This is a genomic window from Polaromonas sp. (assembly GCF_029945895.1).
Classification (GTDB): domain Bacteria; phylum Pseudomonadota; class Gammaproteobacteria; order Burkholderiales; family Burkholderiaceae_C; genus Polaromonas.
Genome location: NZ_JAQSDL010000122.1, coordinates 56,179 through 105,749 on the forward strand (window position 1 = coordinate 56,179; position 49,571 = coordinate 105,749).

The following is a 49,571-nucleotide window of genomic DNA, read 5'->3' on the forward strand; positions in this document are numbered from 1 at the left end:
AGTCGATGATGGAGCCGTCTGGTGCCAGCGGGTCGCTGAGCTTGCTGGACCCGTGAAACCGGAATGCGAGCGTGTCGCTGTTGTTGACGCCGCCATTGTCTGTTGCACCGTCATCGTCGATGTTGCCGGGGCTGGCGACTTTGGAGTTGTTGAACCCTCTTACCGTGGGAAATGTGGTGGGCACGAAGCGGCGGGTGTTCTCGTCACCGGAGGCATCACGCTGTGTAAAGTTCTGGTACCCGGCAAGGCGCGCAGACTGTCCGATAACCTCAAGCGCGAAACGACCACTTTCCTGGATCTCCTGACCCGCATCTACCGTTTTGTAGCTGGAGAGCGTCACTGAATAAAGGGCAATCGCAGCCAGGGTCACGAGGCTTGCCAGTACAAGTGAAACCAGCAGTTCCACCATGGTCAGTCCGCTTTGGGTACGGAAGCCGGGATGTGTCATGGTCAGTCCGTGAAATCTTTTTGGTTGCCGAAAGCAGTGATCACAACTCGTGGACGACTTTCGTCTGAGATCGCCTGCATGACCTTGTCGGTCTTGTCTGTTCTTGCCGCCCAGCCAAGCTTGATCATGAGCATGTCCCCCTGGTCATCGCATGCCCAACGGTACAAGCCTTCGGAGGCTCCAGATGTTTCTTTCGGGGCACTGTCCCTGCATACTTTGGCGCGTCCCCCGGGAAGTTCTGTCATGACCCGGGACTTCCAGTCGTTGATCATGTAGTCTGCAAGCTGCGTTTTGGTACAGGTAACTGTTGTGCCTTTGCAGTCCGTCACTGTGCTGGTACCGTTGATACTGGTGTCCAGAACACTGAAGGTGCTGGTGCCTTCAGACCCGGAAATAGAGGCGGAGGGAACGAGTTGTACGATTTCTTCGTAGTCACGTGCCAGCTGGGTAGCTACTGCGGCTTGTGCCGTGAATTGATTGCTGCGAAGGGAGGCTAGCTGGAGGCCAGCGGTTCCAAGCAATCCTATGGCAAGAATTACCAGTGAGACCAAGACCTCTATCAAGGCGAAGCCCCGCAGGTGTAGCGAAGGGGCCAGACGACGTGGGTGTTCCATATACGCAGTCTAGGGGTGTAGGGTTCAACTTACCCCTGTATCCCGACAGATGGTCGAAGGGAGGCGACGAGCGACTGGCTCTACCGCCTCACCTCATCCACCAGCGTCTTGAACTCGTCAATATCTTCAAAGCTGCGGTAGACGCTGGCAAAACGTACATAGGCGACCTTGTCGAGCTTTTTGAGCTCGCGCATGACGAGCTCGCCCAGTCGGGCCGACGGGACCTCGCGCAGGCCCAGGTTGAGAAGCTTTTCCTCGATGCGCTCGATGGCCGAGTCCACCTGTTCGGTGCTGACCGGGCGCTTGCGCAAGGCGAGGTTCATGGAGTCGAGGATCTTGCTGCGTTTGTACTCGATGCGGCGGCCGTCCTTTTTGACGATGGCCGGAAAGTTGACGTCGGGGCGCTCGTAGGTGGTGAAGCGTTTTTCACACGCGCCGCACTGGCGGCGGCGGCGTATGAAGTCTGCGTCTTCCGACACCCGTGTTTCCACGACCTGGGTTTCAAGGTGGCCGCAGAAAGGGCATTTCATGCGGCTTCACCTGAAAGTTCAAGCATTATTGGCCTCCGGCCCTCACAGGGCATGCGCAAGCAGCTATCAAAAGAGTAGCGCTTGCACATGCGTCGGTCCATCAACGGTAAACCGGAAACCGGCTCGTCAGCGCGTTGACCTTGGCCCGAACCGCTTCAATGTTGGCGGCGTCGCGCGGGTTGTCGAGCACATCGGCAATCAGGTTGGCCGTCAAACGAGCTTCCTCGTCCTTGAAGCCGCGCGTGGTCATGGCCGGGGTGCCGATACGCACGCCACTGGTGACCATCGGTTTTTCCGGGTCGTTGGGAATGGCATTCTTGTTGATGGTCATGTGGGCGCTGCCCAGTACCGCCTCGGCTTCCTTGCCGGTGATGCCCTTGGCGCGCAGGTCCACCAGCATGACATGGCTCTCGGTGCGTCCGCTAACGATGCGCAGGCCGCGCTGCGTCAGCGTTTCGGCGACGATTTGTGCATTTTTCAGCACCTGCTGCTGGTAGGCCTTGAACTCGGGTGCCAGTGCTTCCTTGAAAGCGACGGCTTTCGCGGCGATCACATGCATCAGCGGGCCGCCCTGCAGGCCGGGGAAGATGGCGCTGTTGATGGCCTTCTCGTGTTCGGCCTTCATCAGGATGATGCCGCCGCGCGGGCCACGCAGGCTCTTGTGGGTGGTCGAAGTCACCACGTCGGCGTGCGGCACCGGGTTGGGGTACACGCCCGCGGCCACCAGGCCAGCGTAGTGGGCGATGTCCACCATGAAGATGGCGCCGACAGCCTTGGCTACTTTCGCAAACCGTTCGAAGTCGATGCGCAGGCTGTAGGCCGAGGCGCCGGCAATGATCAGTTTGGGTTTGGACTCGTGGGCCTTGCGCTCCATCGCGTCGTAGTCGATCTCTTCCTTGTCGTTCAGGCCATAACTCACGACGTTGAACCACTTGCCGCTCATGTTCAGCGCCATGCCGTGGGTCAGGTGGCCGCCTTCGGCCAGGCTCATGCCCATGATGGTGTCGCCGGGCTTGAGGAAGGCCAGGAAAACGGCTTCGTTGGCCGAGGCGCCGCAATGTGGCTGCACGTTGGCGGCTTCGGCACCGAAGATTTTCTTGATGCGGTCGATGGCCAACTGTTCGGCCACGTCCACATGTTCGCAGCCGCCGTAGTAGCGGCGGCCGGGGTAGCCTTCTGCGTATTTGTTGGTGAGTTGCGAGCCCTGCGCGGCCATGACGGCGGGCGAGGCGTAGTTTTCGCTGGCGATCAGCTCGATGTGGTGTTCCTGGCGCGCGTTTTCAGCAACGATGGCAGCCCACAGTTCGGGGTCGGTTTGTTCCACAAGAATGGTGCGGTCGTACATGGCAGTCCTTCAAGACGTGGTCCCTGTCATTGGATGAATGAAACAAGGGCTGCCCAGGCGAACGGCTGAACGCTGTGGTCATCGCTTGAGCCCAGCGGTGCGCTTCCCAGTGGTATCCCACGTCAGCAGTCGCCCTGCAAAGCAGGAGCTGCCTATCGCCAGTCGCGCACACCCCTAGTGTAACGGACCCGGCGCCTGGCTGACGCCCGGCCGGTCAAAGGCCGGATTGGCTCAGGAGTTCGCGAGACTGGCGACCTTGTCGCCGGCCTTGCTGGCGGGCAGCTCGTCGGCGCCTGTGTTGGCAGGCAAGGATGCTGGAATGGCCAGAGGTGGACGCAGGGACGGCATGTAAGAGGGCGCCCGGCCACTGACGACAGCCAGAAGGCGGGCGTGTTCGGCCATCACCTTGCCGGCATAACCGCCATCGCTTTCCAGATTGGCTGCGCCCACGTAGAACTTCAGGCCGGCTTCCACCGAGCCGGCGCGGGCAATACATTCCTGCAGGACCTTCACTCCTACCCGCAGGTTGGTGACCGGGTCAAAAGCGGCGAGTTTCCCACCGAAGTTTTCGTACTTGTCGTGGTGGATCTTGGTCATCACCTGCATCAGGCCCTGGGCGCCGACCGGGCTCTGGGCGAACGGGTTGAAGCCCGATTCAATCGCCATGATCGCGAGGATCAGGGTGGGGTCGAGCTTGGCTTTCTGGCCGATCTCAAAGGCTTCTGCCACCAGCACGCTCAGCGGCTCAGGCGCCACGCCGTACTTGCGACTCAGCCAGAAGGCCACTGCGGCCTGCTGCTTCGGCAGGTCCCGGGGGTTGGCAGCCGTGGCACGCTCAATCGCGTCAGGCTCGGTGAAGCCGATGGCGGCTTCCTGGCGCTCCTGCAGCCAGGTCATCAGCCGGGATTCGCCGGCCTGACGCAAGTCGGGGCGGGCGGTCAGCGTGATCACGGCAAACACGACGGCCAGACCGACGAGCGCGAAGCTGTTGTGGGTGATTTCAAAAAAGCCCTGGGCGATGTCGTCTGCAATGTTTGCCAGACTGTTGCCCACGTTTTTCTGAAGTGTTCGCATCACCGATGCGGGGTTGGATTGTCCTGGCGCTGTCATAGCACTCCTTTCTATGCGCACCGGCTTTCTGAGCCGTACGCTTTGATTGGGTCGCCATCAAACCAAGGCCGTGCCTTGGGGGTGTTGACCCCTTGTCTGACTTTGCCGGGTTCGGCAGCGGATTCGGGTTGTCCCGTAGTTTTTGGTGGGACGGCGGATTCTAAGAGTGCGCTTAATAACTTGTCAATAATATCAAATTAATTTGATATGTGTATTAATGCATTAAAAGTAGAAATGAGGCCTCAAGACCCCCTATTTCTGCCATTCGAGCGGATTTTTGGGGTTTCGCTCTAGGCCGTGAAAACTGGGCCCGTGCACCAGAAAAAGACTGGATGTTTTTACAGTCAGGGCTTTTAACTCAAGTGCTTGCAGCGTTTTCCAGAGAAAGTGCCGGAACCTTCCAGCAGACGATTTGTGGACTCCTTGCGGCGAGTACCTCGTGCGTATGTAGGACAAAGGCTTGAAGATGTAACTGGCAAGAAAATGCCAATCACGGGCAGAGTTTTGATTGCAAATTTCGACTTGCACCCAGGGCGACGGAGGTTTAACCTGCAATTGCTTGAGTACCTCAAGCATTGCCGGGTAACCAATCCCGGACAAACCGAGAGCAATCACTTGCTCTCATCGCACTGGAGACGAACTTCTCTTCTTTGCGAAGCCAGACGGCATGAGCATCACGCCCGCCGTCAACCCCGGTCGGCCTTGCTGCCCGGGGTTTTTAATTTGTGACTGGCCTTTTTTGCCCAATCACCCATTGACCTTTTTCAGCCCGCGTTCAAGACTCAAGGCCTATGCCCGGCCATGAACTGAAACGCCACCCCTCCCGACTCTCCGGTCTCTTCAAGTCCTTGCCCGGCACAGCAGCGGGCGTGCTGCGCTCCCCCCGATGGCCTCGCCGCGCAGCCTGGGCTGTGGGCAGTCTGTTATTGCTCTGGGCGCTGGCCTATGCCCTGGTGCCGATGCTGCTGAAATGGCAGTTAGAAAAAACGGGTTCTGAAAAACTGGGACGGCAGGTCACGGTGGGCGCGGTCGATTTCCGTCCGTGGTCGCTGGAACTGACCCTGCATGACCTCGCCATCGCCAAAGCCGGCGCTGCAGAGCCGCCCGAGCGTGCCCGGCTTTCCCCAGGGGTGCCCCAGATAAAAATTGCGCGTCACTATATAGATGCAGAAATGCAATCGCTGCTGCGCCTTGCGCCAGTCGCCGACGCCATCGAGGTCGATGGACTGGCACTGGCGCTCACCCATCTGGGCCAGGGCCGTTATGACGTGGACGACATCCTGGCGCGCCTGAAGCCCCCGGCCGATGCACCGGCCAGCGACCCGCTGCGCTTTGCGCTTTACAACCTGGTGCTCGGTGACGCCAGGCTTGACTTCGTGGACCTTCCGGCAGGCCGGACCCATGCGGTGCGCGACCTGCACCTGTCGATTCCCTTCCTGAGCAACCTGCGCTCCCAGCGCGAGGTCAAAACCTCGCCGCACCTGGCTTTCAGGCTCAATGGCAGCCGTTTCGACACCGCTGCCGTCGGCACGCCTTTCGCACAGACGCGCAAGACCGACGCCACGCTGGCCCTGCGCGGGCTGGACCTGCGTCCTTACCTGGCTTACTGGCCGGAAAGCCTGCCTTTCAGGCTGGAAAGCGCGGTACTCAACGCCGACATCAAGCTTGCTTTTGAGCAGGCACCGGCGACCGTGATGCGTGTGTCGGGCACCGCCACCGCGGAGCAGGTGCGCCTGCTTGACACCCAGGCCGGCCGTCGGGAGTTGCTGTCCTTTGACCGGCTGGAGGTCGGCCTGGACGACGTCCGGCCGCTGGAGCGCAGCGTCAAACTGTCCGCCGTGACCCTGAGCGCGCCCACATTCAACCTGAGCCGCGACCGCGCCGGGCGCCTGAACCTGCTGCCGCCAGAAGACGAGTTTGCTACTAAAAACAGAGCTGACGGCGCACGTGCAGAAAGGGCTACAGGCCAAAATGATGTAGACAATGGGGCGAAACCGGCGGTTGCACCTTCAGCTGGCGCTTCTATGGTTACGCCGGTACCGCCGCCTGGGGCCAGCGCGGCAGCCGCCCCGTGGCGCGTGCAGGTCGACCGGGTGGCCGTGCGCCAGGGCAAGCTGAACTGGCTGGACGAAACCCTGACCACGCCCGCGCAGATAGGGCTGTCGGGCTTGACCCTGGATGCCTCGGCCATCGCCTATCCTTTTTCCGCCGACGCGCCCCTGAAGTTCGAGGGGGAGGTCGGGCTGGCGCAGCCGGTGGCCACTTCCTTGCCGGCAGGCCGCAAGGCGGCGGTGGCCGCCCAGGCTCCGGGAGCACCACAGGCTGCGACGGCGCTCCTGCGTTTCAGCGGCAGCGCCACCGACCAGGCGGCCCGGCTCACGGCCAGTGTGGCGGCCTGGCCGCTCAACATGGCCGCCAGATATGTGGGCCAGTTCCTGCTGCCGGCCCTCAATGGCCAGCTTGACGCGCAGCTGGGCGTGAACTGGCAGGCGGCCGGCGCCGGCAAGGCGCAGGTGCTGCAACTGTCCGCGCCGCAGATGACGGTCAGCGATGTCCAGCTCGCCCAGGGCAAGACCTCGCTGGTGTCTGTCAAGAAGGTGGAGCTTTTGCAGGCCGACATTGACCTCATGGCGCAAACCCTCAAGGCCGCCAGCATGCAGCTGGTGCAGCCCAAAGCCCGGGTGGAGCGCGGCAGCGACAAGCGCTGGATGTACGAACGCTGGCGTTTGGCGCAGGCCAAGGCGCCCCCGCCACCACCGGCGACCGGGGGGGTGGGCGCGCCTGCCTGGAGCGTCGCCATCAACGAGGTGCAGCTCGAAGGCGGCGCCATGTCGTTTTCCGACAAGGCGGGCGCCAGTCCGGTGAGTTTTGAAGTGAGCGCTGCCAATGCCCGGCTCGGGTCTCTGGTGCTGGACGACCGCGTGGCCGCCAAAACCATGCCCTTGAGTGCTTCGCTGCGTCTGGCCAGCGGGCGGTTTGAGCCGGGCAGGCTGGCTTTCAACGGCAGCATCGGCCTCACGCCGGTTCAGGCCCAGGGCCGGCTGGTGCTGGACCGGTTGCCGCTGCAGGCCTTTGAGCCTTATCTGGCCGACGCACTCAATATAGAGCTGCTGCGTGCCGATGCCAGTTTCAAGGGCCGCGTGGCTTATCGGCAGACGGCCGGCGGGCCGGTGGCGCAGCTCAATGGCGACCTGGCGCTGGAAGAGTTTCGTGCCAACACGCTGGCGCCCAGCGAAGAGTTGCTGGCGTGGAAGGCGCTCAGCCTGCGCGGCCTGCAGGTCGCGCTGGACCCGGCCCGGGCCACGAAGGTCGATGTCAGGGAGACCGTGCTGACCGATTTTTTTGCGCGGGTGATCGTCACGCCCGAAGGGCGAATCAACCTGCAGGACCTGGCCAAAGCTTCAGCCCATGCTGCTCCGGATGCTCCTGAAACCATAGCTGGAGAGGCAATCAGTGAAAGGGCTGGAGGCCTGAAGCAGGATCGAGCTTCCGGCGCAGCCGCCCCCGTTGCTCCGGCAGCGCAAGCAGTTGCAGCGTCGGGCAGGCAAGGCCCGGCCCCCGTCATCACGATCGGGCCGGTGCGGCTGGTCAACGGCAGGGTGCTGTTTTCCGACCGTTTCGTCAAACCCAACTACACCGCCAACCTGAGCGAGCTGAGCGGCCAGCTCAGTGCGTTTTCTTCCGTGGCGTCCGGCGCGGCATCGGGTGCTGCGCCTGCCATGGCGAACCTGGAACTGCGCGGCAAGGCCGAGGGCACCGCTTCGCTGGAGGTTCTCGGCAAACTCAACCCGCTGGCCAGGCCGCTGGCGCTGGACATCACCGGCAAGGTGCGCGACCTGGAGTTGCCGCCGCTGTCGCCTTATGCGGTCAAGTATGCGGGCTACGGTATCAACCGCGGCAAGCTCAGTGTCGATGTGAGCTACGTGGTGCTGCCGGATGGCCGGCTCACCGCCAGCAACAAGCTGGTGCTCAAGCAACTCAGTTTCGGCGACAAGGTCGAAGGCGCGGCAGCCAGCCTGCCGGTCAAGCTGGCCGTGGCCCTGCTGGCTGACCGCAACGGCGTGATCGACATCGACCTGCCCATCAGCGGATCGCTCAATGATCCGCAGTTCAGCCTGGGGCCGGTCATCGTCAAGGTGATCTTCAACCTGATCGCCAAGGCCATCACCTCGCCGTTCAGCCTGCTCGCCGGCGCATTCGGCGGCAGCGCCGAAGAGCTCGGCGTGGTGGGCTTTTCTCCGGGCAGTTCGCTACTGGCTTCTGAAAGCAAGGCCGGGCTGGACAAGGTCAGCAAGGCATTGACCGACCGGCCGGCGCTGCAGTTGACCGTGGTCGGCGCCAGCAGCCTGGAGACCGAGCGGGACGGCTTGCGGCGCGCGCAACTGGCCGCCATGGTGCAAGCCGAAAAGCGCCGCGCCATCGTGCGCGAAGGCGGCAGCACCGCAGACATTCCCGCTGTCAGCCCGGCGGAATACCCCGCGCTGCTCAAGCAGGTCTACCAGCGCGCCGACATGGCCAAACCGCGCAATCTGGTGGGCCTGGCCAAAGATCTGCCGGTTGCCGGGATGGAAAAACTCCTGATGGCCGACATGCCGGCGGACGACAACGCCATGCGCGAGCTGGCCGTGCAACGCGCCGTGGTGGTCAGGGACTACCTGGCCGCCGGGGGTGTTTCTCCCGCAAGGATCTTTCTGGGCGCGCCCAAAAACGCGTCTGCAGATGCCAAATGGACACCGCGTGCCGAACTTAATTTGGCGATGCCGTAAAAACAGCGAAAATAGCCGCATTGCTTCATTTCTGAAGCTTGGGTCGGGGTCGCGGGCATTTGCCCAGCGGCTCCTCTTTTTTACGCCGGTCCCGCCCTGTGCCTGTTGACGCCAACCGGTGGCAGCGCCCCAGGGGCAGACCTGCAATGTCCTGCTTCCTGAAGATCGCCGCTTCGCCGGTCCTACTCTATCCATATGCTGCGTTTCCCCATGTCCAAATCTGCCAAGCCCGAAACCCCCGCCGTGAAAACGCCCTCCACCAAGAGCGCCGACAGCCATCCGCTCGACGGCCTGACGGGCGGTGCTTTCTCCGCGCCCACATCGGGTGAACGCACGGCGCGCATTCGCGAGTGGCTCGCCACCGGACCGACGGCCGAGCAGATGGCCGAGGTTTACAAGGACCTGGCCAACCGGGACAAGGGCGCGGCCAAGCCGCTCAAGGAGAAGCTCGACGAAGCCAAGCGCCTCAAGAGCCAGGAAACCGTGGCGGCCGAGTGGGCCGAAAAAGGCAATGCCCTGCTGGCCCTGAAAAAGCTCAACATGGCCGATGCGCTGGCCTGGCAGCGGGACGCCGCCAAGGCCGGTGCGCCGCTGTCACGCGAGCCGCTGGCCGGCCTGAAAGCCCAGCTGGCCGAGCGCGTGAAAACGATTGAAGACCTGCAGCACCGCGCCCAGGTGCAGCGCGAAGCCGCCGTGCTGATTGCCCAGCGCATTGAAGTGCTGTCGACCAAACCCTGGCGCGACGCACAAGGCGTGTGGGAAGCCCTGCGCGCCGACGTGACGCACTGGCAGGCCCAGGCCGACGAGCTCGCGCAGGACGCGAACTGGCCCAGTGTGGATGCCAAATTCCCGCCGCTGCTCGACGCCTCGCGCGGCCAGCTGCTGGCCGTGTGGGAAGCCTTCCAGGGCGCGTTGTCGCTGGCCGTTGCGGCTGCCGAAGACGCCGCAGCGCCTCTGCCGGCAGTGCCGGTCTGGGCCGATGAGCTGCGCAGCGCGCGCGGCACGCCGCGCGGCGGCGACGCCGCTGCCGGCGAGCAGCCCGCGCGTGCGCCCAAGGTCAAGATCGATCCCGCAGTGCTCAAGGACATGCGTGAAAAATCAGCGGCCATCGTGCAGGCCGCGCTGGCCAAGCTGGAGCATGAAGTCACCGAAGGCCATGGCAAGTCCACGCCCAAGGTGGCGGCCGAGCTGCGCCAGGCGCTGAAGGAAAACATCCGCAACATCGACAGCGCACTCGAAGCCGCTGCACATGCCGCATTGACGGCGGCCGGCGAACTTGAAGGCTGGCAGCGCTGGCGTGCCGACCAGATCCGCGAGGAGCTGGTGGCCAAGGCCGAAGCGCTGGTCGCCAAGCCCCTGGGCGGGCGCAAGCAGCAGGAGGCATTGCGCGCCATGCGCGAACTCTGGAAAACCAGCGACCAGGGCGGCATTCCCAACCACGCGTTGTGGAAGCGGTTTGACGACGCCTGCAACGAAGCCCACAAGGTGGTCGAGGTCTGGCTCGAGAAGGTCAAGGAGCAAAGCGAAGCCGTCAAGGCCGAGCGCCGCGCGCTGATCGACGAGGTGTTGGCCTGGGCCGAAGCCAACAAGGGCAACACCGACTGGAAGTACCAGATCCGCAGCCTCAATGGTTTTGTCGAGAAGTGGACGGCCGCCGGCCACCTCGGCGAAAAAGCCTTTGCCGAGATCCAGCCGCAGTGGAAGGCCGCGATGGACGCGGCCGATGCGCCGCTCAAAGCCGCACGCGCTCAGAGCCTGGCGCACCGCAAGGCCATGATCGAGGAAGCCCAGGTGCTGGGCGCCGAGCCGCAACTGCACATCGACGCCGTCAAGGCGCTGCAGCAGCGCTGGCAACATGAAGCGCAGGCGGTGCCTATCGAGCGCAAGCAGGAGCAAAAACTCTGGGACGCCTTCCGCAAGCCGATCGACGACGCCTTCCAGCGCAAGACCGCCGAACGCGAAAAAGCCGCGTCGGCCCTGGGCGAACATGACCGTCTGGTGCTCGAGTTGTCCAAAGCCCTCGACGCCGCCAACGCGACTGGTGATGTGCAGAAAATTCGCACCGCGATGGCCGATCTGGAAGCCGGTTTGCGCGGGCAGTTCAAGCCGGCGGCACCGGCTGCCGTCGCTGCGGCTCCCGAGGCCGGCGCACCCGCTGCCGCGACGGCTGCCGCGCCGGATATGGAGTCAAATCAAGCCCCAGCCCTTGATACACCTGCGCAAGCAGCTCCTGAAAGCATAGCGGATGACGCTGTGACTGCGGACGCAGAAGCAGAAGCCGAAGCGCAAGCAGCAAAACCTGCGGCAGAGGAGGGCGACCAGACGCCAGCCGCTGCCACGCCGGCGGCTCCACCTCCCAAACCTGCCAAACCGGTGGTGGCCATGCGCGGCGACGACCGCCCCGGCATGCGCAAGGCTGAGGCCGCTCCGGCGGGCCGCGGCGGCAAGTTCGGCGACCGCAAAGACGCGCGCCCCGGTGGCGGCAAACCCGACGGCCGCGGCAACCGGCCCGCCGACAACAAGTTCGAACCCTACCGTCCCGAGCGCGAAAGCCGTTTCAGCGACAGGCCGGCCTACGAAGAACGTGGCCCGCGGCTGGGCGACGCCGCCTTCCGCGCGCAGCGCGAAGCTTTCGAGCATGCGCAGCAGGCGCTGCGCAAACTGTCCGAGCAGGCGCATGGCGAAGTGCTGACCCACCTGCTGACGGCCTGGGAAAAACGCGACCCCGCGTTGTTGCCGGATACGCAGGCCCTGGGCAAGCTGGTGACGCCGGCCACACGCAGCGCGTGGACGAAAGCCCTGTCGTCCGCTCCCAAAGGGGACGCCGCAGAAACCCTGCTGCGCCTGGAAATCGCTGCCGAGCTGCCGACCCCGGCCGAACACATCAGCGCACGCCGCATGTTGCAACTGGTGTTGCTGACCAAACGCAACGACCCGGCGCCGGCGCAAACCTGGGGTGAGGACGCTGCCAAAGTGCTGGCCGCGCCATATGACGCGGCGCATGTGCGGCGTCTGCAGAATGTGCTGAAGGCACTGATCAAACGCTGATCAAGGCTGGGAGGGGCTGGCGAGGGCTGGCCCTTGCGATGTCGCGTGGGCCTGCCGGGCCTGCCCTGGCGAGGCAGTAGCTTTGCTATCGATTCAGTAGCTGACTGCGAACGTCCTTAAAGGGCTGCGGGCCGATTGACCTTGAAAAACTGGTCGAACAGTGCGGTCAGTGCCGAAAAGTCCTGCGTGAAGCGCTCGCGGTTCACGAAATAGGCTTCACAACTGACCGCAAAAAATTCCGCCGGTGCCGTGGCACCATAGGCATCCAGCCAGGGCGGCTCGCCGCCGAAACGTTCAGCCATGGTGACCTGCTCACGAAAAGCGTCATAGGCCGGCTGCATCACGTCGTGCCAGGCCTTGTGCGCGGCACGCGAGGGCAGGGGCGGGCAGCCATCGGCGGCGCCGTCCTTCATGTCGATCTTGTGGACGAACTCGTGGATCACGACGTTATAACCATGGCCGGCCAGTGCGCCGGCCGAAGCCACGTCCTGCCAGCTCAGCGTCACCGGGCCGCGCTCCATGGCTTCGCCGGAAAGCACCTCGCTGTAATGGTGCACGACGCCGCTGTCGTCCTGCCTTTCGCGGCGCGCGATCATCTGCCCGGGATGAACCACGATGCCGACAAAGTCGCTGTACCAGTCCAGGCCCAGGTGCAGCACCGGCAGGCAGGCCTGCGCGGCAATGGCCACCGCCATTTCGTCGGTGACCACCAGGCCGTGCGCACCGGTGAATTCCTTGTGTGCCAGAAATTCGGCCACCAGGCGGCGCAACTGCGAACGCTCGGCCGCCGGCCGCTCCGCCAGAAAGGGATGGGCGGCCAGCGTGGCCTGCCACAGGGCGTCGGGGATGGTGTCGGCGCGTGGCGTGCGTACCAACAGCTGGCGCAACCAGTTCAGCATGGTGGCCACCTACAACAACGGGATGCGGCGCAAGCCGGCGGCCGTCAGGCGCAGCACTTCCGCGCGTGGCACGGCGGCGGTGGCGTCCCAGTCGCTGAGCACCACACGGGAGTAGCCGTGACCGAGGTCGTGCACCGCCGGCCGGTGGGTGTGGCCGTGAATCAGGATCTGCGCGTTGGCCGCTTCGAGCTGCTCGCGGGCCGCGCTACAGTCCACGTCGGCATAAGGGGCGCCGGACTGCTTGCGCGCCTCGCTTTGCTCGCGCAGGCCGCGCGCGATGGCCTGTCGTTCGGCCAGCGGCCTGGCCAGAAAGCTGCGTTGCCAGGCGGGGCTGCGCACCTCGCTGCGAAATTGCAGGTAGTCCACATCGCCCAGGCACAGGGCGTCGCCGTGCGAGAGCAGCCAGCGCTGGTGGTTGAAGCCCAGCACGGTCGGGTCGGCCAGCAAGGTGGCGTGACACAGCGCCATGAGACGTGGGCCGACCAGGAAGTCGCGGTTGCCGTGCATGAAAAACAGCGCCAGCCGGCTCGCCGTCTGGCCCAGCAGACGGGCGCAGTGGTCTTCGAAGCTGCCTTGCGCCCCTGTTGTGCCGGCCGCCCCCGCTGTCATGTCCACAGCGTCGTCACCGACCCAGACTTCAAACAGGTCGCCCAGAATGAACACCGCGTCGGCCGGTGTCCTTTCCATGTAGCGGCGCCAGGCGGCAAACGTGGTGGTATCGGCCGCCTGCAGGTGCAGGTCGGAAATGAAATCGACCGTGCCCCAGGAAGGCGGCGCATGGAGCTCCGCAATCCGGGGAACGGTCGACGGGATTTTCACGGGCTGAACTTGAACGGGCCCAGTCCAGACGGAGATCAGGCCAGCAGGACGGCTTTTTCAATCACGACGTCGGTTTGCGGCACGTCGTCGTGAAAGCCCTTGCGGCCGGTCTTGACGGCGGCGATCTTGTCGACCACATCGGTGCCGCTCACCACCTTGCCGAACACCGCATAACCCCAGCCCGATGCGTTGGGCGCGGTGTGGTTCAGAAAGGCGTTGTCGGACACGTTGATGAAAAACTGCGAGCTGGCCGAGTGCGGCGCATTGGTGCGCGCCATGGCCACGGTGTAGTGGTCGTTTTTCAGGCCGTTGTTGGCTTCGTTTTCGATCTCGCCGTCGGTGGGCTTTTGTTTCATGCCGACTTCGAAACCGCCACCCTGGACCATGAAGCCCGGGATCACGCGGTGGAACACCGTGTTGTTGTAATGGCCCTTGCTCACGTAGCTGAGGAAGTTGGCAACTGATTTGGGGGCCTTGTCCTGATCGAGTTCAAGGGTGATGACGCCGTGGCCGGCTATGTGGAGTTCGACTTGTGGGTTGCTCATGGGAGTTTATTTGACGAGGGTTGCGGAGTTGATGAGGATGGGTGTTCTGGGAACGTCGCTGGGGAAGGGGCCGCCCGGGCCGGTGGGTGTGGCCTTGATCCTGCCGACCACGTCCATGCCGCTGACCACCTTGCCGAACACGGTGTAGCCCGGGGACTGCGCGCTCGGGTTCAGGAAGTCGTTGTCCCTGACGTTGATGAAAAACTGCGACGACGCCGAGTCCGGGTCGTTGGTGCGCGCCATGGCCAGCGTGCCGACCACGTTTTTGTCGCCGCCTTTGGCCAGCGCTTCGCGCCCTTCATGCGCCACCGGTGGCCGGGTGGGTTTTTGCGCGTAGCTTGCATCGAAGCCGCCGCCCTGGACCATGAAGTTGTCGATCACGCGGTGAAACACCGTGCCGTCGTAGTGCTTGTCCTTAACGTATTGAAGGAAGTTGGCGACCGTTTTGGGCGCCTTGTCGGGGTAGACCTCGACGACAAAATCGCCGGCGCTGGTTGCAAACTTCACCCTGGGGGCGCTTGCCGCGCCCTGCGCCCAGGCCTGGCCGGCCACCAGCGCCAGTGTTGCAATCGCCAGGCAGGCGCGCCGGCCGATGGCCTTGTTGCAGAAAGTCATCCAATCACTCCTTCAAAGAATATTTTCCATTGCTTGCCCTGGCGCATCCAGTACTGGCGCCGCACCGGGCCTGTGCGCGAGCCGCTGAGCACCTCGCCAAAGGTTACCACCATGGTGTCGGTGCTGTCCGTCCAGCGCAGGTAAGACACGTCCTTGAGCTGCACGGTGCGGCCGCGCCGTCTGTCGGCCTCGCTACGCAGCTGGGCCGTCCAGTCGTCGCGGGTCTTGCCGTAACTGCTGAAGTCGCTGCTGTACAGACTCGCCAGGGTGGCGAGATCACCGGCCGATTTGGCCTGGTGCCAGCTGTTCAGCGCCTCTTCAAAAGCCTTGCTGTCGGCCTTGATGCTGTGCGGCGCTACCCAGGTGAGGCTCTGCGCAATCACCACCGGTGTGGTGCGTACCTCCACGGTACGGATGATGCGTTCCAGATCCGGATTGGCCAGCACCACACAGCCGTCGCTGGCCAGCGGCGCGCGCGAGAACTGGGCCGGCGGTGTGCCGTGCAGCCAGATGCCGCCGCCGGTCTTGCCGCGCTTGAGGTCCAGTGCATTGGGGTAGTTGATGGGCAGGGCGCCCGAGCCGTAGAAGTCTTTCAGGGACTTCGGGTCCAGGTTGCTGGTGACGAAATAAACGCCCAGCGGGGTGCGCGAATCACCCTCGACCGATTTTTCGATGCCGGATTTCCCCACCGAGATGTAGTAGTCGCTCACCAGCCTGAGACCGGTGGTGGAGTTTTCAAACAGGTAGAGCCGGGCTCGCGAGGCGTCCACCGCTATCGCATGTTTGTTGCGCGGCGACAGCGCCAGGAACTGCGAGGGAATGGTGCCCGGCGCCGGTCGCTCACGCAGCGCCTTCAGCCGCATCAGGGATTCCTGGCGCAGCTCGGCCAGCGTGCTGGCACCGGCCTTGGCGGTGCCGTCGGACACGTCGCCCAGCGTGCGCAGCGGGCGGGAGCGGGCGGCCAGCAGGTCGCCATAGACCAGCTGGGCAAGCTGGAAGTTGGGGTGGTCATTGACCAGGCGCTCGGCCTTGACCAGTGCCTCGCGCCCCCGGGCCTGACCGGCGAGTTTGTAGATCTCGATCAGGCGGGCTTCGGCTTCGCCGTCCCTGACTGCCGGCCGCGCGGCTGGCGGGGGCGGCGCGGCGCTGCGTTTATGGGCGGCTCCCTTTCCGGGGGAGGAGGCCGCGGTGGTGGCGTGGGGCTTTCTCTTGTCCACGCTCTGGGCCAGGGCGGGGCCGCACATCACCGACAGTGCCGTGACGAGGAGGGTGGCGGATGCCCGTTGCATGGGTGAAGGGGTGAGGGTCAGTGGCCGTGGAAAATGTCGGGCAGGAGCCGGGGGGTGCGTTTGCAACTGGCGGCCATCAACCGCCGGTGGATTCCCTGACGATGAGCCAGCGCTCGCCGGCCCGGGCCATGTCCAGTGTCTTGCGGCTGGAGATGTTCAGCGCATCAGCGCTGTAATCCTGGCGGAACTTGGCCGTGGCCTTGCTGCCCTTGACGTCGACCGCCAGGTTGTTGATTTTCACGCTGATCTTTGATTTGCCGACGATGCGGCTGCGCCGCTCTTCTTCCCAGGCCTTGCGCGACTGGTTGCCCGGGGTGTCAAAGTCCTTGCCGTAAGCGGCCAGGTAGGCCGTCATGTCCTTGTTGGCCCAGGCGCTGGCCCAGGCCCTGACGGCAGCTTCCACTTCCTTTTCGGCGGCGCTGACTGGTGTGGCTGCCGCTGGTGCGGGCGATGCCGCCGGCGCGGACGGGGCGACAGGTGCGGGTGCTGCGGGTGTCGGCACAGCAGGCGCTGGCGCTGCCGGCGCTGCTGGTGTTGGTGTTGCTGCCGCCGGCTTGGCCGGCGCGGCAGGTGCCTGGGCCGTCACGGCGGGCGCGGCCGGCGTCGCTGCAGCAGGCTTCTGGGCCTTGGCTTCCGGCGTGAACAGGGTGCGGATCAGTGCCAGCTTGGGTGGCACGGCACTGTTGCCGCCGTCGAGTTGCAGGGCCTTGCTGTAGGCCTGGCTGGCCAGCTTGGCATACACGTCTCCGAGGTTTTCATGCGCGGTGGCATAACTCGGGTTGGTGCGGATCGCCATTTCCAGGGCGGCCCGGGCCTTGTCGAACTGGTTCTGGCCGGCGTACAGCACGGCCAGGTTGTTGTAGGGCTCGGGCAGTTCCGGGTAGTCCTGCGTGATCTTGGTGAAGGTGGTGATCGCGTCGTTCGGCTTGCCGGCTTCGGTCTGGATCACGCCCTTGATGAAGCGCATCTGCGGGTCGCGCGGCTTGGCGGCGAGGTACTTGTCAGCCTTGGCCATGGCTTCCGTCAATTGCCCGGCGCGCACGAGGGTGTTCACCTCGGAGTAGTCGTCGGCATGAGCGGGCGGCACACACAGGGCCGCGACCAGAGCCAGCAAGCGCAGGGCAGTCGGCAGCGCCTGGTTTGAAAGATTAGCTGACTTGGACATATTTCCTCTGGAACGCATGGTGTGGCTGGTATGAAACAGAAAACCGAAGCAGCCGGCTGTGCAGCGCGTGCTGCATGGGCTCTTCCTGGCTGGATATACTGGGAGATTGTATCTGAGGGGTATAGTTTAAGCTCCTGCGAAAGATCACCATTCGCATCCTGTCGACAGACCTTACGGAGCCGCTTTTCCCTTTGCCGATGCACCCAATGATCCGCCCCCGCTCCCGCGCCCTTTTCCGGTTCCGGCGGTTCCAGCCAGACTGAACACCCAGACTTTTCATGAGCCTTCGCATTTACAACACGTTGACGCGTGCCGTAGAGGATTTTTCGCCCCTGGTTCCAGGCCATGTGCGCATGTATGTGTGCGGCATGACGATTTACGACCTGTGCCACATCGGCCATGCCCGCATGATGATGGCCTTTGACGTGGTTCAGCGCTGGCTCAGGGTCAGCGGCTACCAGGTCACTTATGTGCGCAACATCACCGACATCGACGACAAGATCATCAAGCGCGCCGTCGAACGGGGCATCACCATCCGTGCGCTGACCGACGAGATGATCACGGCGATGCACCAGGACATCGGTGCGCTCGGCATCGAGCCGCCCACGCTGGAGCCGCGCGCCACCGAATACGTACCGCAGATGCTGGGCATGATAGGCACGCTGGAGCAAAAAGGACTGGCCTACCGCTCGGACAACGGCGATGTGAACTACGCCGTGCGCAAATTCCCCGGCTACGGCAAGCTCTCGGGCAAGTCGCTCGACGAGCTGAGGGCGGGCGAGCGTGTTGCCGTGCTGGACGGCAAGGAGGACCCGCTCGATTTTGTCCTGTGGAAATCGGCCAAGCCGACCGAGCCCGACGATGCGCAGTGGGACAGCCCTTACGGAAAGGGCCGGCCCGGCTGGCACATCGAGTGTTCGGCCATGAGCTGCCAGACCCTGGGCGAGACCTTCGACATCCATGGCGGCGGTGCCGACCTGCAGTTTCCGCACCACGAAAACGAGATCGCGCAGAGCGAAGGTGCCAACGGCAAGCCGCTGGCGAGGTTCTGGGTGCACAACGGCTTCGTGCGGGTGGACAACGAAAAGATGTCCAAAAGCCTGGGCAATTTTTTCACCATCCGCGAGGTGCTGGCGCAGTACGACCCGGAGACCGTGCGCTTTTTCATCGTGCGTGCGCACTACCGCAGCGCGCTCAACTACAGCGACGCGCATCTGGACGATGCGCGCAATGCACTCAAGCGCCTGTACACCGCGCTCGACTTGGTCAAGCCGGCGGCTGTCACGATCGACTGGTCACATCCCTTCGCTGCCCGCTTCAAGGCGGCGATGGACGAGGACTTCGGGACGCCCGAAGCGATGGCCGTGCTGTTCGATCTGGCCGGTGAGGTCAACCGGACCCGGTCACCCGAACTCGCGGGGCTGCTCAAGGCACTGGGCGCCTGCCTCGGCCTGCTGCAAAACGATCCGGCTGCCTTCCTGCAGGCCGGCGCCGGCCTGGACGAGGCCGCCATCCAGGGCCTGATCCAGCAGCGCGCCGCCGCCAAGGCTGGCAAGAACTTTGCTGAAGCCGACCGCATCCGCCAGGACCTGCTGGCACGCGGCATTGTGCTGAAAGACGCGCCGGCCGGAACCACCTGGGAGGTCCGTTCGTGACGAAGGTTTCAATTAAAAAAGGTCTTCAGCCCATGACGGACGGGCGCAACCAGCTATGAAAAAGATAGTAAAAAGCGGCCCGGCCAGCACCGAACTGGCCGAGGTTGCGGAGCCGGTGGCGACCATCGTGCCGAGCTACTGGGCGGAGGCCTGCAAACACCTTGTCAAGAAAGACCGGGTCATGAAACGCCTGATCCCCCGGTTCGGCGACGCCTGCCTGCAGTCCCGCGGGGATGCCTTCAGCACGCTGGCACGCAGCATCGTGGGTCAGCAGATCTCCGTGAAGGCGGCGCAGACAGTGTGGCACCGCTTTGACGCGTTGCCAAAAAAAATGACCCCGGGCAATGTGCTCAAGCTCAAGGTGGACGACATGCGCGCCGCCGGCCTGAGCGCACGCAAGGTCGAGTACCTGGTCGATCTGGCGATTCACTTCGATGCCGGTACGGTGCACGTCAAGGACTGGGAGGCGATGGACGACGAGGACATCATTGCCGAACTGGTCGCGATTCGCGGCATTGGCCGCTGGACCGCCGAAATGTTCCTGATCTTCTACCTGCGCCGGCCCAACGTCCTGCCGCTTGACGACGTCGGCCTCATCAACGGCATCAGCCAGAACTATTTTTCCGGTGAATCGGTCAGCCGCAGCGATGCACGCGAAGTGGCCGCCGCCTGGTCGCCGTTTTGCAGTGTCGCAACTTGGTATATTTGGCGCTCGCTGGACCCCTTGCCGGTTCTGGGTGCCGAGCAAAGTTAAGTAAAAAGCCTGAGGAGCAGAAATGAGCCCCCACATTCACTTTCGTTCACTGCCCCCCGAGGGGGCGCATGCCTCCCTAGAGACGGCTCGTCAGGAGGCATAACATGGCCAAAAAGACCTTTCTCGATTTCGAGCAGCCGATTGCAGAGCTTGAAGGAAAAATAGAAGAGCTGCGTTATGTGCAGACCGAGTCCGCGGTGGACATCTCCGAAGAAATCGACCAGCTCGCCAAGAAAAGCCAGCAGCTCACCAAGGATATCTACAGCGACCTGACGCCCTGGCAGATCACCAAGATCGCGCGCCACCCCGAGCGACCCTACACGCTCGATTACGTCAATGAGCTGTTCACCGACTTTGTCGAACTGCACGGCGACCGGCATTTTTCCGATGACCTGAGCATCGTCGGCGGCCTGGCGCGTTTCAACGGCACCGCCTGCATGGTGCTGGGCCACCAGAAGGGCCGCGACACGAAAGAGCGCGGCCTGCGCAACTTCGGCATGAGCAAGCCCGAGGGCTACCGCAAGGCCCTGCGCCTGATGAAAACCGCCGAAAAATTCAAGCTGCCGGTGTTCACCTTTGTCGATACGCCCGGTGCCTACCCGGGCATCGACGCCGAGGAACGCGGCCAGTCCGAAGCCATCGGCCGCAACATCTTTGAAATGGCGCAGCTCGAGGTGCCCATCATCACCACCATCATTGGTGAAGGCGGCTCCGGTGGCGCGCTGGCGATTTCGGTGGCCGACCAGGTCGTGATGCTGCAGTACTCCATCTACTCGGTGATCAGCCCGGAAGGCTGCGCCTCCATCCTCTGGAAAACATCGGACAAGGCCGAGGAAGCCGCCGAAGCCCTGGGCATCACGGCCCACCGGCTGAAGGCGCTCGGCGTGATCGACAAGATCGTCAACGAGCCGGTGGGCGGCGCGCACCGCGACCACAAGCAGATGGCCGCCTTCCTCAAGCGCGCCCTCAACGACGCCTTCCGCCAGGTCAGTGACCTCAAGGTCAAGGAGCTGCTGGACCGCCGTTACGAGCGCCTGCAAAGTTATGGCCGTTACACCGACACCAAGGCCGACGCGAAATAAGCCGCCACCCGTCCAGCGGTGGCTGAGGTCGCATGACCACCGTTGACGACGCCCTGCGCGTCTTTTCCCCGCAACTTCCTCTGGCCGTGGCTTACAGCGGCGGCGCCGACTCCACGGCCTTGCTGCTGGCTTGCGCCGGGAAGTGGCCGGGACAGGTGAGGGCGGTGCATGTGCACCACGGACTGCAGGCTGCCGCCGACGATTTCGCCCGCCATTGTGAAGCCGTGTGCGCGCAGCTGCAGGTGCCTTTGCGTGTGAGTCGTGTCATGGCCCGTCATGCGCCGGGCGAAAGCCCTGAGGACGCTGCCCGCAACGCGCGTTATGAGGCTTTTCGGGCTCTGGCCCTTGAGGGGTGGGCGCAACCAGCTATTAAAAGCATAGCACTTGCGCAACATGCCGACGACCAGGTCGAGACGATGCTGCTGGCACTCAGCCGCGGCGCGGGTCTGCCCGGTTTGAGCGCCATGCCCGCGAGCTGGCAGCGCGACGGGCTGATGTACTACCGGCCCTTGCTGCAGGTTCCAGGCCCCGCGATTCGCGCCTGGCTGGCGCAAAGAGGGGCTGTCTTCGTTGAAGACCCCACCAACACCGACGAGCGCTTCACCCGTAACCGCATCCGCGCGCGCCTGCTGCCGGCATTGGCCGAGACCTTTCCGCAGTTTCGCGAAACCTTTGCGCGCAGCGCCCAGCACGCCGCCCAGGCGCAGTCGCTGCTGGTCGAGGTGGCGCGTGAAGATCTGGCTGCGCTGGGCAGGCCGCCCGTGATCAGGTCATTGCAGGGCTTGTCGCTGGCGCGGCAGGCCAATGCACTGCGCCAATGGCTGCGCGAGGACCACCAGGCCACGCCCAGCGCAGCGCAGCTCGAACAGCTGCTCTCCCAGGTGGCGGCCTGCACCACGCGCGGCCACCGGATTCATCTGAAGATTGCGTCGGGCCATGTGACGCGGGCCGGGGACTGTTTGCATTTCGCCGCCTGACCGGTGCACGGCGGACAGGTTCCGGAGCACGTGAGCCTCGTCAGAACCAGTCTGGGTGAGTCATCTAGGTAGTTGTCCTAGGTATAATTGAAGGCTTTGCTGGCGGTTGCGGTCTTCACCTTCTGTTGGGAGGTGAAACGAGAGGCCGCCACGAGCAATGTTCGCAACCAACTCCTGATTGACACCCTGCAATGGCATTGATCGTTCATAAATACGGCGGCACGTCGATGGGCTCGACCGAGCGCATCCGCAATGTCGCCAAACGCGTGGCCAAGTGGGCCCGAGCCGGTCACCAGATGGTGGTGGTGCCCAGCGCCATGAGCGGTGAAACCAATCGCCTGCTGGGCCTGGCCAAGGAACTGGCGCCTGGCAAGGCCAGCGACGCCTACCACCGCGAACTTGACGCGCTGGCCGCCACCGGCGAGCAGGCCTCCAGTGCGCTGCTGGCGATTGCGCTGCAGGCCGAGGGCATGGACGCCGTCAGTTACGCCGGCTGGCAGATGCCGATCCGCACCAACAGCGCCTACACCAAGGCCCGCATCGAATCGATCGACGACCAGCGGGTGCGCGCCGACCTGGATGCCGGCAAGGTGGTCATCATCACCGGCTTTCAGGGCGTGGACGACGTTGGCAACATCACCACGCTGGGCCGTGGCGGCTCGGACACCTCGGCCGTGGCCGTGGCCGCCGCCATGAAGGCGCATGAGTGCCTGATCTACACCGACGTGGATGGGGTGTACACCACCGACCCGCGTGTCGTACCCGAGGCGCGCCGCCTGCAGACCGTGAGTTTTGAAGAGATGCTCGAAATGGCGTCCATGGGCTCCAAGGTGCTGCAGATCCGCTCGGTCGAGTTTGCGGGCAAATACAAGGTGCCCCTGCGCGTGCTTTCGAGCTTCACGCCCTGGGACATCGACATCGACGAAGAGGCCAAGTCCGGCACCCTGATCAGTTTTGAGGAAGACGAAAAAATGGAACAAGCCATCGTATCGGGCATCGCGTTCAACCGCGACGAAGCCAAAATCTCCATTCTCGGCGTGCCCGACACCCCGGGCATTGCCTACCAGATCCTTGGCGCGGTGGCCGATGCCAACATCGAAGTCGATGTGATCATCCAGAACATCAGCAAGGACGGCAAGACCGACTTCAGCTTCACCGTTCACCGCAACGACTACGCGCGCGCCGTTGACCTGCTCAAGGCCGAGGTTCTGCCCAAGCTGGGCGCGCAGGAGATCACCGGCGACGCCAAGATCTGCAAGGTCAGCATCGTTGGCATCGGCATGCGCAGCCATGTCGGCATTGCCAGCAAGATGTTCCGCTGCCTGAGCGAAGAAGGCATCAACATCCAGATGATCTCCACCAGCGAGATCAAGACCTCGGTGGTCATCGACGAGAAATACATGGAGCTCGCCGTGCGCGCGCTGCACAAGGCTTTTGACCTGGACCAGCCCGCCGCCAGCCTGTGATGGCTGGACAGCAGCCCAAGTCGTGAGATAATCCGGGCTCAGACAGAATTCAGGAAACGTGACCGAGTGGCCGAAGGTGCTCCCCTGCTAAGGGAGTATGGGGTGTAGAGCCTCATCAAGGGTTCGAATCCCTTCGTTTCCGCCAGACAAAAAGCCACCGCAAGGTGGCTTTTTTTTGTCCTGCGCCAGGGCATGCCGCGAACCGTGTCGCAACCAGTCGTAAAAATGCGGGCGCCGCCGGGGCGCAGACGTTATGGTGGCGTTTTACTTCCCGGAGAACTCATGTTGTTGAAGACCCCCCTGATCAGCACAACGCTGGCATGTCTTGTCATTCTGGCTGGCTGTGCCGCACCTGGCGCGCCCTCGACGGGCACCAGCCCGATGCCGCCACCGCCACCCGGGACGGCCTGCAATGCCGACGGTGCCCGGTTCGCCATCGGCAAGGCGCCGGGCGCGGGTGTGGTCGAGGAAGCGCGCCAGCGCTCGGGCTCCTACATGGCGCGGGTGTTGCGCCCTGGACAGATGGTCACGATGGAGTTCAATGCCCAGCGACTCAACCTCGAACTGGACGCGGCCGGTGTGATTCGACGGGTGCGCTGCGGTTAAAGAAACGGGGCGCGGTTCGCGCCTGTCTGGTGGAGATGAAACACTCGTGCTATATTTTGCGAAATATTGATACAAATGTTTCATGTCGATTTCCTCGCTGTTTGCCAACGTCCCGCTTGAGGGCCTGAGTCCGGAGCTGCTGCGTGCGGCGCGCTGGATCGAGGCCCATCCGCGCGAGGTGGCGCTGCATTCCATGCGTGAATGCGCGCGCCGGGCCGCTCTGGCGCCGGCGACCTTGAGCCGGCTGTCACAGGCCTTGGGTTTCCAGGGTTTTGAGGCGATCAAGCATCTCTGCCAGGAGTCTTTTTCGGCGCAGGCCGGTTACGCCGGGCGGGCCGAGGTGCTGCAGGCCAGTGCGCGGCATGACAAGGACTGGCTGGCGCTGCTCAATGAAATCCAGCATGCGAACACCGCGTCCGTCAGCGGGCTGAACCAGGCCGCGCAGCTGGAGGCCGCAGCCGATGCCATGCTCAAGTCGCGGCGCGTTTATTTTCTGGGCCTGCGCGCCAGCCATGGCCTGGCGCTGCACCTGCACTACATCTATGGCTTGCTGGCGTCCAACGGCTTGCTGGTGCAGGGCCTGGGCGGCACGCTGATGGACCAGATCGGCGACATGGGCGCGGGTGATCTGCTGGTGGTGACATCTTCCGCCGCGTACACGCGCCAGACGGTGGACGCCGCCGTGAAGGCGCGGGCGCAGGGCGCCGACGTGCTGGCCCTGACGGACAGCGCGCTGTCGCCGATTGCCCGGTCGGCCACCCACACGCTGCTGTTCCGGACCGACAGTCCTTCGTATTTTCATTCCATGGTCGGCGCTCTGGCATTGACCGAAGCGCTGGCTGCCGCTGTCGCAGTGCGCGGCGGGCGCAAGGTGCTGGCCCACCTGCAAACACGCCAGGATCGCCTGGACAGCGAGGGCGCGTACTGGGACCCGCGCGCCGACAAGGCCGCCACCGGCCGGCCCCTGACTTCTTCTTCATCCAGGAAATAAGCCCCATGCCTGCAGCTTCCACCCATGTCTTTCACCGTCAGTTGCAGCACACGCCGCCGGTAGCCGTCAGCGGCCAGGGGGTGTACCTGACCGATGCCGATGGCAAAAGTTATATCGACGCCTCGGGCGGCGCGGCGGTGTCCTGCCTGGGCCACGGGCACCCGGATGTGCTGGCCGCCATGCATGCGCAGATTGACAAGCTGGCGTATGCCCACACCAGCTTTTTCACCACCGAAGTCGCCGAGACACTGGCTGCCCAGCTGATCAGGACGGCGCCGCAAGGCATGAGTCATGTGTATTTTGTCAGCGGCGGCTCCGAGGCGATGGAGGCCACGCTGAAGATGGCACGCCAGTATTTTGTCGAGACCGGCCAGCCGCAGCGCACCCATTTCATCGCGCGCAGGCAGAGTTACCACGGCAACACGCTTGGGGCATTGGCCATCGGTGGCAACCCCTGGCGGCGCGAACCGTTCGCGCCCATCCTGATGCCGGCCACCCATGTGTCGCCCTGTTATCCCTACCGCGAGCAGCAGGCCGGCGAAACGCCGCAGCAGTATGGCCAGCGCCTGGCACAGGAACTCGAACACGCCATTCTTGAAAAGGGCGCAGACCGCGTGATCGCCTTCATTGCCGAAACCGTGGGCGGCGCGACCGCCGGCGTGCTGGCACCGGTGCCGGGTTATTTCAAGGCGGTGCGCGAAGTCTGCGACCGTTACGGCGTGCTCCTGATCCTCGACGAAGTGATGTGCGGCATGGGTCGTACCGGCACCCTGCATGCCTGCGAGCAGGAGGGTGTATCGCCCGACCTGCTGGCCGTGGCCAAGGGCCTGGGCGGTGGCTACCAGCCGATCGGCGCGGTGCTGGCGCAGCAGAAAATTGTCGATGCGATGCGGGGCGGTAGCGGCTTTTTCCAGCATGGCCACACCTACCTGGGTCATGCGGTGGCCTGCGCGGCGGCGCTGGCCGTGCAGCAGGTGTTTGAGCGCGACCAGCTCATCGCACAGGTGCGCGCACGCGGCGCATTTCTGCAGACGCTGATGCAGGGCAACTGGGGCGAACATCCTCATGTCGGGGACATCCGTGGCCGCGGTTTGTTCTGGGGCATCGAGCTGGTGCAGGACCGCGCGAAAAAGACCCCCTTTGATCCGGCACGCAAAGTGCATGCACGCATCAAGAAGGAGGCGATGGCGCGCGGTTTGATGGTTTACCCGATGGGCGGCACCGTCGATGGTCGTTATGGTGACCATGTCCTGCTGGCGCCACCGTTCATCAGCAGCGAAGCCGAGCTGACGATGGTGGTGGAGCGCCTTGGTTCGGCCATGGATGCCGCGATCGCCGCGGTTTGAACAACAAGTTTTACAACCTGGAGAAACTGACATGAGCAAGAAGTTTGCGTTGAATGTACTGAGTACCGCGAGTGCGGCTGTGGCCATGGCTGCCGCCCTGATGTCTGCGCCGGCTGTCGCGCAGCAGAAGTTCGTGACCATCGGTACCGGCGGTGTGACCGGCGTGTATTACGCCGCGGGGGGCGCCATTTGCCGCCTGGTCAACAAGGACCGCGCCAAACACGGCATTCGTTGCTCGGTGGAGTCTACCGGTGGCTCGGTGTTCAACGTCAACACCATCAAGGCCGGCGAACTCGATTTCGGCTTCACCCAATCGGACGTTCAGTACAACGCCGTCAAGGGGCTGAACCAGTACAAGGATGGTGCCTACAGCGACCTTCGCGCCGTGTTCGCGGTGCACCCGGAGCCTTTCACTGTGGTGGCCCGCAAGGAAGCCAACATCACGAAGTTCGAGGACTTCAAGGGCAAGCGTTTCAACGTCGGCAACCCTGGCTCCGGCACGCGTTCGTCGATGGAAGAGCTGCTCGCGGCAATGGGCTGGAAGCTGGGCGACTTCTCGCTGGCGTCCGAACTGAAAGCCGACGAACACGGCCCGGCCCTGTGCGACGGCAAGATCGACGGCTTCTTCTACGGCGTCGGCCACCCCTCGGCCAACATCCAGGACCCCACCACGACCTGTGGCGCCAAGCTGGTGTCCCTGACCGGGCCGGTGATCGACAAGCTGGTGGCCGACAAGCCTTATTACGCCAAGGTCACGATTCCCGGCGGCCTGTACCCGAACAACCCGCAGCCCACCGCCACCTATGGCGTGCTGGCCACGGTGGTGACGTCGGCCAAGACTTCGCCCGAGACGGTGTACCAGGTCACCAAGGCGCTGTTCGAGAACTTTGACGAGTTCAAGAAGCTGCACCCGGCCCTGGCCAACCTGAATCCGCAGAACATGGTCAAGGACGGCCTCAGCGCGCCGCTGCATGAGGGCGCAGCGCGCTACTACAAGGAAAAGGGCTGGATCAAGTAATCCGGCGCAGCACGCCAGCTGCCAGCCGCACCCGGGTGCGGCTGGCCAACCCAAAAAGGGCGGAGCGGACCTCGCCCTTTTTTTAATGCCCGTGCATGTGACTTCCCGTTCCTGAAAGATGACCATGGCAACCGATATCGAAAAAGCGCCTGAAGCACTGCAGCAACTCGTCGCCGACGTGGATACCGGCGGGCGCAAGCCAACGGGTCTCACCGCCGGCATTATTTTTTCCGTGGCGCTCGTCTGGGCGCTGTTCCAGTACTGGTATGCCTCGCCCTTGCCGTTTGCGCTGGGCTTTGGCATCCTCAATGACACCGAAGCGCGCGCCATCCACCTGGGCTTCGCGCTGTTCCTCGCTTTTCTGGCATGGCCCGCCCTGCGCAGTTCACCGCGCGAGTACGTGCCGGTGCTCGACTGGGTGCTGGCCTTGCTGGCCGCATTTGCGGGCGCCTACATCATGCTGTTTTATGCACAGATCGCCACCCGTCCCGGCCAGCCGACCACGATGGACGTGGTGGTGGCCAGCGTCGGCATGGTGCTGCTGCTGGAGGCGACACGCCGCGCGGTCGGCTGGCCCATGGCAGCCCTGGCCGTGATCTTCGTGGCTTACAGCATGCTCGGCCCCTGGCTGCCGGACGTGTTGTCCCACCGCGGCGCCTCGCTGAACCGGCTGGTTTCACACATGTGGCTGACTACCGAGGGTGTCTACGGCATCGCGCTGGGCGTGTCGGCCGGCACCATTTTTGTGTATGTGCTGTTCGGTGCCTTGCTGGACCGCGCGGGCGGCGGCAACTACATGATGCAGGTGAGTTTTGCGGCGCTGGGTCATTTGCGCGGCGGGCCGGCCAAGGTGGCGGTGGTGTCGTCGGCGCTCAACGGCATGATCTCGGGTTCGTCGGTCTCCAATGTCGTCTCGGGCGGCATTTTCACCATTCCGCTGATGAAGAAATCCGGCTATGGCGGGGTCAAGGCCGGTGCCATCGAGACCATGTCCTCGGTGGACGGCCAGATCATGCCGCCGGTCATGGGGGCGGCCGCCTTCCTGATGGTGGAGTATGTCGGCATCCCCTACACCGACATCGTGCGCCACGCCTTCCTGCCGGCCATCCTGTCCTACCTCGGCCTGTTCTACATCGTGCACCTGGAGGCGCTGAAAATGGGCATGCAGCCCATCATCCGGCGTGAACCCAGGCCACTGCGCGATCGCGTGCTGCGCAATGCCTTCGGCATCTCGGGCAGCATCATCGTGATCGGTGCGCTGTATTACCTGTTCGAAGGCATGAAGGCCATGCTGGGCGGCGCCGCACCCTATGTCATCGTGCTGGCGGTGATGGCGCTTTACGGCGTGTGCCTGCAGCAGGCGGCGCGCAGCCCCGACCTGGCGCAGGACATTGACATCGACCATCCCAAGGCGCTGGACACCTGGCCGACGGTGCGCGCTGGCCTGCATTTCCTGATTCCCATTGGCACGCTGATCTGGTGCCTGATGGTCGAGGAGATGTCGCCGGCGCTGGCCGCTTTCTGGGCGGTCACCATCCTCGTCGTGCTGATGATGTCGCAGAGGCCGATCATCGACGCCTTGCGCCGTACGCACACGCCGGACGCCTGGCACGAGGGCTGGCGCTCGGTGGTCGACGGCTTTCACAACGGCTCGCGCAACATGATAGGCATTGGCGTGGCCACGGCGACCGCCGGCATCATCGTCGGCGGCATCACGCTGACGGGCCTGGGCCTGCGCATGACGGAATTTGTCGAGTTTGTTTCGCAGGGCAACGTGATCGTCATGCTGCTGTTCATTGCGTTTTCCTGCCTGGTGCTGGGCCTGGGCGTGCCAACCACGGCCAACTACGTGCTGGTGGCCACGCTGATGGCGCCGGTGGTGGTGGACCTGGGCGCGCAGTCGGGCCTGGTCATTCCCTTGATCGCGGTGCACCTGTTTGTCTTTTATTACGGCATCATGGGAGACATCACGCCGCCGGTGGGGCTGGCCACCTTTGCGGCGGCCGCCATCTCGGGGGAGGACGCGATAGAGACCGGCATCCAGGGCTCCATCTATGCGCTGCGCACGGTGATCCTGCCCTTCATCTGGATTTTCAATCCACAGCTGCTTCTGATTGATGTGGGCGGCGCCTTCTCCTTTTTCTGCATCGTGACCGCAAGCATGCTGGCCACGCTGCTGTTTGCGGCCGTCACCATGAACTGGTTCCGCATCAAGAACCGCCTCTGGGAAACCCTGGCGCTGCTGATGGCGGTGATCTTGCTGTTCCGGCCGGACTTTTTCATGGACCAGATCGCCCCCGAGTACCGCGACGCCAAACCGGCGGAGGTGTTCGAGATCGCGCGCGACGTGGAAAGCGGTGGCCGTGTCGTGATGGTCACCCGCGGCACCACACTGGAAGGCCGCGAGATCGTCAAGACCGTGGCCGTGCAGCTCGGCGACAAGGGTCTGGAAGGCCGCAAGCGCCTGGCCGACGCCGGCCTGCAACTGGTTCCGCTGGGCGACACGCTGCAGATCGGCCAGGCCAAGTTCGGGTCCCGCGCCGCCAAGGCCGGGGTGGAGCAGGGCTGGGACGTGACCGCCATCAAGGTGCCGACCGACAGAGCGACACCGCACTGGTTTTACCTGCCCGCGCTGCTGCTGGCGCTGCTGGTCTGGTGGTCCCAGGGCAGGCGCATGCGCGCTGGCAGCGGACCCGTCCTGCCAGCCGCTGCGGCCCCGTCTTTATAGTAAAAATGGCTTGCAGCCCTTGTTGTACGGGCGCAAGCAGCTATTGAAAACGGAGCATTTCAGGAGTCAACCGAGACGCTCCAGCGGTCGTCCCAGGCCTTGTTCTGGGCTTTGTCCAATGAACGCCGGTCGCGTTTGGTGGGGCGGCCTTGTTCCAGGCTGCCGGCCGGCTCCGCGGTCAGGCGGCGCTGCTCGGCCGCCGCTTCACGCAGCCTGATGCTGTCCGGCGTTTCTTCATAAAGCTGCTGCGCCACCGGCGCCGGTCCGCGCTGCTGGCTCAGGCCCCGGACCAGCACGGTGCGCGTGACCGGGCCCTGCCGCATCGCCACCGTGTCGCCGGCTTTTACTTCACGCGCTGGCTTGGCGTCCTGGCCGTTGACCCGCACACGGTTCTTGCCGATTTCGTCGCTCGCCAGCGAACGGGTCTTGTAGAAACGCGCGGCCCAGAGCCACTTGTCAAGACGCATGCCTGACCTCGTGCGCACCGCCGTGCCGGGGAAGGGAAAACCTGTGCTTCATGGCCCGTCATTGTGTACCAGCGGCAGGCGCACGGTGGCGTCCAGGCCGGCAATACGCCCATGGTCCTCGCGGTTTTCCAGCGTGATGCTGCCGTCCAGCGCCTGCGTGATCTCGCGGCAGATCGCCAAACCCAGGCCCGAGCCGTGGCGCACGTTGCCGGCCGAAAACGGCTGGTACAGGCGGGCTGCCAGTTCGCCGGAAATGCCCGGCCCGCTGTCGCTGACGGTCAGGGCCAGGTAGCGCGCGTCGGTGACGAGCCGCACCGACAGCGAGCCGCCGCGCTGGCTGTGCTTGATCGCGTTGTGCATCAGGTTGCGGCAGAGTTCGCCCAGCATCCATTCATGCGCATTGACGCTGGCCGCCGTGGTTTCGATGTCGAATTCCAGGTCCTTCTCTGCAATCAGCGGCGCCAGGTCCAGCGCGACCGCGCGCACGATGGTGTCCATGTCCACGGGCCCCAGGTCCGCCTGCTGGCGCAGCTGCTCCACCTTGGCCAGTGCCAGCATCTGGTTGGCCAGCAGCGTGGCGCGGTCCACGGTCTGGTTGATCTCGGCCAGGGCCGCCTGGGCGTCCATGTCGCCGCGCAGCGCCGACTGAACCTGCACCTTCAACACCGCCAGTGGCGTGCGCAGCTGGTGCGCTGCGTCGCGCACAAAACGTTTCTGGTTGTCCAGCAGGTGCTGCAGCCGTCCCATGACCTCATTGGTGGCGTCCACCAGCGGCAGCAGCTCACGCGGCGCGTCCGGTGCGGCAATGGCGGTCAGGTCGCCCTCGGGGCGCGCCTGCAGCTCGGCGCTGAGACGGCGCACCGGGCGCGTGGCGCGCTGCACCACCACCACGGCCACCAGGGCGATGACGGCCAGCAGCAGCGCCTGGCGCCACAGGGTGTCGACCAGGATCTTGCGCGCCAGCGTGGTGCGCAACTCCAGGGTTTCGGCCACCTGGATGACGGCCATGCCGCGTCCGTTCGAGCTGGCCACCGGCTGCAGCAGCACGGCCACCCGCACGGCGTCGTCCACGTAGACATCGTCGTAAAAATCGACCAGCGCCGAATAGGGCGGTTTGGCCGGAATGCGACCGCGCCAGAACGGCAGTTGGGCGTAACCCGACACCATTTCGCCATTGAGGCTGGACACCCGGTAAAAAAGCCGGCTCTGGTTGTCGGCCTCGAAGGCTTCCAGCGCCGCATAGGGCACGGTCACGCGCAGTTCCGACTGTCCGTCGTAGCCGCTCACGTCCAGCTGCTCGCCGATGGATTTGGCCGAGGCCAGCAGCGTGCGGTCATAGGCGGTGTTGACGGCGCCCAGCGTCTGGCGGTACAGGGTGGCCGTGTTGATGATGATCAGCAGCCCCACAGGCAGCAGAATGCCCAGCAGAAGGTAGCGCCGGAGCGATAGGGCCCCCACGCTTTTCACTTCGTGTGCCTCTGGCGTTGCGCTGCCCCTTTCACCGGAAGAAGGGGCTGTGCCTGCCTGGGGCGGCCCGGCGCTGAAGGCTTTGTCCCCCCCGCTTTTTACTTCGTGTGCCTCCGGCGTTGCGCTGCCCCTTTCACCGGAAGAAGGGGCCGTGCTTGCCTGGGGCGGCCCGGCGCTGCGCACGCCGGCCTCAACATCTTTCATTGCGTGTCCACTTTCAGCAAATAACCCAGCCCGCGCAAGGTGACCAGGGTCACGCCGGTGTGCGCCATCTTCTTGCGCAGGCGGTACACCACCACCTCGACGGCTTCGTACTGCACATCGGCCTCGCCAGGAAACACCAGCTCGAACAGTTTTTCCTTGGACACCGCCTGGCCGGGCTTGACGATCAGGGCCTGCAGCAGGGCCAGCTCGCGCGGTGTGAGTTCGAGGATCTGGTCGCGGTGGTAAATCGCGCCGCTGTCTTTTTCGTAACGAAGCTGGCCCACCAGGTGGTCGCCGGCCCCCGGCTCGCTGCCGGATGCCGTGCGTCGGCGGCTCAGCGCGCGCAACCGGGCCTCGAGTTCGTCGAGGTCAAAAGGTTTGGGCAGGTAGTCGTCGGCCCCCAGGTTCAGGCCAACAATGCGGTCGCCCACCGTGCCGCGGGCCGTCAGGATCAGTACCGGCGTGGCCAGCCCCTGACGGCGCGCCTGCTCGAGCACCTGCAGCCCGTCCAGCCCGGGCAGGCTCAGATCCAGCACCACCACGTCGGGCTGGGCCGCTGTCCATAACGCCAGCGCCTTGCGGCCGTCGGTGCAGCCCAGCACCTCCATGCCGCGCCGGCCCAGGGCGCGCTGCAGCGCAGCCTGCATGGACGGGTCGTCCTCGATCAGCAGCAATTTCATGGGGGTCAGCATGGGGAAGACATTCGCATCAGCATGGGCGGGACATTAGCACTTTCCCTAGGGTTTTCGGACAGCAGTTTGACAGACAGGAAGCGCATCATCGGTTGGTAACCAACACCACAAGGAGACATGCATGCGTCGCGATACCTTTTTGAAATCCCTGGCCGCCCTGGCCGCCACCGGGGCTTTCCCCCTGTCGGCTCTGGCTGCCGCCAATGTGAAGATGATGATTCCGGCCAACCCCGGCGGCGGCTGGGACACCACCGGCCGGGCCCTGGGCAAGGCGCTGACGGACTCGGGCGCTGCGTCCACCGTCAGTTATGACAACAAGGGCGGCGCTGCCGGCGCTCTGGGCCTGGCCCAGTTCATCAACGGCAGCAAGGGCGACCCCAATGCCCTGATGGTCATGGGTGCCGTCATGCTCGGTGGCCTCATCACCGGCAAGCCGCCGGTCAGCCTGTCGCAGGTCACCCCGATCGCGCGCCTGACCAGCGAGTACAACGTGTTTGTGCTGCCTGCCAACTCGCCCTTCAAGACCATGGCCGACGTGGTGGCCCAGCTCAAGAAAGACCCCGGCAGTGTCAAGTGGGGCGGCGGTTCGCGCGGATCCACCGAGCACATCGCCGCGGCCATGATTGCACGCGAAGTCGGCGTGGACCCCTCCAAGATCAACTACGTCGCTTTCCGGGGCGGCGGTGAAGCCACCGCAGCCATCCTGGGCGGCAACGTCACCGTGGGCGGCAGCGGCTACAGCGAATTTGCCGAATACATCAACACGGGGAAAATGAAGGCGCTGGCCGTCACTTCCGACACCCGCCTCAAGGGCGTCAACGTGCCCACGCTCAAGGAGCAGGGCATCAATGTGGTGATTGGCAACTGGCGCGGCGTTTACGGTGCACCCGGCATTTCGGCTGCCGAGCGTCAGGCGCTGACCGAGATGATTCTCAAGGCCGTCAAGTCCAAGAGCTGGATGGAAGCCTCCGAGAAAAACAACTGGACACCCGCCGTGCTGACCGGCGCCGCCTTCGACAAGTTTGTCGATGACGACATGGCCAGCCTGCGTGCCACCATGGTCAAGTCGGGCATGGTCTGAGGTTGCTGGTCTGAGGCTGCTGGTCTGGGGCCCGCCGGGTTGACGGGGCGGCCCTGACCGCCCTTTGTGGGCCCGGGCGCCAGACGGCCGTCGCGGCGGCAAGGGTCCCGGATCCGGTCGGGGAAGCCGGCCCGTACTTCAATGAAAAAAAAACGCATGACACAAGAAAACCCTTCTCGCACGCAAATCCGTTTGCAGACCCTGGTCGGTGCTGGCGTGGTCCTGCTCGCCCTTGGACTGGCGGCAGGTGCGATCAGCATTCCTTCGGCGGCGGGTTATGGCGGCGTCGGCCCCAACTTCCTGCCGTGGCTGATCTCGCTGGCGCTGCTCGTTTGCGGCGTCTTCATCGTGCGCGAGGCCCGCACCGGCGGCTTTCGCTTCCTGGAGGAACCCACGGATGGGGTTCACGGCCACTGGCCGGGTTTTGCCTGGGTGTCGGCGGGCCTGCTGGCCAATGCGGCTCTGATTACCACCATCGGCTTCATCTTCAGTTGCACCCTGTGTTTTGTGCTGGCCGTGCAGGGGCTGCGCGGTGCGGAAGGCCGGGCCGACCGGCGCCCGGTGGCCTGGCTCAAGGACGTGCTGATCGGCCTCGCGATTTCCGCACCGGTGTTCTGGACCTTCACGAAATTCCTGGCGATCAACCTGCCGGGCCTCACCTCCACCGGCTGGCTGTAAATCATGGACATCTTCAACCAGTTGCTGCAGGGCTTCGCCACGGCGGCCACACCGGTCAACCTGCTGTGGTGTTTTGTGGGCTGTGCGCTGGGTACGGCCATCGGCGTGTTGCCAGGCATCGGGCCCGCTGTGGCGGTGGCCATGCTGCTGCCCATCACCGCCAAGGTCGAGGCCACGGCCTCCATGATCTTTTTTGCCGGGATTTATTATGGCGCCATGTACGGAGGCTCCACCACCTCCATCCTCTTGAACACGCCGGGCGAAACGGCCAGCATGGTCACGGCGATGGAAGGCAACCGCATGGCCAAGAGCGGTCGCGCCGGTGCCGCGCTCGCCACGGCGGCCATCGGCTCGTTTGTGGCCGGCACGATTGCCACGGTGATGGTCACCCTGTTTGCGCCCATCGTGGCGGAACTGGCCGTCAAGCTCGGCCCGCCCGAATATTTCATGCTGATGTTGCTGGCCTTCACCACCGTCAGTGCGGTGCTCGGCAAAAGCACGGTGCGCGGCCTGACAGCCCTGTTTGTCGGACTCGCAGCGGGCCTGGTCGGGCTGGACCAGATTTCCGGCCAGGCGCGCTACACCGGTGGTGTGCCCGAGCTTCTGGACGGAGTCGAGATCGTGCTGGTGGCGGTCGGCCTGTTCGCGGTGGCTGAAGCCATGTATGCCGTGCTTTACGAGGGCCGCGTGGGCGAGTCGCAGAACAAGATGAGCCGGGTCCACATGACAGGGCGGGACTGGCGCCGTTCCTGGCCGGCCTGGCTGCGCGGCACGGCGATTGGCGCACCGTTCGGCTGCATTCCTGCCGGTGGTACCGAGATCCCGACCTTCCTCAGTTATGCCGCCGAGAAAAAGCTGGCCAAGGGCAGCGACCAGGCCGAGTTCGGCACGGCCGGCGCCATTGAAGGGGTGGCCGGGCCCGAGGCTGCCAACAACGCCACGGTCACCGCGGCCATGATCCCGCTGCTGACGCTGGGTATTCCGACCTCCAACACCACGGCGATTCTGCTCGGGGCCTTCCAGAACTACGGCATCCAGCCGGGGCCGCAGCTGTTCACCTCCTCGTCGGCCCTGGTGTGGGCGCTGATTGCGTCGCTCTACATCGGCAATGTGATGCTGCTGGTGCTGAACCTGCCGCTGGTGGGACTGTGGGTCAAGCTGCTGAAAATTCCCAAACCTTACCTGTACGCCGGCATCCTGATTTTTGCGACGGTGGGCGTCTACGGCATGCGGCAAAGTGCGTTTGACCTGTTCCTGCTTTATGGCATTGGTGTGCTCGGGGTGGTGATGCGGCGCTTCGATTTTCCGACCGCGCCCGTGGTGGTGGGCATGATCCTGGGCCCGCTGGCCGAAGCGCAGCTGCGCAATGCCATGTCGATCGGCGAGGGCAGTGCGATGGTGTTTCTGCAGCGGCCCATGTCGGTGGTCCTGATCGTGGTGGTGCTGGCGGTGCTGATCCTGCCGCGCCTGGCCAAACGCTGGTCGGCACGCCGGCTCGCGGCCTGAGGCCAGGGTATATATAAAAATAGGCGCTCAGCCCTTTCTCCGCGGGCGCAAGCAGCTATCAAAAAAAGAGCAGACTACATGCCGGTCGGTGTGTGATGCACCTGGCCGGCGCTGCTGGCGCAAGCGCCGCGCTACCATCTGCGCATGGAATACACCGACACCACGCCGCACGGTTTGCCGCTTGATGCGCAGAGCATTCTGGAGCTGGCCGCCAGGTCCATGTTCCAGCTGTTCTCCAGCATCAGCCAGGGCATGTTTCTGGTGGACCGCACCGGCCGCATTGTCTGGGTCAACGACGGCTACAAGCGCTTCCTGCCGGCGCTGGGTTTTTCCTCGGTCGACCAGTTTGTAGGCCACATGGTGGAAGAGGTGATTCCGAACACGCAGATGCGGCGCGTGCTGGAAACCGGCGAGCCTTTCCTGATCGACCTGCTGACCAACCGCGCCGGCACCTTTGTCGTCAGCCGCATCCCGCTGCGCGATGAAAGCGGCGGTGACATCATCGGCGCCATCGGTATCGTGCTGTTCGACCACCCCGAGACCACCTTGCAGCCGCTGATCAGCAAGTTTGCCCTGCTGCACCGCGACCTCGACGATGCGCGCCGCGAGCTGGCCAGCCAGCGGCTGCAGGTGCCGGGGCAGCGCCAGTCCAAATACACCTTCGCCAGTTTTGTGGGCACCAGCCCGGCAGCGGTCGAGGTCAAGCGCCAGGCCCGGCGTGCGGCCCAGACCTCCAGCCCGGTGCTGCTGCTCGGGGAAACCGGCACCGGCAAGGAGTTGCTCGCGCACGCCATCCATGCCAGCTCGAGCCGGGCGCGCGGCCCCTTCATCAGCGTCAACATTGCGGCCGTGCCCGACACCTTGCTGGAGGCCGAATTTTTCGGCGTGGCGCCCGGCGCCTACACCGGCGCCGACCGCAAGGGGCGCGACGGCAAGTTCAAGCTCGCCGACGGCGGCACACTGTTTCTCGACGAGATCGGCGACATGCCGCAGGCCTTGCAGGCCAAGCTGCTACGCGCCCTGCAGGAGGGCGAGATCGAGCCGCTGGGCTCGAACAAGCTGATTCCTTTTGACGCGCGCCTGATTGCCGCGACCTCGCGCGACCTGGCCGCGCTGGTGCGTGAGGGCAAGTTCCGCGAGGATTTGTTTTACCGCCTCAATGTGTTGCCGGTGCGGGTGCCGCCGCTGCGTGAGCGCCGCTCCGACATTCCGGCGCTGCTCGAAGTGCTGGGTGAGGAGATGGCGCTGCGCAGCGGCGACCGCCAGCCCGAACTCGCACCGGACGCGCTGGCTCTGTTGTCGGCGCAAACCTGGCGCGGCAACATCCGTGAACTGCGTAACGTGCTGGAGCAGGCGGTGATGCGCAGCGACTCGCTCAACATCGGCCGGGCGCAATTTGAAGAGGTGCTCCAGGAGGCCGGCATCGAGCGCATTGCACCTTTGCCCTTGACGGGTTCCGGGGATGGCGCAGAGGCCGCCTCCGACCCGTTGCGCCCCCTGGCCGAACAGGTGGAACAGGTCGAACGCCGCGCCATCGCTGCGGCCATGGCGGCGACTGGCGGCAACAAGCTCGCCGCCTCGCGCCTGCTTGGAATTTCGCGTGCCAAGCTGTATGAGCGTCTGGATAACCCTGTATACAAATAATACAAATGACTGATAGTAATACAATATTAATGTCTTATAAACAGTCACTTCAGATCAGTGATCAAAAAAACCTTTATAGATCAATGATCTTTTTCTGGCACGACATGTGCAATCATGGTGCATCGCCCAACAACAGGAGACATCCATGCATCGTCGCAACCTGATCGCGCTTGCCGCCATCGCCACCGCTTTTGTTTCCCCGCTGGCCCTGAGTCAGTCCAAAGAAGTCAAGATCGCCATCATTGCCAGCAAGACGGGCCCGCTGGAGGCCTACGCCAAGCAGACCATCGTCGGCTTTTACATGGGGCTGGATTACGCCACCGGCGGCACCATGATGGTGGCGGGCAAGAAGCTCGTCGTGATCGAAAAGGACGACCAGGGCAAGCCCGACGTGGGCAAGGCAGCGCTGGCCGCCGCCTATGCCGATGAAAAGGTCGACATCGCCGTGGGACCGACGGCCTCGCCCGTGGCGCTGGCCATGCTGCCAGTGGCCGAGGAATACAAGAAGATCCTGCTGGTCGAGCCTGCCGTGGCCGACAGCATCACCGGCGACAAGTGGAACAAGTACATCTTCCGCACTGGCCGCAATTCCAGCCAGGATGCCGCTGCCAACGCCGTGGCGCTGGACCAGCCGGGCAGTGTGGTCGCCATTCTGGCCAACGACAACGCCTTCGGCCGCGATGGCGTGAAGGCCGCCAGGTCGTTCATGAAGAACGCCAAGATCGTTCACGAAGAGTACCTGCCGGTGGGCACCACCGACTTCACCGCCGGCCTGCAGCGCATTGTGGACAAGCTCAAGGATCAGCCGGGCAAGAAATACCTGTCGGTGGGCTGGTCGGGCAGCCCCACACCCTTTCCGAAGATCGCTGACCTGGATCTTGAAAAGCGCTACGGCATCAAGCTCGCCACAGGCGGCAACATCCTGCCTGCCATGGTGGCCTACAAGAGCTTCCCGGGCATGGAGGGCGCGCTGTACTACTACTTCGGCATCCCCAAGAACCCGGTGAATGACGCGATGGTGGCCCAGCACTACAAGCAGTTCAAGGCGCCGCCTGACTTTTTCACCGCGGGCGGTTTCTCGGCAGCCATGGCGGTTGTGACGGCGCTCACCAAAACCGGCGGCGACACCAACACCAACAAGCTGATCTCCACCATGGAAGGCATGAGCTTTGACACGCCCAAGGGCAAGATGACTTTCCGCAAGGAAGATCACCAGGCCATGCAGAGCATGTTCCACTTCCGCATCAAGGCCGACCCTGCATTTGCCTGGGGCGTGCCCGAGCTGGTTCGCGAGATCAAGCCTGAAGAGATGAATATCCCCATCCTCAACAAGCGCTAATTGAATCGGTGCCCGGCTACTGCGCGGGCACCATGCGTCGTTGGGCGGTGCGCGCCATCCTCACGTACCTTTAGTACGTTCCGGTGGCGGTGCTCCGTCCGCCCAGCCTACTGCCCGCTCGCTACACCGTTCCCCGATTCAACGGGAATACCCATGCTTCAAACCCACGAACTCACGATCCGCTTTGGTGGCCACGTGGCGGTCAATGCTGTCAGCTGCACCTTTGCGCCTGGCACGCTGACGGCCATCGTCGGCCCCAATGGCGCAGGCAAAACGACTTACTTCAACCTGATCTCCGGTCAGCTGAAGGCCAGCAGCGGCACGGTCACGCTCAACGGCGAGGAACTCTCAGGGATGGGCGTCTCTGCGCGCACCCATGCCGGTCTGGGCCGGGCCTTCCAGCTGACCAATCTGTTTCCCAACCTCACGGTACTGGAGAACGTGCGCCTGGCAGTTCAGGCCACGCGGCATGGCGCGCATCGGCACGGCCTGAATTTGTGGAGCATCTGGAGCGACCACAAGGCGCTGGTCAATCGGGCCGAAGAAATTCTCGAGGCTGTGGCCATGGCGAACAAGGCGCAGATGCCGGTGGCCAGCCTGCCGCACGGCGATCAGCGCAAGCTGGAAGTCGCGCTGCTGATGGCGCTGGAGTCGCAGGTCTTCATGTTCGACGAACCGACGGCCGGCATGAGCACCGATGAGGCGCCGGTGATCCTGAACCTGATTCGCCAGTTGAAGCAGGACAAGACCAAAACAATTTTGCTGGTGGAGCACAAGATGGACGTTGTGCGTGAACTGGCCGACCGAATCATCGTGCTGCACAACGGCACCCTGGTGGCCGATGGCGAGCCAGCCGAGGTGATTGCCTCGCCGGTGGTGCAAGAAGCCTACCTGGGTGTGGCTCCCGCGCCCGCAGGGGAGGCCGCATGACGACCAACCTTCTGACACTGGAAGATGTGCACACCCACATCGGCGCGTACCATATCCTGCACGGGGTGGATCTCTCGATTCCGCGCGGCCAACTGACCATGCTGCTGGGCCGCAACGGCGCCGGCAAGACCACCACGCTGCGGACCATCATGGGCTTGTGGCAGGCCTCGCAAGGGCGTGTCAGTTTTGCGGGACGCGACATCACCAGGCTCAACACGCCGCAGATCGCTGAACTCAATATTGCCTACGTTCCCGAAAGCATGGGCATTTTCTCGGACCTGACCGTCAAGGAAAACATGCTGCTGGCCGCGCGCAGTGCCAGGCGGGCCAGCCAGATGGATGAGGAGCGGCTCAAGTGGATCTTTTCGTTGTTCCCGGCGGTGGAGAAATTCTGGAACCATCCAGCCGGCAAGTTGTCGGGCGGGCAAAAGCAGATGCTGGCGGTGGCGCGAGCCATCGTCGAGCCGCGTGAACTGCTGATCGTCGATGAACCCAGCAAAGGCCTGGCGCCGGCCATCATCAACAACATGATTGACGCGTTTGCGCAGCTCAAGGCCAGCGGCGTGACCATCCTGCTGGTCGAGCAGAACATCAACTTTGCCAAACGCCTGGGCGACACCGTCGCCGTGATGGACAACGGTGTGGTGGTTCATGCCGGGTCCATGGCCGAGCTGGCTGAAGACACGGCCTTGCAGCAATCGCTTTTGGGGCTTGCCTTATGAAAACAGATTTCGACTGGAAGCCTCTGGCGCTCGTGCCGCTTCTGGCGTTGGGGGTTTTTCCCTTCATCGGCTCCGGCTCGACCTGGCTGACCTTGACGGTCGCCGGCCTGGCCATGGGCATGATCATCTTCATCATCGCCTCCGGCCTGACGCTGGTGTTCGGCCTGATGGACGTGCTCAATTTCGGACACGGTGTGTTCATTGCGCTCGGTGCGTTTGTGGCCACCAGCGTGCTCGGCGCCATGAGTGACTACACGCAAAGTGAATCGATGTTGCGCAACATGCTGGCAGTGCTGCCGGCCATGCTGGTGGCCATGGGGGTGGCAGGTGCCGTCGGTCTGGTGTTTGAGCGTTTCATCGTGCGGCCGGTGTACGGCCAGCACCTCAAGCAGATCCTGATCACCATGGGCGGCATGATCATCGGCGAAGAACTGATCAAGGTGATCTGGGGGCCGGCGCAGATTGCGCTGCCCATGCCTGAAGGCATGCGCGGCTCTCTGCTGTTCGGTGACGCGGCGATCGAAAAATACCGCCTCATCGCCGTGGCCGTGGGCCTGGTGGTGTTCGGAGTCCTGGCCTGGACGCTGGTACGGACCAAGGTGGGCCTGTTGATCCGCGCGGGCGTGCAGGACCGCGAGATGGTCGAATCGCTGGGCTACCGCATCAAACGCCTGTTTGTCGGCGTGTTTGTGGTCGGCAGCGCGCTGGCAGGGCTGGGCGGCGTGATGTGGGGCCTGTACCAGCAGAGCGTGACCCCGCAGATGGGCGCCCAGGTCAATGTGCTGATCTTCATCGTCATCATCATCGGCGGGCTGGGCTCCACCGGCGGTGCTCTGATCGGTGCCTTGCTGGTCGGCCTGATGGCCAACTACACCGGTTTTCTGGCGCCCAAGGTGGCACTGTTTTCCAACATCGCGTTGATGGCTGCCATTCTGTTGTGGCGTCCCCAGGGCATCTACCCCGTGACGAATCGTTAAGGATGACGCCATGAAAACCGTTTATCCGTTCGGGCTGAGCCTGTCGAAGCCATCTCAGCAAACCACGAATGCCCTTCGACAAGCTCAGGGCGAACGGGACATCACATGCTAACGAGACTGCTCTCCAACGACTTCCCGCGCAGCCGCGTGCTGGCCGTGATTCTGGTCGGCCTGCTGCTGGCCCTGGCCTTTGCGCCCTTCATCTTTCCCGGCGTCAAGGCCCTGAGCGTCGCTGCCAAGGTGCTGGTGTTCATTGTGCTGGTGGCCAGCTTTGACCTGCTGCTGGGCTACACCGGCATCGTCAGTTTTGCGCACACCATGTTTTTTGGCATCGGTGCCTATGGCATTGCGATTGCGAGCACCCGTCTGGGCGCGACCTGGGAGGCGCTGGCCGTGGGCCTGCTGTCGTCGCTGGTGCTGTCTTTTCTGCTGGCGCTTGCCGTGGGCCTGTTCTCGCTGCGCGTCAAGGCCATCTTTTTTGCGATGATCACGCTGGCGGTCGCCTCGGCCTTCCAGACCCTGGCCTCGCAGCTGTCGGAGTTCACCGGTGGCGAGGACGGCCTGAGCTTCAAGGTGCCCGAGCTGCTGTCGCCCAGCATGGAGTTTTTCGAGCAGCCCTTCCTCGGCGTGTCCATCGACGGCCGCCTGCTGTGCTACTACCTGCTGTTCGTGATCACCCTGGTGTCACTGCTGGGCCTGCTGCGCATTGTCAACTCACCTTTTGGACGCGTGTTGCAGGCCATCCGCGAAAACGAGTTCCGCGCCGAAGCCATCGGTTACCGCGTGGTGGTCTACCGCACCACGTCCAGCGTGCTGTCGGCGCTGTTTGCCACCGTCGCCGGCGCCATGCTGGCACTCTGGCTGCGCTACAACGGACCGGACACCTCGCTGTCCTTCGAAATCATGATCGACGTGCTGCTGATTGTCGTGATCGGCGGCATGGGCACGATTTACGGCGCAGCCATAGGCGCGGCGCTGTTCCTGGTGGCGCAGAGCTACCTGCAGGACCTGCTGCGCCTGGGCAGCGAAGCCGCAAGCAGCCTGCCGTGGCTGGCCGCCCTGCTGTCGCCCGACCGCTGGCTGCTCTGGCTCGGCGTCCTGTTTGTCCTATCGGTGTATTACTTTCCCACCGGCGTTGTGGGGCGGCTCAGGGCCGTGCGTAGTCAGGGAGCAACCCCCCGGACCTGAATGCCAGGCCACAAGCAGGAGACAAATCATGAGAACAACCTTGAAGACATGGGGCCGACAGACCTTGGCCGCGCTGGCCCTTTGCGGGCTCGGCGGGGTGGGCGGGGTGGCGCAGGCGGCTGATCTGGTCATTGGCCAGGTGGCGCCGCTGTCGGGCGTGCTGGCCAGCACCGGTCACCAGATGGTGGTGGGCGGCAAGATCTATTTTGACCACATCAATGCGCAGGGTGGGGTGCACGGCGCCAAAATCCGCCACGAGGTGGTGGACGACGGCTACAAGGTGCCCGAGACCGTGCGCCTGACGCGCGAGATGCTGGCCAAACCCGAGGTGGTGGCGCTGTTCGGCTTTGCCGGCACGGCCAACGTGACGCAGCTGCTGACAGACGGCGTGCTCGATGTCGGCGGCGCTGCGCTGGTGGCTCCGTACACCGGCGGCGAGTCGCTGCGCAACCCGTTCAACCCCTGGATCTTTCATGTGCGCGCCGGCTACGCTGACGAGACCGAGCACATGGTGCAGCAGGTGACGACGCTGGGCATGAGCCGCATCGCGGTGATGTACCAGGACGACGGCTTCGGAAAAGCCGGTCTGCTGGGCGTCGAAAACGCGCTGGCCAAACGCAAGCTCAAGCTGGCCGCGGCGGCTGGTTATGAGCGCAACACCGACAAGGTCGAAGAAGCGGTCAAAAAGATCAAGGCGTCGGACGCGCAGGCCATCATCATGATTTCGGTCAACAAGTCCACGGCGGCCTTTGTCAAGCTCTACCGCGAGACAGGTGGCGGTGCGCAGCTCTACAACATCTCGGTGGTGGACCCGGCCGAACTGGTCAAGCTGGCCGGCCTGAAAAACGCTCACGGGCTGGGCATCAGCCAGGTGGTGCCTTACCCCTTCATGCCGAACACACCGGTGGTGCGCGAATACCACGCGTTGCTGAAAAAATACGCGCCCGGCGAAGTTGTCAACTACACGAGTTTTGAAGAGTTTGTAGGCGCCAAGGTGCTGGTGGAAGCCCTGCGGCGCGCCGGCCCCAACCCGACGCGGGCCAGGGTGGTCAAGGCGCTGGAGTCCATGAACAGCTTCGACACGGGCGGTGTTGTCGTCAACTATTCACCCGCCAACCGCATCGGTTCACGGTATGTGGAAGTGACCGTGATCGGCAGCACCGGCAAGCTGCTGAAGTAGCCGTTGCGGCGCGCATCCAGGTAAGAAGAGATCAAACAAGAGAGTCCGCTTCATGCACTTCACGTCCGAATACCTGACCTGCGCTGGGCGCGAGATCCACTACACAGAGTGGGGCCGCCAGCACAGCGCCACCGTCATCGCCTGGCACGGGCTGGCCCGCACCGGACGCGACATGGACGAACTGGCAGCGCACCTCAGCGACCGCTACCGCGTGATCTGTCCCGACACCATTGGGCGCGGCCTGAGCCAGTGGAGCCCCGACCCGAAAGCCGAATATCAGCTGGCGTTTTACGCGCGTATTGCGGCAGACCTCTTTGAGCAACTGCATATCGACAAGGCGCATTGGGTCGGCACGTCCATGGGCGGCGCCATCGGCACGGTGTGCGCCTCCGGCCTGTTCGAGCCCGCCATGAAAGGCCGCATCCAGAGTCTGGTGCTCAACGACACGGCGCCGCAGATTGCCGACCCGGCGGTCGCGCGGATCAGGTCCTATGCCGGCAACCCGCCGGCTTTTGACACCATGCTGGCGCTCGAGGCCTTTTTCCGGCAGGTCTACAAGCCTTATGGCTGGCTGAGCGACGCGCAGTGGCGCCGCATGGCGGAAACCTCGGTCCGCCGTCTGCCCGACGGCCGCCTGACACCGCATTACGACCCGGCCATGGTGCAGCAGTTCACCCACCACCCGGGCGACTACCTGATCTGGGAGCATTACGACGCGCTCGAGATTCCCGTGTTGTGCCTGCGCGGCGCCGAGTCCGACCTCGTGCTGCGCGAGACCACCACCGAGATGCAGGCCCGCGGCCCGGGCGCCGCAGGCCGGCTGCAGGTGGTCGAAGTGCCCGGCTGCGGCCATGCGCCCGCGCTCAATGTGCCCGATCAGCTGGATCGGGTGGCCGCATTCATTGACGCAGCAGCGCTTGCATGCTCATGAATTGATAGCTGCTTGCGCCCGTGTGTAAAGGGCTGGAGGCCGATTTGATGCATGGACTTAAGGCGCTGCGCTCTTTTGACTCGCCATGGCGAGCCTGACCCGCCACCCCTGGGTCATGTCTCGTTGATATAGCCGCGTGCCAGCGCACCCGCCTGGTCGTCGAAGATGGCCATGGCGGTTGTCATGCGCCTGAAACCCAGCTTTCGATAGAAACCTTCCTTGCCGGGAACCGCGTAGAGAATGATTTTGCGGTGGCCGCGCGACAGCTCCACGAGATGACTCACGATCTGCTTGCCCAGCCCGGTGCCCTGGTGGCTGGGCAGCACCGCAACGTCGCAGATGTAGGCACAGTCCACGCCGTCCGCCAGCACGCGGCCTGCGCCGACGAGTTTGCCGTCGTCATGGACAAAGCAGCGAAACAGGCTGTTCGTGAAGACGGTTTGCAGGCTGGCAGGGCTCTTGTTGCCGAGTGGTGCGGCTGCGTACAGCGCCGAGAGTTCGTGCCAGTCAATGCCGGTTAGCTGGGCGGTCCAGGTGAGGGTCATACCGGGACAGCTTCAATGACAGCCATGTCGGCTGATGATTTTTTGCGTATCAGAATGTTCATGATGCTCCGGTGCGAGGAGGGTTATCACCTGAGTCAGGCCGCTGCTCAGCGACCCCGGAAATGCGACACCTGTAGAAAGCGTAAGGCTGCAATGACCTGATCCACGCGAAGGCTGGAAAGCGACCCGATACGATCACCCAAACGGCTCTTGGGGATACTCGAAACTTGCGAGGCAATCACCACACTTTGCCGCTCCAGACCTCCCTCGCCCGCATCCAGGAGAACGACCCCAGGCTCAGACGCCCGCTTGAGGTTTGAACTGAGTGAACACACCACAACGGTAGCAATCCTGGAATGGTTAAAGACGTCACCTTGGACCACGACATGCGGGTGAGGCGAACCTGAAATGGACCCAATCGATTCGTCCGCAGCAACCCAGAAAATGTCCCCATAGTTAATCTGCGGCCCCGCCTCATCCTGTTGCATTTTGCTCCTCAATCCGCCGCGACAACGTTCCGTCTGCGGCATAACGTTGGAGGCCACCGGCACGCAGCAAGAGCCGCGCAGCGGCAACCTGCTGCTGTGTGTCCGTGTGGGCCGACATGTTAAACCGCATTGGATGGCAACGGCACGGAGCCTCTCAGTGGACCACTTGCCTGAGGACAGGCATCAAGATGAAGATATTTGCGAAAGGGGCAAGCAACAGGCCGAGGCCAGGCCACATGAGTCCCCCACTACGCAAGGCGCCACTCTGCATGACCCGCCATAGCACCCCAGATAGAAAAGCTAAAACACCCACGACTGCCAGTGCCCACCCGAGCTGCAGCACCCACACGGAGACGGAAGCGCTACTGACGAGAAGAAGCACCGCAACGAGGTTGTGTACCCAGCTTCGAGTTGACGCGGCGGTCGCAAGAACCACAAGTGCCACAACGACCACGATCGCAAGAAGCCGAGGGATGTAAAGGACGGCGGTAGCCGACATGAGTAGGTTCTGGAACAACGCTCTGTTCTCCTTGATGCTGTTTAACGTAATTTAGACCGCAAAACCTGCGGTGTAACTTGTCGGCTGCGGTATAAAACGGGCATCAAATTCACCCTCAAGTTGTTGTCAGTAAACAGTTTTCTACGCATGGCGCTTTTCTGTCAGGTCGATAAAAAGCCGCCAAACACCGCATGATTCCAGGCAGGGTATGGGAGTGGCACATCCTCCAAAAGAAGGACGGTGCGGCGGCAACCCATCCCCGGACTGCGCGCCACGTCAACACCATCATTCACAGGCGCCTGCCTGCTTCAATCCGAAATCTCGCGGATCAGGGCGTCGATTTGCTGCCGCCGGGTCGAGTGGTTATTGGACGACACTTCAAGGCTTGAGCAGCGTGGCGTTGATCACCGATTCGTCGGGCACCGCAAAGGTTGTGTTGTGCATGTGGGTCAACGGCCCACCCCCTGGGATCACATGACCCGCGTCATCGCAACCGACGGCCTTGAACTTCCATTGGCCCCCAATCAGCTTGAGGTTGCCCACATGCTCTTGAGTGCCAGCCATCACGCGGTACACGCCGTCATTGACCTGGCTGAGTGTCAAGGGCGACAGGGCTGCCATGGCTGCTGTTCTCAGGCCTTGATCGCCGCAGCCAGCTCGCGTTTGTCGATGCCGTACATGTCGGCAAATTCGTCGGCGGTCTTGCCGCTGCTTTCAAACGTGCGGCGCAGTGCTTCGCGTTTGGCCAACTTCTGGTCGCGCTCGGCGAAGGCTTCTTCCAGCAGGGCGGTGGCCGCTGCGTCATTGGTTTGCACCCGGGCCTGGTAGTCCTGCCGGGTCAGGCCACTGGCCTCGAAAGCGGCCATCAACTGCGCACGGAATTTGGGCCGCAGGTCCTCGCGGGCGCGGGCCTGGCGGCGGCGGAACAGTTCGAGCAGTGAGAGGTAGACATGTTCGGCCGCCACGTCGTCACCCGCCTGGCCCTGAAGGTCGTGGCGCTTGTTGCCGGCGGTCACGCATTGCAGGTAACGCGTGGAGCGTGTATGAATGCCCAGCGCCGCCTTGAGGCTGTCGCGCTGGAAGTGTTCGGGGTGCGCGGCCAGCAGCTCCTGAAAAATGCCGAGCTTGAGCGGCAGGAAATGGGTGCCGAAGAGGTGCGGGTAGAGCTCGAACAGCTTTTCGAGCACGGGTTGCACCGAACGCGAACGACCCGCTGCGGGGGTGGGTTCGCCTGCCGGCTCAATGTGTGGCTGCCCGGCGGGCGTGATCCCGTCCGCTGGAGCGGTTTCACCGGGAACTGTGCTTGTTTCTGAAGGGGTCATGGTCATGGGGCATCTTTGGGGCAACCCGTGATTGTCAACCAAACGGCCCGGCCCTTGTGTAAACCCCATGTTCATGGGGTCTGAATTGTCACCCGCTTCCGGTTTTTGGCTGCTCCGGGCATTCATAATTTGGCTGTCAGGCGGGAAGGGACTCCCCATGCCAAGCCTGCCGCGCGCTCCGGGTTATTTGCGCCTTGTGTTCAAAATATTTCTGACAGGAAACCACCATGATTTCTGGAATGAAGGCTGTCACAGCCAGACTCGTTTTTGCCTTGCTGCTTTCGTTTGTCGGAGGCCAGGCCATGGCCGCGGGTGCGCTGGCCATTGACAGCCTGCAGGGTGAAAAATACGGGTTCTCCTTCAACCACCCGACGACCGACCAGGCCGAGCAGCGTGCCTTGCGGGAGTGTGGTTCGGACTGTGCCGTGGTGCTGCGCTTTCGCGCCGAATGCGGCGCCTATGCGGCCGACCAGGCCAAGGGCTCCAATGCTTACGGTTGGGGCACCGGTGCGACGAGTGCGATCGTCCAGCAGCGCGCGCTGTCGGAATGCCGGGCCAAGGGCGGGTCAAGCTGCAAGGTCCGTTCATGGGGCTGCGATGCCACCAAGGCCTCATCCGACCAGGATGCAGGGTCCAGGGACAACAACACCGCCAGCACGGAACTCCAGATGCAGGGTGACTGGGAAGTGGACTATGCCGGGTCGGCCGGATTCCCCTACAGGGGAACCTTGCGAGTCAATGAGAAATCCGGCAACGGCGTCTATCGGGGCGTGATGGTTCTGGCTTACACCAATAACCAGGGGCAATCGAAGAAGATTCAGCAGAACATGCTGATCACGGTTCGCGGAAACACCGTCACGATCAAGGGCAGCAATCCTGTCTACCTGCAGGGTTCGGGCAACTACGACCCCGACAACTACACCATGACCATCGGCAGTTCCAATGTCCTGCGTGGCCAGAACAACGACGCCGGCGGCGCTGGCGGTTCCGTGGTGATTACCAGAAGGTAACAAACCCGAGCCGCACTGCGGTTGCCAGCGGACGCCCGCTGTGCCAAAACCGCCGTTGCCCGATATAAAATCCGGGCGAATGACAAACCGCCGTCCGCCCCCTTCGCAGCCCAGGGGGGGCCGGGCGTCTGATCCGCAAAAGTCAGCTGCTGAGGCGCAACGCATGGCTGCCAAGCTGACGGCGGCGGTCGCTCTGCACCAACAGGGAGGTCTCGCGCAGGCCAAACTGATGTACGCCGAGATATTGCAGGCGCAACCGAGGCACTTTGACGCCTTGCAGTTGTTGGCGGCGATTGCAGTGCAGCAAAAAGATCCAGAAGCAGCGCTTGTCCTGTTTGGGCACGCGCTCGAGATCAATCCCGACAATGCCGCTGTACTCAGCAACCAGGCGTCCGCCCTGCTGGACCTGAAACGTTACGAAGAAGCGCTGCAAAGCTGTGATCGCGCCTTGAAGAGCCGGCCTGACTATGCCGAGGCGTTGAGCAACCGCGGCAACGCCTTGTGGGCAATGAACCGTGCCGCGGAGGCGCTGGTCAGTTATGACCGCGCCTTGAAGATCAAGCCGGATTATCCCGAGGCGCTGAGCAGCCGGGGTGCCGCACTGCGAACCCTGGGCCGCCCACGTGAGGCACTGGAAAGTTATGACCGCGCGCTTCAACTCAGGCCTGCCTACGCTGAAGCGCTGAACAACCGGGGCGCTTCCTTGCAGGAATTGCGGCACCCCGCTGAGGCGCTGGACAGTTATGCCCGGGCCCAGATGGTCCTGCCCGTCTATGCAGACGCCCACATGAACGAAGCCCTATGCCGCCTGATGCTTGGCGAGTTCGAAATGGGCTGGCAGAAATACGAATGGCGCTGGAAAAAAGAGCCGGGACTGTCCATGGC

Annotated in this window: 43 protein-coding genes, 1 tRNA gene and 1 riboswitch (1 of these 45 running past the window's edge); of the genes, 26 read left to right on the forward strand and 18 right to left on the reverse strand. The window is 63.7% G+C overall.

The genetic code is table 11. From position 1 onward, the window contains the following. From PSV33_RS19645 to PSV33_RS19665, 5 genes are all read right to left on the reverse strand, one after another. Positions 1–448, reverse strand: the 5' portion of a protein-coding gene (locus PSV33_RS19645; protein WP_300564417.1) for a PilW family protein. 479 nt of this gene lie to the left of the window's left edge; only the first 448 of its 927 coding nucleotides appear in the window; it begins with the start codon at positions 446–448; its stop codon lies off the left edge, out of view. A 2-nt stretch (positions 449–450) separates the two neighbouring features. Next, positions 451–1,062 (reverse strand): type IV pilus modification protein PilV, encoded by a 612-nt coding sequence (gene pilV / locus PSV33_RS19650; RefSeq protein WP_300564419.1) that lies wholly within the window; start codon positions 1,060–1,062, stop codon positions 451–453. Between the two features lie 80 nt (positions 1,063–1,142). Then, a complete protein-coding gene (gene nrdR / locus PSV33_RS19655) occupies positions 1,143–1,592 on the reverse strand; it encodes a transcriptional regulator NrdR (RefSeq protein ID WP_096697796.1) in 450 nt (149 codons plus the stop codon). Between the two features lie 100 nt (positions 1,593–1,692). After that, positions 1,693–2,937, reverse strand: a complete 1,245-nt coding sequence (glyA, locus tag PSV33_RS19660) for a serine hydroxymethyltransferase (protein WP_300564423.1) — start codon at positions 2,935–2,937, stop codon at positions 1,693–1,695. 44 nt (positions 2,938–2,981) lie between these two features. After that, a riboswitch (ZMP/ZTP riboswitch) is annotated at positions 2,982–3,113 on the reverse strand. 55 nt (positions 3,114–3,168) lie between these two features. Then, entirely contained in the window at positions 3,169–4,011 is an 843-nt protein-coding gene (locus PSV33_RS19665) for a lytic transglycosylase domain-containing protein (RefSeq protein WP_300564536.1), read from the reverse strand. 947 nt (positions 4,012–4,958) lie between these two features. Between PSV33_RS19665 and PSV33_RS19670 the strand changes: the two genes are divergently transcribed. Further along, positions 4,959–8,813: a DUF748 domain-containing protein gene (locus tag PSV33_RS19670; RefSeq protein ID WP_300564426.1), complete on the forward strand. Its 3,855-nt coding sequence runs from the start codon at positions 4,959–4,961 to the stop codon at positions 8,811–8,813. Positions 8,814–9,023: 210 nt separating this feature from the next. After that, a complete protein-coding gene (locus tag PSV33_RS19675; RefSeq protein ID WP_300564429.1) occupies positions 9,024–11,861 on the forward strand; it encodes a DUF349 domain-containing protein in 2,838 nt (945 codons plus the stop codon). Between the two features lie 116 nt (positions 11,862–11,977). On the opposite strand, the gene PSV33_RS19680 is transcribed toward PSV33_RS19675, so the two are convergent. From PSV33_RS19680 to PSV33_RS19705, 6 genes are all read right to left on the reverse strand, one after another. Continuing rightward, the gene (locus tag PSV33_RS19680) at positions 11,978–12,760 is read right to left on the reverse strand and encodes a M90 family metallopeptidase (RefSeq protein ID WP_300564432.1); all 783 of its coding nucleotides are present in this window, start codon (positions 12,758–12,760) and stop codon (positions 11,978–11,980) included. Positions 12,761–12,769: 9 nt separating this feature from the next. After that, complete coding sequence (locus PSV33_RS19685) at positions 12,770–13,579, reverse strand: UDP-2,3-diacylglucosamine diphosphatase (RefSeq protein ID WP_300564435.1); 810 nt, start codon at positions 13,577–13,579, stop codon at positions 12,770–12,772. A 35-nt stretch (positions 13,580–13,614) separates the two neighbouring features. Beyond that, positions 13,615–14,124 (reverse strand): peptidylprolyl isomerase, encoded by a 510-nt coding sequence (locus PSV33_RS19690; protein WP_300564438.1) that lies wholly within the window; start codon positions 14,122–14,124, stop codon positions 13,615–13,617. A 6-nt stretch (positions 14,125–14,130) separates the two neighbouring features. After that, positions 14,131–14,739 (reverse strand): peptidylprolyl isomerase, encoded by a 609-nt coding sequence (locus PSV33_RS19695; RefSeq protein WP_300564441.1) that lies wholly within the window; start codon positions 14,737–14,739, stop codon positions 14,131–14,133. Then, positions 14,736–16,028, reverse strand: coding sequence for a L,D-transpeptidase family protein (locus PSV33_RS19700; protein WP_300564444.1), 1,293 nt, complete (start codon positions 16,026–16,028; stop codon positions 14,736–14,738). The genes PSV33_RS19695 and PSV33_RS19700 overlap by 4 nt, the downstream gene beginning before the upstream one ends. A gap of 76 nt (positions 16,029–16,104) precedes the next feature. Beyond that, positions 16,105–17,193, reverse strand: a complete 1,089-nt coding sequence (locus tag PSV33_RS19705; protein ID WP_300564447.1) for a tetratricopeptide repeat protein — start codon at positions 17,191–17,193, stop codon at positions 16,105–16,107. 278 nt (positions 17,194–17,471) lie between these two features. On the opposite strand from PSV33_RS19705, the gene cysS reads away from it, so the two are divergent. From cysS to PSV33_RS19760, 11 genes are all read left to right on the forward strand, one after another. Next, on the forward strand, positions 17,472–18,848 hold the full coding sequence (cysS, locus tag PSV33_RS19710) for a cysteine--tRNA ligase (RefSeq protein ID WP_300564449.1): 1,377 nt from the start codon (positions 17,472–17,474) through the stop codon (positions 18,846–18,848). A 55-nt stretch (positions 18,849–18,903) separates the two neighbouring features. Then, a complete protein-coding gene (locus PSV33_RS19715) occupies positions 18,904–19,602 on the forward strand; it encodes a DNA-3-methyladenine glycosylase 2 family protein (protein ID WP_300564452.1) in 699 nt (232 codons plus the stop codon). A 104-nt stretch (positions 19,603–19,706) separates the two neighbouring features. Beyond that, positions 19,707–20,684, forward strand: a complete 978-nt coding sequence (locus PSV33_RS19720; RefSeq protein WP_300512752.1) for an acetyl-CoA carboxylase carboxyltransferase subunit alpha — start codon at positions 19,707–19,709, stop codon at positions 20,682–20,684. A 32-nt stretch (positions 20,685–20,716) separates the two neighbouring features. Further along, the gene (tilS, locus tag PSV33_RS19725) at positions 20,717–21,661 is read left to right on the forward strand and encodes a tRNA lysidine(34) synthetase TilS (protein ID WP_300564455.1); all 945 of its coding nucleotides are present in this window, start codon (positions 20,717–20,719) and stop codon (positions 21,659–21,661) included. A gap of 191 nt (positions 21,662–21,852) precedes the next feature. Further along, entirely contained in the window at positions 21,853–23,127 is a 1,275-nt protein-coding gene (locus PSV33_RS19730) for an aspartate kinase (RefSeq protein WP_300564458.1), read from the forward strand. Between the two features lie 52 nt (positions 23,128–23,179). Continuing rightward, positions 23,180–23,272: transfer RNA gene (locus PSV33_RS19735), tRNA-Ser, on the forward strand. 137 nt (positions 23,273–23,409) lie between these two features. Continuing rightward, on the forward strand, positions 23,410–23,733 hold the full coding sequence (locus PSV33_RS19740; RefSeq protein WP_300564461.1) for an I78 family peptidase inhibitor: 324 nt from the start codon (positions 23,410–23,412) through the stop codon (positions 23,731–23,733). 82 nt (positions 23,734–23,815) lie between these two features. After that, positions 23,816–24,724: a MurR/RpiR family transcriptional regulator gene (locus tag PSV33_RS19745; protein ID WP_300564464.1), complete on the forward strand. Its 909-nt coding sequence runs from the start codon at positions 23,816–23,818 to the stop codon at positions 24,722–24,724. A 5-nt stretch (positions 24,725–24,729) separates the two neighbouring features. Continuing rightward, positions 24,730–26,070, forward strand: a complete 1,341-nt coding sequence (locus tag PSV33_RS19750) for an aspartate aminotransferase family protein (RefSeq protein WP_300564467.1) — start codon at positions 24,730–24,732, stop codon at positions 26,068–26,070. 31 nt (positions 26,071–26,101) lie between these two features. Continuing rightward, positions 26,102–27,088, forward strand: coding sequence for a TAXI family TRAP transporter solute-binding subunit (locus tag PSV33_RS19755; RefSeq protein ID WP_300564470.1), 987 nt, complete (start codon positions 26,102–26,104; stop codon positions 27,086–27,088). 124 nt (positions 27,089–27,212) lie between these two features. After that, positions 27,213–29,816, forward strand: a complete 2,604-nt coding sequence (locus tag PSV33_RS19760) for a TRAP transporter permease (protein WP_300564472.1) — start codon at positions 27,213–27,215, stop codon at positions 29,814–29,816. Between the two features lie 59 nt (positions 29,817–29,875). Here PSV33_RS19760 and PSV33_RS19765 read toward each other — a convergent pair whose 3' ends face one another. From PSV33_RS19765 to PSV33_RS19775, 3 genes are all read right to left on the reverse strand, one after another. Next, positions 29,876–30,283 (reverse strand): S4 domain-containing protein, encoded by a 408-nt coding sequence (locus tag PSV33_RS19765; RefSeq protein WP_300564475.1) that lies wholly within the window; start codon positions 30,281–30,283, stop codon positions 29,876–29,878. Between the two features lie 48 nt (positions 30,284–30,331). Then, complete coding sequence (locus PSV33_RS19770; protein ID WP_300564478.1) at positions 30,332–31,741, reverse strand: sensor histidine kinase; 1,410 nt, start codon at positions 31,739–31,741, stop codon at positions 30,332–30,334. Positions 31,742–31,950: 209 nt separating this feature from the next. Then, positions 31,951–32,646 carry a response regulator transcription factor gene (locus tag PSV33_RS19775; protein WP_300564481.1) on the reverse strand — a complete coding sequence of 232 codons (696 nt, stop codon included), beginning with the start codon at positions 32,644–32,646 and terminating at the stop codon, positions 31,951–31,953. A gap of 121 nt (positions 32,647–32,767) precedes the next feature. On the opposite strand from PSV33_RS19775, the gene PSV33_RS19780 reads away from it, so the two are divergent. The 11 genes from PSV33_RS19780 (at position 32,768) to PSV33_RS19830 (ending at position 44,822) form a co-directional block, all read left to right on the forward strand. Further along, positions 32,768–33,727, forward strand: coding sequence for a tripartite tricarboxylate transporter substrate-binding protein (locus PSV33_RS19780; protein ID WP_300564484.1), 960 nt, complete (start codon positions 32,768–32,770; stop codon positions 33,725–33,727). A 156-nt stretch (positions 33,728–33,883) separates the two neighbouring features. Continuing rightward, positions 33,884–34,405 carry a tripartite tricarboxylate transporter TctB family protein gene (locus PSV33_RS19785; RefSeq protein ID WP_300564487.1) on the forward strand — a complete coding sequence of 174 codons (522 nt, stop codon included), beginning with the start codon at positions 33,884–33,886 and terminating at the stop codon, positions 34,403–34,405. Positions 34,406–34,408: 3 nt separating this feature from the next. Then, on the forward strand, positions 34,409–35,911 hold the full coding sequence (locus PSV33_RS19790; protein ID WP_300564490.1) for a tripartite tricarboxylate transporter permease: 1,503 nt from the start codon (positions 34,409–34,411) through the stop codon (positions 35,909–35,911). 144 nt (positions 35,912–36,055) lie between these two features. Further along, a complete protein-coding gene (locus PSV33_RS19795) occupies positions 36,056–37,555 on the forward strand; it encodes a sigma 54-interacting transcriptional regulator (protein WP_300564493.1) in 1,500 nt (499 codons plus the stop codon). Between the two features lie 145 nt (positions 37,556–37,700). Then, positions 37,701–38,894 (forward strand): substrate-binding domain-containing protein, encoded by a 1,194-nt coding sequence (locus tag PSV33_RS19800; RefSeq protein WP_300564496.1) that lies wholly within the window; start codon positions 37,701–37,703, stop codon positions 38,892–38,894. 153 nt (positions 38,895–39,047) lie between these two features. After that, on the forward strand, positions 39,048–39,824 hold the full coding sequence (locus PSV33_RS19805; protein WP_300564500.1) for an ABC transporter ATP-binding protein: 777 nt from the start codon (positions 39,048–39,050) through the stop codon (positions 39,822–39,824). After that, the gene (locus tag PSV33_RS19810) at positions 39,821–40,546 is read left to right on the forward strand and encodes an ABC transporter ATP-binding protein (protein ID WP_300564503.1); all 726 of its coding nucleotides are present in this window, start codon (positions 39,821–39,823) and stop codon (positions 40,544–40,546) included. The genes PSV33_RS19805 and PSV33_RS19810 overlap by 4 nt, the downstream gene beginning before the upstream one ends. Beyond that, complete coding sequence (locus PSV33_RS19815; protein WP_300564506.1) at positions 40,543–41,523, forward strand: branched-chain amino acid ABC transporter permease; 981 nt, start codon at positions 40,543–40,545, stop codon at positions 41,521–41,523. Before PSV33_RS19810 ends, PSV33_RS19815 begins: the two co-directional genes overlap by 4 nt. 105 nt (positions 41,524–41,628) lie before the next feature. Next, a complete protein-coding gene (locus tag PSV33_RS19820; protein ID WP_300564509.1) occupies positions 41,629–42,711 on the forward strand; it encodes a branched-chain amino acid ABC transporter permease in 1,083 nt (360 codons plus the stop codon). A 28-nt stretch (positions 42,712–42,739) separates the two neighbouring features. After that, positions 42,740–43,891, forward strand: coding sequence for an ABC transporter substrate-binding protein (locus tag PSV33_RS19825; protein WP_300564512.1), 1,152 nt, complete (start codon positions 42,740–42,742; stop codon positions 43,889–43,891). A 52-nt stretch (positions 43,892–43,943) separates the two neighbouring features. Continuing rightward, on the forward strand, positions 43,944–44,822 hold the full coding sequence (locus PSV33_RS19830; protein ID WP_300564515.1) for an alpha/beta hydrolase: 879 nt from the start codon (positions 43,944–43,946) through the stop codon (positions 44,820–44,822). A gap of 113 nt (positions 44,823–44,935) precedes the next feature. Here the strand turns inward: PSV33_RS19830 and PSV33_RS19835 are convergent, their stop codons facing one another. The 4 genes from PSV33_RS19835 to PSV33_RS19850 all read right to left on the reverse strand — a co-directional run bounded on the left by PSV33_RS19835 (position 44,936) and on the right by PSV33_RS19850 (position 47,682). Further along, positions 44,936–45,367: a GNAT family N-acetyltransferase gene (locus tag PSV33_RS19835; protein WP_300564518.1), complete on the reverse strand. Its 432-nt coding sequence runs from the start codon at positions 45,365–45,367 to the stop codon at positions 44,936–44,938. Between the two features lie 107 nt (positions 45,368–45,474). After that, complete coding sequence (locus PSV33_RS19840) at positions 45,475–45,855, reverse strand: type II toxin-antitoxin system PemK/MazF family toxin (RefSeq protein WP_300564520.1); 381 nt, start codon at positions 45,853–45,855, stop codon at positions 45,475–45,477. Between the two features lie 877 nt (positions 45,856–46,732). Further along, positions 46,733–46,975 carry a hypothetical protein gene (locus PSV33_RS19845; protein WP_300564522.1) on the reverse strand — a complete coding sequence of 81 codons (243 nt, stop codon included), beginning with the start codon at positions 46,973–46,975 and terminating at the stop codon, positions 46,733–46,735. Between the two features lie 11 nt (positions 46,976–46,986). Then, positions 46,987–47,682, reverse strand: coding sequence for a ProQ/FINO family protein (locus tag PSV33_RS19850; protein WP_300564524.1), 696 nt, complete (start codon positions 47,680–47,682; stop codon positions 46,987–46,989). A 221-nt stretch (positions 47,683–47,903) separates the two neighbouring features. On the opposite strand from PSV33_RS19850, the gene PSV33_RS19855 reads away from it, so the two are divergent. Further along, a complete protein-coding gene (locus PSV33_RS19855) occupies positions 47,904–48,686 on the forward strand; it encodes a DUF4189 domain-containing protein (protein WP_300564526.1) in 783 nt (260 codons plus the stop codon). Positions 48,687–48,849: 163 nt separating this feature from the next. Beyond that, positions 48,850–49,571, forward strand: a 722-nt coding sequence (locus PSV33_RS19860; protein WP_300564528.1) for a tetratricopeptide repeat protein, incomplete at its 3' end; no start/stop codon positions are given.

What these genes read in the sequence shown, in the direction of transcription:
- PSV33_RS19715 (WP_300564452.1), top strand. Translation starts at nt 18,904, where the DNA reads ATGAAAAAGATAGTAAAAAGCGGCCCGGCCAGCACCGAACTGGCCGAG.
- PSV33_RS19790 (WP_300564490.1), top strand. Translation starts at nt 34,409, where the DNA reads ATGGACATCTTCAACCAGTTGCTGCAGGGCTTCGCCACGGCGGCCACA.
- PSV33_RS19810 (WP_300564503.1), top strand. Translation starts at nt 39,821, where the DNA reads ATGACGACCAACCTTCTGACACTGGAAGATGTGCACACCCACATCGGC.
- PSV33_RS19835 (WP_300564518.1), bottom strand. Translation starts at nt 45,367, where the DNA reads ATGACCCTCACCTGGACCGCCCAGCTAACCGGCATTGACTGGCACGAA.
- PSV33_RS19740 (WP_300564461.1), top strand. Translation starts at nt 23,410, where the DNA reads ATGTTGTTGAAGACCCCCCTGATCAGCACAACGCTGGCATGTCTTGTC.
- PSV33_RS19785 (WP_300564487.1), top strand. Translation starts at nt 33,884, where the DNA reads ATGACACAAGAAAACCCTTCTCGCACGCAAATCCGTTTGCAGACCCTG.
- PSV33_RS19840 (WP_300564520.1), bottom strand. Translation starts at nt 45,855, where the DNA reads ATGCAACAGGATGAGGCGGGGCCGCAGATTAACTATGGGGACATTTTC.
- PSV33_RS19695 (WP_300564441.1), bottom strand. Translation starts at nt 14,739, where the DNA reads ATGACTTTCTGCAACAAGGCCATCGGCCGGCGCGCCTGCCTGGCGATT.
- PSV33_RS19690 (WP_300564438.1), bottom strand. Translation starts at nt 14,124, where the DNA reads ATGAGCAACCCACAAGTCGAACTCCACATAGCCGGCCACGGCGTCATC.
- PSV33_RS19825 (WP_300564512.1), top strand. Translation starts at nt 42,740, where the DNA reads ATGAGAACAACCTTGAAGACATGGGGCCGACAGACCTTGGCCGCGCTG.
- PSV33_RS19805 (WP_300564500.1), top strand. Translation starts at nt 39,048, where the DNA reads ATGCTTCAAACCCACGAACTCACGATCCGCTTTGGTGGCCACGTGGCG.
- nrdR (WP_096697796.1), bottom strand. Translation starts at nt 1,592, where the DNA reads ATGAAATGCCCTTTCTGCGGCCACCTTGAAACCCAGGTCGTGGAAACA.
- glyA (WP_300564423.1), bottom strand. Translation starts at nt 2,937, where the DNA reads ATGTACGACCGCACCATTCTTGTGGAACAAACCGACCCCGAACTGTGG.
- PSV33_RS19795 (WP_300564493.1), top strand. Translation starts at nt 36,056, where the DNA reads ATGGAATACACCGACACCACGCCGCACGGTTTGCCGCTTGATGCGCAG.
- pilV (WP_300564419.1), bottom strand. Translation starts at nt 1,062, where the DNA reads ATGGAACACCCACGTCGTCTGGCCCCTTCGCTACACCTGCGGGGCTTC.
- PSV33_RS19750 (WP_300564467.1), top strand. Translation starts at nt 24,730, where the DNA reads ATGCCTGCAGCTTCCACCCATGTCTTTCACCGTCAGTTGCAGCACACG.
- PSV33_RS19760 (WP_300564472.1), top strand. Translation starts at nt 27,213, where the DNA reads ATGGCAACCGATATCGAAAAAGCGCCTGAAGCACTGCAGCAACTCGTC.
- PSV33_RS19780 (WP_300564484.1), top strand. Translation starts at nt 32,768, where the DNA reads ATGCGTCGCGATACCTTTTTGAAATCCCTGGCCGCCCTGGCCGCCACC.
- PSV33_RS19720 (WP_300512752.1), top strand. Translation starts at nt 19,707, where the DNA reads ATGGCCAAAAAGACCTTTCTCGATTTCGAGCAGCCGATTGCAGAGCTT.
- PSV33_RS19800 (WP_300564496.1), top strand. Translation starts at nt 37,701, where the DNA reads ATGCATCGTCGCAACCTGATCGCGCTTGCCGCCATCGCCACCGCTTTT.
- PSV33_RS19845 (WP_300564522.1), bottom strand. Translation starts at nt 46,975, where the DNA reads ATGGCAGCCCTGTCGCCCTTGACACTCAGCCAGGTCAATGACGGCGTG.
- PSV33_RS19850 (WP_300564524.1), bottom strand. Translation starts at nt 47,682, where the DNA reads ATGACCATGACCCCTTCAGAAACAAGCACAGTTCCCGGTGAAACCGCT.
- PSV33_RS19815 (WP_300564506.1), top strand. Translation starts at nt 40,543, where the DNA reads ATGAAAACAGATTTCGACTGGAAGCCTCTGGCGCTCGTGCCGCTTCTG.
- PSV33_RS19775 (WP_300564481.1), bottom strand. Translation starts at nt 32,646, where the DNA reads ATGCTGACCCCCATGAAATTGCTGCTGATCGAGGACGACCCGTCCATG.
- PSV33_RS19830 (WP_300564515.1), top strand. Translation starts at nt 43,944, where the DNA reads ATGCACTTCACGTCCGAATACCTGACCTGCGCTGGGCGCGAGATCCAC.
- PSV33_RS19680 (WP_300564432.1), bottom strand. Translation starts at nt 12,760, where the DNA reads ATGCTGAACTGGTTGCGCCAGCTGTTGGTACGCACGCCACGCGCCGAC.
- PSV33_RS19820 (WP_300564509.1), top strand. Translation starts at nt 41,629, where the DNA reads ATGCTAACGAGACTGCTCTCCAACGACTTCCCGCGCAGCCGCGTGCTG.
- PSV33_RS19730 (WP_300564458.1), top strand. Translation starts at nt 21,853, where the DNA reads ATGGCATTGATCGTTCATAAATACGGCGGCACGTCGATGGGCTCGACC.
- tilS (WP_300564455.1), top strand. Translation starts at nt 20,717, where the DNA reads ATGACCACCGTTGACGACGCCCTGCGCGTCTTTTCCCCGCAACTTCCT.
- cysS (WP_300564449.1), top strand. Translation starts at nt 17,472, where the DNA reads ATGAGCCTTCGCATTTACAACACGTTGACGCGTGCCGTAGAGGATTTT.
- PSV33_RS19745 (WP_300564464.1), top strand. Translation starts at nt 23,816, where the DNA reads ATGTCGATTTCCTCGCTGTTTGCCAACGTCCCGCTTGAGGGCCTGAGT.
- PSV33_RS19705 (WP_300564447.1), bottom strand. Translation starts at nt 17,193, where the DNA reads ATGTCCAAGTCAGCTAATCTTTCAAACCAGGCGCTGCCGACTGCCCTG.
- PSV33_RS19665 (WP_300564536.1), bottom strand. Translation starts at nt 4,011, where the DNA reads ATGCGAACACTTCAGAAAAACGTGGGCAACAGTCTGGCAAACATTGCA.
- PSV33_RS19675 (WP_300564429.1), top strand. Translation starts at nt 9,024, where the DNA reads ATGTCCAAATCTGCCAAGCCCGAAACCCCCGCCGTGAAAACGCCCTCC.
- PSV33_RS19855 (WP_300564526.1), top strand. Translation starts at nt 47,904, where the DNA reads ATGATTTCTGGAATGAAGGCTGTCACAGCCAGACTCGTTTTTGCCTTG.
- PSV33_RS19755 (WP_300564470.1), top strand. Translation starts at nt 26,102, where the DNA reads ATGAGCAAGAAGTTTGCGTTGAATGTACTGAGTACCGCGAGTGCGGCT.
- PSV33_RS19700 (WP_300564444.1), bottom strand. Translation starts at nt 16,028, where the DNA reads ATGCAACGGGCATCCGCCACCCTCCTCGTCACGGCACTGTCGGTGATG.
- PSV33_RS19765 (WP_300564475.1), bottom strand. Translation starts at nt 30,283, where the DNA reads ATGCGTCTTGACAAGTGGCTCTGGGCCGCGCGTTTCTACAAGACCCGT.